This is a genomic window from Marinicella pacifica (genome assembly GCF_014636635.1).
In the GTDB taxonomy this organism is placed as follows: domain Bacteria; phylum Pseudomonadota; class Gammaproteobacteria; order Xanthomonadales; family Marinicellaceae; genus Marinicella; species Marinicella pacifica.
Genome location: NZ_BMEO01000004.1, coordinates 57672 through 115342, shown reverse-complemented (window position 1 = coordinate 115342; position 57671 = coordinate 57672). Strand labels below are relative to the sequence as shown.

At 46.4% G+C, this 57671-nt stretch carries 47 protein-coding genes and 1 riboswitch (2 of these 48 cut by a window edge); of the genes, 24 read left to right on the top strand and 23 right to left on the bottom strand.

The features are described 5' to 3' along the window. Both IEV16_RS06255 and IEV16_RS06250 read right to left on the bottom strand, forming a co-directional pair. Positions 1–1776: the 5' portion of a TonB-dependent receptor gene (locus tag IEV16_RS06255; RefSeq protein WP_188364827.1), read on the bottom strand. It extends 327 nt beyond the left edge of the window; only the first 1776 of its 2103 coding nucleotides appear in the window; the start codon lies at positions 1774–1776; its stop codon lies off the left edge, out of view. Positions 1777–1847: 71 nt separating this feature from the next. After that, a riboswitch (TPP riboswitch) is annotated at positions 1848–1958 on the bottom strand. Positions 1959–2033: 75 nt separating this feature from the next. Then, complete coding sequence (locus IEV16_RS06250) at positions 2034–3620, bottom strand: dipeptide ABC transporter ATP-binding protein (RefSeq protein WP_188364826.1); 1587 nt, start codon at positions 3618–3620, stop codon at positions 2034–2036. Between the two features lie 100 nt (positions 3621–3720). Between IEV16_RS06250 and IEV16_RS06245 the strand changes: the two genes are divergently transcribed. After that, positions 3721–5049, top strand: coding sequence for a mechanosensitive ion channel family protein (locus IEV16_RS06245; protein WP_188364825.1), 1329 nt, complete (start codon positions 3721–3723; stop codon positions 5047–5049). On the opposite strand, the gene IEV16_RS06240 is transcribed toward IEV16_RS06245, so the two are convergent. The 3 genes from IEV16_RS06240 to IEV16_RS06230 all read right to left on the bottom strand — a co-directional run bounded on the left by IEV16_RS06240 (position 5035) and on the right by IEV16_RS06230 (position 8539). Further along, on the bottom strand, positions 5035–5838 hold the full coding sequence (locus IEV16_RS06240; RefSeq protein ID WP_188364824.1) for an ABC transporter permease: 804 nt from the start codon (positions 5836–5838) through the stop codon (positions 5035–5037). The genes IEV16_RS06245 and IEV16_RS06240 overlap by 15 nt on opposite strands. Continuing rightward, entirely contained in the window at positions 5835–6761 is a 927-nt protein-coding gene (locus IEV16_RS06235) for an ABC transporter permease (RefSeq protein WP_188364823.1), read from the bottom strand. Before IEV16_RS06235 ends, IEV16_RS06240 begins: the two co-directional genes overlap by 4 nt. A 164-nt stretch (positions 6762–6925) precedes the next feature. Next, positions 6926–8539 carry a GMC family oxidoreductase gene (locus IEV16_RS06230; protein WP_188364822.1) on the bottom strand — a complete coding sequence of 538 codons (1614 nt, stop codon included), beginning with the start codon at positions 8537–8539 and terminating at the stop codon, positions 6926–6928. A gap of 135 nt (positions 8540–8674) precedes the next feature. Here IEV16_RS06230 and clpB point away from each other — a divergent pair, with 135 nt between their 5' ends. Both clpB and IEV16_RS06220 read left to right on the top strand, forming a co-directional pair. Then, positions 8675–11245, top strand: coding sequence for an ATP-dependent chaperone ClpB (gene clpB, locus IEV16_RS06225; protein ID WP_188364821.1), 2571 nt, complete (start codon positions 8675–8677; stop codon positions 11243–11245). Positions 11246–12007: 762 nt separating this feature from the next. Beyond that, positions 12008–12901: a lysophospholipid acyltransferase family protein gene (locus IEV16_RS06220; protein WP_188364820.1), complete on the top strand. Its 894-nt coding sequence runs from the start codon at positions 12008–12010 to the stop codon at positions 12899–12901. A gap of 7 nt (positions 12902–12908) precedes the next feature. Here the strand turns inward: IEV16_RS06220 and IEV16_RS06215 are convergent, their stop codons facing one another. The 3 genes from IEV16_RS06215 to argS are packed head-to-tail and all read right to left on the bottom strand — an operon-like array spanning position 12909 to position 18652. Beyond that, on the bottom strand, positions 12909–16301 hold the full coding sequence (locus tag IEV16_RS06215) for a PKD domain-containing protein (protein ID WP_188364819.1): 3393 nt from the start codon (positions 16299–16301) through the stop codon (positions 12909–12911). 1 nt (position 16302) lies between these two features. Beyond that, complete coding sequence (locus IEV16_RS06210; protein WP_188364818.1) at positions 16303–16875, bottom strand: SPOR domain-containing protein; 573 nt, start codon at positions 16873–16875, stop codon at positions 16303–16305. Next, positions 16868–18652 (bottom strand): arginine--tRNA ligase, encoded by a 1785-nt coding sequence (argS, locus tag IEV16_RS06205; RefSeq protein ID WP_188364817.1) that lies wholly within the window; start codon positions 18650–18652, stop codon positions 16868–16870. Before argS ends, IEV16_RS06210 begins: the two co-directional genes overlap by 8 nt. A gap of 224 nt (positions 18653–18876) precedes the next feature. On the opposite strand from argS, the gene mutL reads away from it, so the two are divergent. The 3 genes from mutL to dtd are packed head-to-tail and all read left to right on the top strand — an operon-like array spanning position 18877 to position 22095. Beyond that, positions 18877–20715, top strand: a complete 1839-nt coding sequence (mutL, locus tag IEV16_RS06200) for a DNA mismatch repair endonuclease MutL (protein ID WP_188364816.1) — start codon at positions 18877–18879, stop codon at positions 20713–20715. 1 nt (position 20716) lies between these two features. Next, positions 20717–21661, top strand: coding sequence for a tRNA (adenosine(37)-N6)-dimethylallyltransferase MiaA (gene miaA / locus IEV16_RS06195; protein WP_188364815.1), 945 nt, complete (start codon positions 20717–20719; stop codon positions 21659–21661). Continuing rightward, a complete protein-coding gene (dtd, locus tag IEV16_RS06190) occupies positions 21658–22095 on the top strand; it encodes a D-aminoacyl-tRNA deacylase (RefSeq protein ID WP_188364814.1) in 438 nt (145 codons plus the stop codon). The genes miaA and dtd overlap by 4 nt, the downstream gene beginning before the upstream one ends. A gap of 258 nt (positions 22096–22353) precedes the next feature. On the opposite strand, the gene IEV16_RS06185 is transcribed toward dtd, so the two are convergent. Together IEV16_RS06185 and rarD are read right to left on the bottom strand one after the other, a co-directional pair. Further along, a complete protein-coding gene (locus IEV16_RS06185; protein WP_188364813.1) occupies positions 22354–23589 on the bottom strand; it encodes a bifunctional alpha/beta hydrolase/OsmC family protein in 1236 nt (411 codons plus the stop codon). A 30-nt stretch (positions 23590–23619) separates the two neighbouring features. Further along, positions 23620–24528, bottom strand: coding sequence for an EamA family transporter RarD (rarD, locus tag IEV16_RS06180; protein ID WP_188364812.1), 909 nt, complete (start codon positions 24526–24528; stop codon positions 23620–23622). Between the two features lie 484 nt (positions 24529–25012). Between rarD and IEV16_RS06175 the strand changes: the two genes are divergently transcribed. From IEV16_RS06175 to IEV16_RS06165, 3 genes are all read left to right on the top strand, one after another. Continuing rightward, positions 25013–27622: a TonB-dependent receptor plug domain-containing protein gene (locus IEV16_RS06175; RefSeq protein ID WP_229728267.1), complete on the top strand. Its 2610-nt coding sequence runs from the start codon at positions 25013–25015 to the stop codon at positions 27620–27622. Between the two features lie 69 nt (positions 27623–27691). Beyond that, positions 27692–28615 carry a methyltransferase domain-containing protein gene (locus IEV16_RS06170; RefSeq protein WP_188364811.1) on the top strand — a complete coding sequence of 308 codons (924 nt, stop codon included), beginning with the start codon at positions 27692–27694 and terminating at the stop codon, positions 28613–28615. Continuing rightward, positions 28581–28985 carry a hypothetical protein gene (locus IEV16_RS06165; protein WP_188364810.1) on the top strand — a complete coding sequence of 135 codons (405 nt, stop codon included), beginning with the start codon at positions 28581–28583 and terminating at the stop codon, positions 28983–28985. Before IEV16_RS06170 ends, IEV16_RS06165 begins: the two co-directional genes overlap by 35 nt. A gap of 46 nt (positions 28986–29031) precedes the next feature. On the opposite strand, the gene gmk is transcribed toward IEV16_RS06165, so the two are convergent. The 12 genes from gmk to IEV16_RS06105 form a co-directional block, all read right to left on the bottom strand. After that, complete coding sequence (gene gmk, locus IEV16_RS06160; RefSeq protein ID WP_188364809.1) at positions 29032–29658, bottom strand: guanylate kinase; 627 nt, start codon at positions 29656–29658, stop codon at positions 29032–29034. A 9-nt stretch (positions 29659–29667) separates the two neighbouring features. After that, a complete protein-coding gene (locus IEV16_RS06155; protein WP_188364808.1) occupies positions 29668–30534 on the bottom strand; it encodes a YicC/YloC family endoribonuclease in 867 nt (288 codons plus the stop codon). Positions 30535–30591: 57 nt separating this feature from the next. Beyond that, positions 30592–31128 carry an outer membrane beta-barrel protein gene (locus IEV16_RS06150; protein ID WP_188364807.1) on the bottom strand — a complete coding sequence of 179 codons (537 nt, stop codon included), beginning with the start codon at positions 31126–31128 and terminating at the stop codon, positions 30592–30594. Between the two features lie 64 nt (positions 31129–31192). Next, positions 31193–31552, bottom strand: a complete 360-nt coding sequence (locus IEV16_RS06145) for a hypothetical protein (RefSeq protein WP_188364806.1) — start codon at positions 31550–31552, stop codon at positions 31193–31195. After that, on the bottom strand, positions 31549–32118 hold the full coding sequence (locus IEV16_RS06140) for an ABC-type transport auxiliary lipoprotein family protein (protein WP_188364805.1): 570 nt from the start codon (positions 32116–32118) through the stop codon (positions 31549–31551). The genes IEV16_RS06145 and IEV16_RS06140 overlap by 4 nt, the downstream gene beginning before the upstream one ends. After that, the gene (locus IEV16_RS06135; RefSeq protein ID WP_188364804.1) at positions 32115–33059 is read right to left on the bottom strand and encodes an MlaD family protein; all 945 of its coding nucleotides are present in this window, start codon (positions 33057–33059) and stop codon (positions 32115–32117) included. Before IEV16_RS06135 ends, IEV16_RS06140 begins: the two co-directional genes overlap by 4 nt. Next, positions 33056–33874 carry an ABC transporter ATP-binding protein gene (locus IEV16_RS06130; protein ID WP_188364803.1) on the bottom strand — a complete coding sequence of 273 codons (819 nt, stop codon included), beginning with the start codon at positions 33872–33874 and terminating at the stop codon, positions 33056–33058. Before IEV16_RS06130 ends, IEV16_RS06135 begins: the two co-directional genes overlap by 4 nt. Then, positions 33871–34659: an MlaE family ABC transporter permease gene (locus IEV16_RS06125; RefSeq protein WP_229728266.1), complete on the bottom strand. Its 789-nt coding sequence runs from the start codon at positions 34657–34659 to the stop codon at positions 33871–33873. Before IEV16_RS06125 ends, IEV16_RS06130 begins: the two co-directional genes overlap by 4 nt. Position 34660: 1 nt before the next feature. After that, complete coding sequence (locus IEV16_RS06120) at positions 34661–34972, bottom strand: STAS domain-containing protein (protein ID WP_188364802.1); 312 nt, start codon at positions 34970–34972, stop codon at positions 34661–34663. Further along, positions 34972–35556 (bottom strand): peptidylprolyl isomerase, encoded by a 585-nt coding sequence (locus IEV16_RS06115; RefSeq protein ID WP_188364801.1) that lies wholly within the window; start codon positions 35554–35556, stop codon positions 34972–34974. Before IEV16_RS06115 ends, IEV16_RS06120 begins: the two co-directional genes overlap by 1 nt. Positions 35557–35709: 153 nt before the next feature. After that, positions 35710–38481, bottom strand: coding sequence for a valine--tRNA ligase (locus IEV16_RS06110; protein ID WP_188364800.1), 2772 nt, complete (start codon positions 38479–38481; stop codon positions 35710–35712). A 5-nt stretch (positions 38482–38486) separates the two neighbouring features. Beyond that, complete coding sequence (locus tag IEV16_RS06105) at positions 38487–39953, bottom strand: leucyl aminopeptidase (RefSeq protein ID WP_188364799.1); 1467 nt, start codon at positions 39951–39953, stop codon at positions 38487–38489. 168 nt (positions 39954–40121) lie between these two features. Between IEV16_RS06105 and lptF the strand changes: the two genes are divergently transcribed. Further along, positions 40122–41213, top strand: coding sequence for an LPS export ABC transporter permease LptF (gene lptF / locus IEV16_RS06100; RefSeq protein WP_188364798.1), 1092 nt, complete (start codon positions 40122–40124; stop codon positions 41211–41213). Positions 41214–41218: 5 nt separating this feature from the next. Next, entirely contained in the window at positions 41219–42298 is a 1080-nt protein-coding gene (gene lptG / locus IEV16_RS06095; RefSeq protein ID WP_188364797.1) for an LPS export ABC transporter permease LptG, read from the top strand. An 11-nt stretch (positions 42299–42309) separates the two neighbouring features. Here the strand turns inward: lptG and IEV16_RS06090 are convergent, their stop codons facing one another. After that, positions 42310–42723, bottom strand: a complete 414-nt coding sequence (locus IEV16_RS06090; protein ID WP_188364796.1) for an RDD family protein — start codon at positions 42721–42723, stop codon at positions 42310–42312. Positions 42724–42974: 251 nt separating this feature from the next. Here IEV16_RS06090 and IEV16_RS06085 point away from each other — a divergent pair, with 251 nt between their 5' ends. The 13 genes from IEV16_RS06085 to IEV16_RS06025 form a co-directional block, all read left to right on the top strand. Beyond that, positions 42975–43748, top strand: coding sequence for a DUF3450 domain-containing protein (locus IEV16_RS06085; protein WP_188364795.1), 774 nt, complete (start codon positions 42975–42977; stop codon positions 43746–43748). 3 nt (positions 43749–43751) lie between these two features. Then, positions 43752–45116, top strand: coding sequence for a MotA/TolQ/ExbB proton channel family protein (locus tag IEV16_RS06080; protein ID WP_188364794.1), 1365 nt, complete (start codon positions 43752–43754; stop codon positions 45114–45116). A gap of 2 nt (positions 45117–45118) precedes the next feature. Further along, positions 45119–45643 (top strand): MotA/TolQ/ExbB proton channel family protein, encoded by a 525-nt coding sequence (locus tag IEV16_RS06075; RefSeq protein WP_188364793.1) that lies wholly within the window; start codon positions 45119–45121, stop codon positions 45641–45643. A 60-nt stretch (positions 45644–45703) separates the two neighbouring features. After that, complete coding sequence (locus IEV16_RS06070; protein WP_188364792.1) at positions 45704–46108, top strand: ExbD/TolR family protein; 405 nt, start codon at positions 45704–45706, stop codon at positions 46106–46108. A 7-nt stretch (positions 46109–46115) separates the two neighbouring features. Beyond that, the gene (locus IEV16_RS06065; protein ID WP_188364791.1) at positions 46116–46745 is read left to right on the top strand and encodes an energy transducer TonB; all 630 of its coding nucleotides are present in this window, start codon (positions 46116–46118) and stop codon (positions 46743–46745) included. Between the two features lie 14 nt (positions 46746–46759). Beyond that, positions 46760–48028 (top strand): tetratricopeptide repeat protein, encoded by a 1269-nt coding sequence (locus tag IEV16_RS06060; protein ID WP_188364790.1) that lies wholly within the window; start codon positions 46760–46762, stop codon positions 48026–48028. Between the two features lie 3 nt (positions 48029–48031). Then, complete coding sequence (gene xerD, locus IEV16_RS06055) at positions 48032–48922, top strand: site-specific tyrosine recombinase XerD (protein ID WP_188364789.1); 891 nt, start codon at positions 48032–48034, stop codon at positions 48920–48922. 60 nt (positions 48923–48982) lie between these two features. Beyond that, positions 48983–49726 carry a thioredoxin fold domain-containing protein gene (locus IEV16_RS06050; protein ID WP_188364788.1) on the top strand — a complete coding sequence of 248 codons (744 nt, stop codon included), beginning with the start codon at positions 48983–48985 and terminating at the stop codon, positions 49724–49726. Between the two features lie 31 nt (positions 49727–49757). Further along, positions 49758–50492, top strand: coding sequence for a thioredoxin fold domain-containing protein (locus IEV16_RS06045; RefSeq protein WP_188364787.1), 735 nt, complete (start codon positions 49758–49760; stop codon positions 50490–50492). A gap of 109 nt (positions 50493–50601) precedes the next feature. Next, a complete protein-coding gene (purL, locus tag IEV16_RS06040) occupies positions 50602–54441 on the top strand; it encodes a phosphoribosylformylglycinamidine synthase (RefSeq protein WP_188364786.1) in 3840 nt (1279 codons plus the stop codon). Between the two features lie 6 nt (positions 54442–54447). Beyond that, the gene (locus tag IEV16_RS06035) at positions 54448–55071 is read left to right on the top strand and encodes an exosortase H-associated membrane protein (RefSeq protein WP_188364785.1); all 624 of its coding nucleotides are present in this window, start codon (positions 54448–54450) and stop codon (positions 55069–55071) included. A 100-nt stretch (positions 55072–55171) separates the two neighbouring features. Continuing rightward, the gene (gene gspE / locus IEV16_RS06030; RefSeq protein ID WP_188364952.1) at positions 55172–56905 is read left to right on the top strand and encodes a type II secretion system ATPase GspE; all 1734 of its coding nucleotides are present in this window, start codon (positions 55172–55174) and stop codon (positions 56903–56905) included. Then, positions 56905–57671, top strand: the 5' portion of a protein-coding gene (locus IEV16_RS06025; RefSeq protein WP_188364784.1) for a type II secretion system F family protein. Its footprint extends 445 nt past the window's final position; only the first 767 of its 1212 coding nucleotides appear in the window; it begins with the start codon at positions 56905–56907; the stop codon falls past the right edge of the window. The genes gspE and IEV16_RS06025 overlap by 1 nt, the downstream gene beginning before the upstream one ends.

The following is a 57671-nucleotide window of genomic DNA, read 5'->3' as shown; positions in this document are numbered from 1 at the left end:
GGCTTGTTCACGGCCGCTAAAGTCACCGTCGATGGTGACGTAATCGGTGTATTTAGCTTTTAAATACCCCACAGAACCATGTAAACTCAGATTCCTGTTGACCTGCCACAGCGCATCCATTTCAAGACCGTAATTTTCACCTTCGGCGGCATTGCCGGTGTAATACACATAAGTCAGCGGATCATTGGGGTCACTTTGGAATGAGGTGCTGACTTGCATGTCCTTGCGTTTGGAATAAAACAGCGCGGTATTAAGCTGCAGGCGGTAATCAAATAAAAAAGCTTTGCTGCCGATTTCATAATTAACCAGATATTCCGGGTCATAACTGCGCCGACTATCGGGCAGGGTGGTGCTGAGATTAAAACCACCGGCCTTAAAGCCGCGGGCCACGGTGGCATACAGGTTATGGCGCTTATTCAACTGATGCTTCAGTGAAATCTGACCGCCGAGCATATCGTCTTTGGGTTTCAGGTTGAGTGCATTGTCATCGAAATAATCGGCTTTGCGCTGCTCGAATCGAACGCCGGTTGACAGTGTGGTTTTTTCCGTTAAGTGGCTGTCCAGCTGGCCAAATAAAGCGAATTTATCGGCTTGGTAGTGGTTGCTGAAATCACGATATGGCACACCATCTGATGCTTCCAGTGAATGGTTGTCTTCATCTAAACGCGATAAATACAGACCCACCAGCCAGTCACTGCGATCGTTAAAAATTCGGCTGTCTTGATTCGACAGTACTCTAAACTCCTGGGTGGTATGACGCCGTTCGCGGTCATTGTTGAGGGCGTATTCATAGGGCGCATACTCGCCCCAGTAATCATTATTCCCCCAGTCACCATCAAAAAAGTAAGTAATATCGGCATCGGTTAGGGTGGTGATGCTGACCACATCAAACACGTCTGTTGTCCAGATATTTTTCCAGGAACCTCCGACAGCTTTTTGGGCATCGATACCTAAATCATTGCTGTAGGTGGTGAAGTCATGGGTCGGGGTCCAGACATCAAAGCCGTTATCCTGATCAATCAGCAGTAAACTTACATCACTTTGCCAGCTGTCATTAATTTGAAAGTGAAATTTTCCGCGCAATGTTAATTCATCTTTTTGGTCGCTGTCGTCACGATTTAAAAAAGCATTGTGGCGAAAGCCGTCACTGTTGTATTGATGAACAGCCAGTCGGTAGGCATTTGTTTCACTGTTACCCAGACCACCGGTGGCGCTGAAACCGAGGCTACGAATACCGTCCTGACCCACTGAAAGCCGGCCGTGGTACGCATTTTCGGTACTCGGCGCCTTGGATTGGACATAAATTAAACCGGCCAGGGCATTGGCGCCATAGCGGGTGCCTTGGGAGCCACGCAGCACTTCGATGTGCTCGATATCAAACAAAGTGGCGGCACCACCGATGCCGGTAAAATCCATGTCATCGATAATAAAACCCACCGATGGATTGGGTGCGCCTTCGTATTGAGAGCGCTCGCCGATACCACGGATTTGAAAGTAGCGCGGCCGTGAGGTGGAGCCGGACCAGTTAATATTTGGGACTAAATTTAACACATCCTGAAAATGCTGTTGTCCCGCTTGGTTGAGACTTTCTTCATCTAATACGGTTAAAGAAGCCGGGACTTCACTTTCCGTGGTTTCAACTCGAAAATCAGAAGTGACCTGAATGTCACTCAGCTGCGTTTCATCAGACTGACTGTCTGTGCTGTTTTGGTCGTCGGCGGACAGGGCGATGAAGGATAAGCCCAAAAAGCTTATGGTCGATATTTTTTTTAACATAGGATCTCACTTAAAACCGGCCGGCGTTAAATGAGTCAACAACCGGCATAAAAAGGAGATCCGGTTGAGGCGAGGTGAAATTAATCCATTCCTACGCCGGTATGAACCGGATCAGGTACAAAGGGTTCAGTATTCACTGTCTCAGACTGTCGCATTCGCTCGAGTCGCCCCTTGGATGCTGGGCATTGTAACAAAATAACGAATAAAGTGCGCAATCATTCTGAAAGACGCTGGGTGCCGGCCTGCGCCAGCACGGATTAAGATGCCGTTGTTGCCAGTCGTGGTATGCTGGTGATCAGTTGTTGGGTGTAGCTGTGCTTAGGATGCTGAATAATGTCGCGGCTTGGGCCTTGTTCGATTAATTGACCGTTTTGCATCACCACCAGACGATCAGCAAAGCCACTGACCAGAGCGATGTCATGAGTGATAAATAATAAGCTGAGACTGGTTTCTTCGACCAGCTTTTTCAGCAATGCCACAATCTCTTGCTGTATCAGCACATCCAAGGCGGTGACCGCCTCATCACAAATCAGCAATTCCGGTTCACAGGCCAGAGCCCGGGCAATGGCAATGCGCTGGCGCTGACCGCCGGAAAATTGATGCGGATATCGGTTTAAGGATGTTGCATCTAATTCCACCTGGTTTAAGAGTGACTTTAAGCGTTGTTGACGTTGGGATTTGTCTTTATATAAACCATGAATTGTTAGTGGTTCGGACAGGGATTGTTGAATGGTGAGTTGTGGATTTAACGAAGCATAGGGATCCTGGAAAATCATCTGGATACGCTTTTTGGCTTGACGATTATCAGGTAGCGCTTGTCCTTTAAATAAAATCTCACCAGACTCCGGTGTTTGTAAGCCCACCAGACAGCGACCCAAAGTGGTTTTGCCACTGCCGGACTCGCCCACCAGGCCAACAATTTCCCCGGCATGGATGTGCATATTGGCCTGATTAACGGCGGTGAATTGATGGCTGCGAAACAGGCTTTTGGGTTGTTTAAAAGTGACCGTAAGATTTTTAATGTGCAGTAATGCGGCGGGTTCAGATTTAAACGTTTTATCTTGTAATTTTTTCAGGCCGGCGGCGGCCAGTAATTGTCGGCTGTAATCGGTTTGTGGTTCATTAATCAGTGTATGTGTATCGGCGGTTTCGACAATTTCGCCTGATTGCATGACAGCAATGCGGTCGGCGACCTGCGCCATGACTGCCAGATCATGGCTGATAAACAGCATCGCCATAGCGTATTTTTCTTGTAGTTTTTTCAGCAGCTTAATAATGTGTTCCTGGGTGGTGACATCCAGGGCGGTGGTCGGCTCATCGCAAATTAACAGGTCGGGCTGACAGGCCACCGCCATGGCAATCACCGCCCGTTGTTTCTGACCGCCGGAAAGTTGGTGCGGATAGCGATTGTGAAAATCGGCCGGTAACCGGACATCACTCAACAGTTGGTTAAGCCGATGCTGGCGTTGTGAATGGTTTAAGTGGCTGTGTAAAACCAGCATTTCAGTGATTTGCCGGCCAATGGTTTGTACCGGGTTAAATGCGGTCATGGGTTCTTGAAACACCATGGACATACATTGGCCCCGAATATCCTGCCATTGTTTTTGATTGAGTCCGGTTAGTTTGCGGTTGTTAAAAATGATTTCACCACGCAATAAACTGTTGGTCGGCTGAATACCCATCAGGCATTGGGCGGTGAGTGATTTACCGCTGCCTGATGCGCCCGCCAGTCCAATCGTCTCTCCGGCCTGTAACTGAAAGGACAGATTTTTTAAGGTGGCCGCATGGGTTTGCTGAAATTGCAGCGAGAGATTTTGGACGCTCAGAATCGGATGGTCATGCATTGTTTTATTTTAGGTGATTAGGATTATGTCAACAAGACACCGGTTTAAAAACACCATTCAAACCCCATTTATGTTTGTTTAAAAACCGCATTGAGCAATTATGAAAGAATATATTAAACACTGGTTCGCCGAGTTTGGTATTAAATTGGTCCAATGGCAGACGGCATTGGTCATGGTTGGTGTGATTGTTGTCACGGCCTTGCTGGTTCACTGGTTGTTTCATCGGGTCATGCATAATGTGGTGGATAAACTGACCCGTAAATCAAGACGCTTATGGCGGGATATTCTGTTTGAAGAGAAATTGTTCAGCCGCCTTGCCCTCACGGTACAGGGCATTATTATTTTTATTCAAATCAGGTTGTGGTTAAACCAGGACACCACGCTGTTTAACTGGTTACAGACCTTAACCTTACTGTGGATTACGCTGTTTATATTATTAACCATATTTTCACTGGTTGATGGCGTCGGTTACATGGCCAGGGAGCATAAACGCACCCGTAATCTGCCCATTCAGGGTTTTTTACAGGCGATCAAATTGCTGTTCACGGTGGTGGCCATTATCTTTATGATTGCGGTGGTGATCAATAAATCACCCACCCTGATTATCAGTGGTTTGGGTGCCATGACGGCGGTTATGATGCTGGTGTTCAAAGACCCGATTTTAGGCTTTATTGCTGGTATTCAATTATCCGCCAACGACATGCTACGCATTGGTGACTGGCTGGAGATGCCCAGTTACGGTGCCGATGGTGATGTCATTGAAATTGCGCTAACTACGGTGAAGGTACAAAACTGGGATAAAACCATTACCACCATTCCCACTTATGCGCTGATTTCAGATTCTTTTAAAAACTGGCAGGGCATGACCCAGTCCGGCGGCCGGCGCATTATGCGTAATATTTATATTGATGTTACCAGCGTGAAATTTATGGATGATGAATTAATGGAACGTCTAAGTCAGGCGAGTTTACTGGCGCCTTATCTGGAAGAAAAGAACAAAGAAATTAAAGCTTATAACAAAGCGCATAATTTCAATATGGAAGTGAAAATCAATGGGCGTCGCTTAACTAACCTGGGCACTTTACGGGCGTATTTAGTGAATATGCTAAAAAATCATCCAGGGATTCATCAGGACATGACCCTGATGGTGCGTCAGCAGGCCGCTGAAAATCAGGGCATACCTTTGCAGATTTATGCCTTTACCAATACCACCGTATGGGCCGAATATGAGGCCATTCAAAGCGATATTTTTGATCATATTTATGCCGTGATTGATGCCTTTGAATTACGCATTCACCAGTCACCGGGCAGTGCCGATGTGCGTTTTTTGCGCGAGGCATTGGCACAGCCGGCACAAGAGAAAACATCGCAAGCTTTACCGGACGCCGATGCCGGTGCTGAACCGACAGCTGATTCATCGAGGACGTAAGCGTTTTGGGTCCCAGTAGTCTCTTAAACCATCACCGAGTAGATTAAAGGCCATTAAAGTCAGTGATAAAAAGGCTCCGGGAATCCACAGTGACCAGGGGGCGGTTTGCAGGTTATCCACGCCTTCACTGACCAGCGTACCCCAGGAAGTATTGGGTTCTTGTACGCCAAGACCCAGAAAAGAAATAAAGGATTCAATCAGAATAACCTGAGGAATGGTTAAAGTGGCATAGACAATCACCACGCCGCGTAAATTCGGCAAAATATGTCGGCTTAAAATCCGGGTGGTGGATTGACCCATGGCCTGCGCGGCTTCCACATAGGCTTGTTTTTTTAGTACTAAAGTCTGGCCGCGGACGATGCGCGCGGTGTCGAGCCAGATATAACCGCCAATGGCGATAAACAACAAAATCATGTGCTGACCAAAAAACACCAGCAGCAATATAACCAGAAACAGAAACGGCAGCGCATACAGGACATCCAGAAACCGCATCATGAAGCGATCCGTGCGGCCGCCCAGATAACCCGATAACAAACCGTAACTGACACCAATCAGTAAACTCATACAGGTGGCTACCAGAGCCACCAGTAAGGATAAACGCCCACCTAATAATGTCCGGACATAGAGATCCCGACCCATAACATCGGTGCCGAACCAGAACTGACTGCCCGGTGCCTGCGCCATGGCATCCCAGTGAATAAAATCCGGTTGCTGGCTTGATAACCAGGGGCCGATAATGACCCACAAAGACATGATAATTAACCAACTCAGTGCAAGTTTAATTTTCATCTTTGCTCACCGGCACGCGGATCGAGCCATCGGTAGAGTGCATCAGCCAACGTATTCATTATCAGCATCAGTAAGGCGACCACCAGCACCACACCCAGAACCAGGGTGTAATCCCGGTTTAAAGCGCCTTGCACAAAGTAACGGCCCATCCCGGGCAAACCAAAAATTTGTTCCACCACCACCGAGCCGGTGATTAAGCCCACCGAAGCAGGTCCTAAGAAGCTCACCACCGGCAGCATCGCCGGTTTAAAGGCGTGCATCCATAACACCCGGGATTCGCTGCAGCCTTTGGCACGGGCGGTGGTGATATAGGGTTTTTGCAGTTCTTCCAGTAAAGCGCCGCGAAATAAGCGGGTGATATAAGCAATAAAGGGTAGGGCCAGGGTGATGACCGGCAGCACCAGATGATTCATTTGACCACCATTCCAGCCGCCCACCGGTAGCAGTGGCCAATAGACGGCCAGTGCCAGAATCAGTAAGGGACCAATCACAAAATTGGGTACGCTGATACCAAAAACAGCAGTGATGCCAATCAAAAAATCAGTCGGTTTATCCGCCCGTTGAGCGGCCAGCACACCTAAAGGCAATCCAATTAATAGCGCCAACAGTAAAGCCCAAATGCCCAATGTGGCTGAAATCGGTAAGCCATAGGCAATCAGTTCGTTAACCGTTTGGTCGGGGTATTGAAAAGACGGGCCTAAATCACCCTGTAATACCTGCACGAGGTAGCTGCCGTACTGAACCATCACCGGTTGGTCTAATTGGTATTTGGCGGCGATTTGCGCAGCGGCCTCAGCGGTTAACTGGCGCTCAGAATCAAAAGGACCACCGGGTGCCACCCGCAGCAACACAAAGGTGATGGTCAGCACCAGCCACAGCACCGGAATTGCCCACAGCAGTCTTTGCCAGAGCAAACGAATCATGGCTTAGGTAAGGTGTGTTCTTGGGACTTCATTCACTTTTGTTCCCGACAAAAGTGAAAGCGGCCACGGCGAACACTTCTTATAACTTCGCGCTCTTCGCCTCTGATTGGCCTCCAGGGATGGAGGCCTGTCGCGAGAGCTTGGAGCGGAAGCGGCCGCTTCGCTCACCAACCGGCTCGGCGGGTCGTGCTGCTCAGCAGCACTCCATTGAGAATAGAATCGCTGATTTTTTCTGCCATCATCATGGTCGGGGCGTTGGTGTTACCGGAAATAAGCGTTGGCATCACTGAAGCATCCACCACCCGAAGTCCTTCAATGCCATGAACTTTAAGCTGACTATCTACCACTGCCATATCATCGCTGCCCATTTTGCAGGTGCCGATGGGGTGGTAAATGGTTTCCGCTTTTTTGCGGATAAATTCGGTGATCTCCGCTTGGCTTTGCACGTCATCCCCCGGGAATATTTCCTTGTCTCGATAGGCATCAAAAGCGGGTTGCGCAAAAATTTTCCGCTGAATATCAAAACCGGCCAACATGGTGTCAAGATCACCATCTGCACTGAGGTAATTGGCTTGAATCAAAGGTGCACTGTCGGGCTTGTTGTCCGCCAGGGTGATTTGACCGCGACTATTCGGGCGTAACATACACATATGCAGGGTGTAGCCGCTGCCTTTCATGCGATTACGACCATGATCATCCAAAATAGCCGGGACAAAATGAAATTGTAAATCCGGCCGGTCATCTTCGGCCAGGGGACTTTGCCAGAAGCCACCCGCTTCAGCAATATTAGATGTGCCTGGGCCTTTATTGAATAAATAATATTTCAGGCCGGTCATTAACTCGTTGATGGTGTCGTAGGTGATGTTTTGGCGGCTGCCCTGCACCAGACAAACATCCAAATGGTCTTGTAAATTCTGACCGACGCCGGGCAAATCATACACCACGTTGATACCGTGTTCTTGTAGCTGTGTTTTTTCGCCAATGCCTGATAGCATCAGTAGCTGCGGTGAATTAATGGCGCCACCCGAGATAATGACTTCTTTTGTGGCATGGAATTGCTTTTGGGAGTTTTTATGCCGAACTTGAACACCGCTTGCACGCCTGCCATCAAACAAAACCTTTTCAGCCAGTGCCTTTGTGATCACGGTCAGATTTTCGCGATCCATAGCGGGGTTTAAATAAGCCTGGGCGGCGGAATGGCGTTTGTTATCTTTTTGGGTGACCTGGTACAAGCCAAATCCCCGCTGATGCGCGCCATTAAAATCATCGGTGCGGTCATAACCGGCTTGTTCAGCGGCCTCAATAAAGACCTGGCTGAGCGGATTTACATAACTTAAATCAGACACCGATAAAGGGCCATCGTTACTGTGATAGTTATCATCAAGGCTTTGGTTGTTTTCGTTTTTCAGGAAATAAGGCAGCACATCATCATAACCCCAACCGTCATTGCCCAAGTCACGCCAATGGTCATAATCTTTACGGTGACCGCGGCAATAGCACATGGCGTTAATCGATGATGAACCACCGAGGACTTTGCCGCGCGGCCAATACAAACGGCGATTATTTAATTCGGGCTCGGGCTGGGTGTGATAGCCCCAATTCAGGCTTTTTAAGGTGGCGAGTTTGGATAATCCGGCCGGCATATGAATCATCGGATTCCAGTCTTTGCTGCCGGCTTCCAATAACAGCACCCGGTTGTTGGGGTCTGCACTGAGGCGATTCGCCAGCACACAACCGGCGGAACCGGCGCCAACAATAATATAATCAAAAGTAGTCAAAATAGGTCATTCTATGAAACGTTCGTTTATTGTAACGCAAAGCCCCATAAGTCGTCATTGTTTAGCTGGCTGAAGATTTGAAAAAGTGTCTATTAATCCCCATTAAAGTACCAGTTTAAAAGATTTATCAGAACCATGAATACCAATAAATTAACAACGAATTTTCAGCAGGCCTTGAGTGAAGCCCAATCCATTGCCGTGGGTCAAGATCATAATATGATTGAATCCGCGCATGTGCTTCAAGCCATGCTGCAACAACAAAACTCATCCCTGAAACACGTGCTGACAAAAGCCGGGGTGAACCTGAATCAACTGCAACAAGAGCTGGATAACACCATTAGCCTGATGCCGACCGTCAGTGGACCGGGTGATGTGGGTTTGTCCAATAACCTCAATCGGGTGCTGAATATCTGCGATAAGTTGGCGCAACAACGGGGTGATCAATACATCGCCTCGGAGTTGTTTGCTTTGGCTTTAATGCAATCGTCGGATACCACCGCACAACTACTAAAAAAAGCCGGTGCCAGTGAGCAAAATATTGCAGCGGCCATCGACAGCATCCGGGGTGGTGAACAAGTCAGCGATCAAGGGGCGGAAGAAAACCGCCAGGCGCTGGAAAAATACACCATTGACTTAACGGCCCGCGCTGAAGCGGCCAAGATCGACCCGATTATTGGCCGGGATGCCGAAATTCGCCGCACCATTCAGATTTTGCAACGCCGCACCAAGAACAATCCGGTGATTATCGGAGAACCCGGTGTCGGTAAAACCGCCATTGTCGAAGGTCTGGCCCAGCGCATTGTCAACAACGAAGTTCCCGAAGGTGTCAAAGGTAAGCGATTATTGTCTTTAGACCTCGGCGCTTTGATTGCCGGTGCCAAATACCGCGGTGAGTTCGAAGAACGGTTAAAAGCGTTGCTAAAAGACTTGAGCAAACAAGAAGGCCAGGTGATTTTATTTATCGACGAGCTACACACCATGGTCGGTGCCGGTGCCGCTGAAGGCGCCATGGATGCCGGCAATATGTTGAAACCGGCTTTAGCCCGGGGTGAATTGCATTGTATCGGTGCCACCACGCTGGATGAATACCGCGAGCACATTGAAAAAGACAAAGCCTTAGAGCGGCGTTTTCAAAAAGTCTTCGTTGATGAACCGTCGGTGGAAGACACCATTGCCATTTTGCGTGGCTTAAATGAACGTTACGAGGTGCATCATGCGGTGGAAATTACTGATCCCGCGATTATTGCCGCCGCCACCTTATCGCACCGTTATATCACCGATCGAAATTTGCCCGATAAAGCCATTGATTTAATGGATGAGGCGGCCAGTCGCATTCGCATGGAAATTGATTCCAAACCGGACAAAATGGACCGCGTGGAGCGGCGATTAATCCAGATGAAAATGGAACGCGAAACCTTACTGCGTGAAAAAGACAAAGGTTCTAAAAAACACCTTAAAGAACTGGATGAAAACATCGCCAAACTGGAGCGGGAGTATTCCGATTTAGAAGAAATCTGGACCTCCGAAAAAGCCGCGGTGCAGGGCACCACCCATTTAAAAGAATCCTTAGAAAAGGCCAAAGCGGACTTTGAAGCAGCAAAGCGGGCCGGCGACCTGGCCAAAATGTCTGAATTACAATACGGCACGATTCCAAAACTGGAAAAACAAATCGCCCAGGCCACCGATGTGGATATGAGCCAGTTTAAATTATTGCGCAATAAAGTCACCGAAAATGAAATTGCCGAAATCGTGTCCATGTGGACCGGTATTCCGGTAAACAAAATGATGGCCGGTGAAAAACAAAAGTTGCTGCAAATGGAAGAAAGCATTCATAAACGCCTGATTGGTCAGGATGAAGCGGTGGATGCGGTGGCCGATGCCATTCGCCGTTCCCGCGCCGGTTTATCTGACCCCAATCGCCCCACCGGTTCTTTCCTGTTTTTAGGGCCCACCGGTGTCGGTAAAACCGAACTGACCAAAGCCCTGGCTGAGTTTATGTTTGACACCGAAGACGCCATTATCCGCCTCGATATGTCGGAGTTTATGGAAAAGCATTCGGTGGCACGTTTAATCGGTGCGCCTCCCGGGTATGTTGGCTATGACCAAGGCGGTTATCTCACTGAAGCCGTACGGCGTAAACCGTATTCATTGATACTGTTGGATGAGGTGGAGAAAGCCCACCCCGATGTGTTCAATATCTTATTGCAGGTATTAGATGATGGCCGCTTAACCGATGGACAGGGCCGCACGGTGGACTTTAAAAACACCATTATTATCATGACATCGAATCTGGGTTCAGACGTCATTCAACAGAAAATCAACGACGATTACGAAGACATCAAGTCTGCAGTGATGGAAATTGTCGGCGGACATTTCAGGCCGGAATTTATTAACCGAGTCGATGACATTGTGGTGTTCCACCCACTGAAACAGGCACAAATTCGACAAATTGCCGGCCTGCAGGTCAATCGGGTTAAAAAACGCTTACTGGTGAAAGACATTAAACTCGAAGTCAGCGAAGCCGCGCTGGATTTTCTGGGTCGTGTCGGTTTTGATCCGGTCTATGGCGCGAGGCCTTTAAAACGGGCGATTCAGGATGAATTGGAAAACCCGCTGGCACAGAAACTGCTGGCCGGTGAAATTAACCCCGGCCAAACCATTCAGGTGGATGTGGCCGACCAACAACTGACCTTCCAGGTTCAGTAACCGTTCTTTAAAGAGACGTCCGATCCGGGCGTCTCTGTCTTAAACTTTTGTAAGACGCAAAGTTTGTCATCCTCGGGCTTTGACCCGAGGATCTCATGAAGATCTGTTAATTTTTAAATAGCACGAGAATTGACAGTCACTCTTGGATCTTCGTCCGAGAACGACCGAGTATAAAAACAGATTAAAAATTTTTACCAGTTAGTGAGAGGTTTTGTTTCCCTGTGGCACTTTATTCATAAAGCTTAAACGAATTACCAACTGGCTGAGATACTCGGGTGGACTACAGGCAGTTATTGTTCCAGACAGTCTCTGCATTCCTTGCATCCATGCAAATCGAAGTAGGTCCGTCACGATAAAATGGACGAGGTAGTGACCAAGTCCGATAATGACATTTTGTTATTATCGCAAGGTACGAAAACTGCTTGTAGGAAATTATTGACATGGGTTTCAGAATTTATGGACAGAAAAATCAATTACTCAGGCAGATAATACCGGACATGGATGACGACAAAGGATGGTTTGTTGCAATGATGCACAAAAGGAGCGATCCACGGAGGATCGAACGGTTATGAACAGGGAGTCATAACCGGGAAACGGATGTCCACTCTCGGGGTAATGGAAGAAGTCCTTGTGTTTGGGGCCTTCGCATATTGACCGCTGTCACTTCGGTGACGGTGGTTTTTTTTTGCTTTAAATAAAAGATGGGGGTTTTGAGTCGTGACGCAGTCACAGAAATGTATCTAATTATTTTATAATGCCCCCATGCGTGCTTTTCTTTTTCACTTTATTATTAAACTCAATGGTTTATTGTCCTTATCAGGCAGTCATCGACTGGCGCGGGGCTTGGCGGCTTTGGTGTGGCGGCTTTCGGCTAAGCAGCGGCGTATTGCTTTGACCAATATCCGATTGTGTTATCCGGATATGTCGGTTGAGCGGCAACAACAGCTGGCCAGATACAGTCTGGCTGAAACCCTGAAAGCGGTGTGTGAACTGGGGGTGGTGTGGCGGCGTTATCCGGATCAATTCCCGGGCTTAATTAAATCGGTTAAAGGCCAACATATTCTGGATGATGCCCTGGCGCAAGGCCGGGGCGTGCTTCTGGCGGCACCGCATTTTGGTAATTGGGAGGTGTTAAATCTATGGTTGTCACGCTATGATGATTTTGCTTTTTTGTATAAGCCGCCCGGTGATCCGAAAATTGAGCAGTTATTATTGAAATACCGTGGACAAGGCGGTGCCAAACAAATTACCGCTGATGGCAAAGGCGTTCGTACCATGCTGCAGCAACTCAAAGACAAAGGCATTATGGCGGTATTGCCCGATCAGCAACCCAAATCCGGTCAAGGTGTTTATGTAGATTTTATGGGCCACCCGGCTTATACCATGACCTTATTTTCTAAAATCGCGCAAAAAACCCGGGCGCCGGTGGTTCTGGCGGTGGCGGAACGGCAGACAGATGGTTTTGTGATTCATTTCAGGTCTGCCGATCCCGGTATTTACGCGCATACGCCACAATCGGTGGCTGCCTTAAACCGGGACATTGCCCGCCTGGTGGCTATTCATCCGGCACAATATCAGTGGACTTATAAACGCTTCAGTATTCAGCCATCCGGGCAAAATCCCTATCTGTTACCGGAGCAACCGTCAAATAAGTGATTCTTAGTTACTGATTACGGTTGACGATTGGTAATTCATTACGTTCCCAGATGACTTTGGGCTGTTGGGTGTTGGTCGGATATTGAATGTCGTAGAAGTTAATGTAACCATCTATTTGACCGTTAAATTCCATATTCAATTCTCCCACAGCTTCGGCATCAGGTTCAACCCAGGGGCAGTGATCACAAAAGGTTTTAAAATGGCCGGCGGTGAGGGTCGAATTGTCATTCAGACCGCTGGCGTAAGTCCAGTAGGGGTTGCCCTGGTTGTCGTATAAATAGCTGACAACGACCCGATAACGCCCTTCAGTGACCACCGATTGACCCCAGCCCGATTCGTTAGGGGTGTAGTAATGACCGGTGTGTTGGTTGATGGTGGCTTGGGTGTCCAGATGCTGATACTCAAATTTTTCTGCAAAAACCCGGCCGTCGATTTGTCGGTATTGTAAGGCGTGTTCTGCATCTAAAAAATAGGTGTGAGACCAACCCACCAGGTTGTTTTGTCGTTGACCGCTTGTAAACCCGCCCGGAAAATTCACCCGGCCGATGTCGTTGTAGAACAGGTTATGACCGGATTCGTCTTTATCGGCCACATACCACACCGGGTCGCCGTTGTTGTCACCGCTGTAGCGTGTGTACAGCAGCCGGTTATTATTCATCACATGGATATCGGTGCCATGTCCGGTTCTCCCGGGGTTCCACCACAGCCCGGTTTTGGGTTGAACGCTGTTGGCATCGTTCACAGAACAGCTGCTAACGGTCTGACACTGGCCAGATGTGGCCATGGGGATTTGAATAACGCTTTCTTGACCTGGGTTAAAACCTTCATCATAAATGGCTGCGAGCAAATCAATGCTGTGGTTTTGGCCACACTCGGCATCACTGTCCACTTCAAATTCTACAGAAATCTGGCGGGATTGGTTAGTGGTTAAGTTACCGGTTGCCACCACAGGGGTTACCAGCTCAATAAAGGTTTCCTGATTGGTTATGGGGTTGTGGTTTTTGTTGAAAAGACAAACGGATTGCCCTGCAGGGATGATGTTGGGTGTGTTACATCCCACCAATAAGGCATCATCCGCGTTGTGGTTTTGCATACCGATGCTGGCATAAGCGGTTTGGACAAAATTATCGGGATATTGAAAAACCCATTGGGAGGTTTCAGGGTAAAGTATGGCCTGAAAACGGGTGCTTTCTTTGGCATAAGTATCAATAATATCGGCACCGTGCCAGGTAAACACGTCACAGGCGTCGGTATCGGTTTCTGATTCACGGGGACAATCAGCAAAATATTTATGGTAGAAAGTTGAACCCTGTAAATCATCATGCAGCGGCGCAATCCGTCCACCTGAATCATAGTCTGCAGTGGCCGGCCAGGGACAATCATTACTATAATCCACACCTTCGGCATTGGGGTTGGTGCTGAGGTAACCGTTGGTGGATGCCACCAGTGTATTGACGGTTTGACCATAATGTTTAAACGGCGTGTTGAGTTGAATAACAGCGTTACCCATATCATCCGCATTGTAGTTAGCCCACTGTTTTACCCAGGGTTTGAGGTTGGCGGACTGGTTAATGTGAATGTATTGCAGATCACAGCTTTGAAAAGCATTGCCATCATTGTCCGTGGTCTGGTTGCCATAATTTAAGGCGGTTTTAAACATCAGGTAACTGTCTCGAGCGGTCATATCACCGACATTTTTGATGGTCAATAGTGCTTTCCAACGCTCACCCGGATCAATGTTATTATCGTTGTTGCCACAGACCTGAGATAAGGTGGGCTGGCCTTGAACCTGAATATCCGGTGACTCAACAATCACGGCACGGGAATCTACGGCCTGACAGCCACTGTCGTCCTTGACGGTCAGCGTTATATTGCCGACATAAGCCTCATGGTATTGGGTTTTGATGGTGGCGCCATGACCATTTATTTGACCGTCACCATTAATATCCCATTGATAACTGTAACCACCGCTGCCGCCTGAGACAGTGGCTGAAAATTCAGCGGTTTCCCCCACTTTAAGTGCGCTTGGAGGATTGATGGTCACCGACGGTGCTTCACAGCGGCCGGTGGTGTCTAAGGTCATTTGCCTGCTGTCTATGGGATCGAGCCAGTCTTTGAGTCGGTTTTCAGGGGTACTGCCTTTATCCCATGAATGGTAGAAACGACCGTACCAATCTGAAGAATTGTTTCCGCATGAAGCATAACCGCCATGGAGCTGGCCAACCAAATGGTAATTTTCATTCCATAATCCTGATCCGGACGATCCGCCTTCAGTGGTGCCGAGGTCCCAATCAACAACCCGTAAATGGGTTGACCCGCCGCCACTGTTTTGCAGATAACCGGTTATTTTGAGCGCATCATTTTCAAAGCTGATTCTTTTCGCATGGCCGGATGGATGATGAATCGCTACGGCACCATCAAACGCCGTGTCACTGCGGTCCCAGCCGGTGTATTGAATGTCATAGCTTGTTTGTGGCGTTTGATTCAATAATAACAAAGCAAAATCGCTCAAAGGATTATGTGCCACCAGGGTGGAGCCGGCTTGTCGTTGATTAAAAGTGCCATTGTTAATGGGTGTGCCGCTGCTGCCTGAACCCGGTGTGCGACAGGTTTGTGATTCGTAATTCCAGATAATATTGACCGAAGCCGCAACACTGTCTTGATCATTGCTGCTGCGGTCGGTGTAACCGCAATGGGATGCGGTTAAGAAATAGGGCTGGCCATTTTGTGCGGTGTTATTAATCAGTTGTCCGGTACAAACATAACCACCTTCTCCCGGAATCTGAAAACTGTATTGACCCACACTGCTGATTTCAGGCCGCCAGTTATCACCTTCGGGGCACGCCACATCCACATTACAGCTGCCGCTTTTCAGACTGTTTCCTGTCGGGTTTTTCCAATAGGCGTAAAATCCACGTGATACCTGGTCTATATTAAATGACAGATATTTTTGTTCGTTAGATTTAACGGTAAATGTCAGGTAGATATGGTCACCCGGCATATCACCCACCCAAAAGTAACCGTTTCGTGGATTATACCGATCGGAGTAAGGGCCGCGCAGGATACTTTTATCATTGTTGTAAACCCACAATTCGGCTGACGGCGGCAAGAAAAAGTCGCGCATACCCACATTTATACTGGTGGCATAATCGGCCGTAAGTTTTAGCGTGTACGCCATGAAACCATCGGCTTGGCGTGTCCAGTTGACTTGTTGAGCAGAGAGACCGGATTGTTTTAAGGTTTCTGATGGTGTGCTCAAGGCATATTTCAATGGGCCGTCGTTTTTAACGGAAGATTGTTTTAATGATGGCGACTCAACGGCCGGTAATTTAATGTGCTCAAAAGCCCATAAATTAAAACTGGTGATAATTAAAAAATATGAAAAGATTTTATTTTTCATGTTATTCGACCTCGTCGGTGGTTTCTTTTAACATCAACACCCGTTGACCCATTTTTTCGATGGCCCGTTTTTGTTTGTCGGCTTCGCGACCGGAGTCAAAAGGCCCGACCCGCACCCGGTGCCATAAGGTGTTATTAACATCAATGGTTTGAATATAGGCAATCTGTCCGCTGAAAGCAATTTTGGCTTTCAGGGCCTCGGCATCGGCTTTGTTTTTGAATGAGGCCACTTGTAAAATATACTGATAATTCTGATTTTTCTGCGCCGCTTCCCGGGCAATATCTTCTTTGGGAATCACCACTTCCATTTCCGGTAACACCGTATAAAAGTCATAATTATTGGCGCGTTTGGCCACATGCTCAGAGACATCTTCCACCGGTTGCTGGACAGTTTCATTAGGGGTGGGTTTGTCGGTATTTTTAACCGGCTCGGGCACCCAGCCGTTGGCATAGATAATAACGGCAAGCAACAAGCCGAATAAAACCCCGCTGGATAAAATAATCCAGCCGGGCACAGGACGTTTGCGTCCGGCGGTGCGGGCGGTTTTTTTGCGGGTGGTTTTGCGTTTAGTCATCGTGATCAAAATCCTCACTGTGCATTTCAGTCGGTGCTGATGAGCCGATCAGCGCCAAACCGTCAGCCAGAACATAACGTGTGGCCGAACATAAGTTTAACCGGGCATTGCGTAAATCTTCGTTATCGCCCTGAACTTTACAGTGTGCATAAAACTGGTGAAAAGCCTGTGCCAGGTCTTTGAGGTAATTGGCCAGGGTGTTCACCTGGTAACTGGTGGCCGCTTTGGCGATGGTTTCGGCGTACATCGACAATTGGCGAATCAGGGCTTTTTCGTGCTCACTGCTGAGAAGTTTTAAGTTGACCAGGCCAATTTCTTCATTATACGGCATATTCTGGGCATCCAGTTGTCTGAAAACACTGCATATACGGGCGTGGGCGTATTGAATATAAAACACCGGATTGTCTTTGGTCTGGCTTTTAGCCAGTTGTAAATCAAAGTCCAGGTGCTGATCATGGGAGCGCATCACATAAAAATAGCGTGCCGCATCCGTACCGACTTCATCCACCAGTGTTTTTAAGGTGATAAAGCTACCCGAGCGGGTACTCATTTTGAGTTTTTCTTTACCCTTAAATAAATTGGCAAACTGCACCAGCTGAATGTCCACCTTATCGGCGTCATAACCAAGGGCTTTGGCCGCGGCTTTTAAACGGCCGATATAGCCGTGGTGATCGGCACCAAAAATATAAATGGCGCGGTCATAGCCGCGTTCCATTTTATGCATGAGATAAGCCACATCAGAGGCAAAATAGGTTTTTTGACCATTTTCTCGCATCAAAACCCGGTCTTTGTCATCACCAAAATAGCTGGCATTAAACCACCAGGCACCATCTTTTTTATACACATGTTCGCCGTCTTTAAGACGTTGCATGGCGCGTTCAATCCAATCAGACTGATGCAGCTTTTTCTCGGAAAACCACTCATCAAAATAGACATTAAAATCCTCTAAATCCTCCTGAATGCCGCCCAGAATTTGTTTAAGTGCCATCTGGAATACTTTTTGATAATTGTCATTCAGCAAATTTTTGCTGTTTTGAATCACATCATCGATGTGCGCCTCTTTATCGCCGCCCTGGGATTCATCTTTGCTCACCTGATCAAATATTTGATTCACCTCAACGCGCAAATCATCACCAAACTTAGCCCGGATTTTGCGGGCAATGTCGACGATATAATCGCCTTGATAGCCGTTGTCAGGGAAGCGCAGCTGGTCACCACATAATTCCAGATAGCGCAGCCACACGGAGGTGGCCAGAATGTCCATTTGCCGGCCGTTGTCATTAACATAATATTCCGCATGTACCTTGAATCCGGATTTTTTTAGAATATTCACCAGACTGGATCCATAAGCTGCCCCACGTCCGTGACCCACATGCAGAGGACCGGTGGGATTGGCGGAGACAAATTCAACCGTTACATGTTGATCCTTACCGATGTCATTGGTGCCGAAATGTTCTTTGTGCTCAAGAATTTTTCGAATGATTTGTAAACGGCAATTTTCGGTCAAAGTGAAGTTAATAAAACCGGGTTTAACCGCTTCCACACCGCTGATGTGTTTGGACTGATTCATGGCCTCAACAATCATTTCGGCAATCGCCAGGGGCGGTTGTTTGAGTTGTTTTTGCAGCACCATGGCAATGTTTGAAGCATAATCTCCGTGCTCGGGATTGCGGGCGCGTTCCACATGTATCGGTGGCAATGAATCTAATTCAATGGCATCGCGTTGGGTTAAATGCTCTATGGCATTTTCAATCAATTCCTGAATATGACCGATCATTCTATAGGTTCCGGTGGGCTGAAAAGTGCACCATTTTAACACTTTGACACAGCTGTCACCATGTTAAAGTATTTACACAAGCATTATGTGTTGTGTTCTAAATCGCCAAAGCGGGTCGTGATGCGTGATTCTTTCTCCGAACATGACAAGCCTTTATCAATGTGGACCCAAGGACGTGCGCTTTAATCTGGTCAGTGGTGCATAAAACCGCTAAAATAGAACCCATGCCTATCCAAATATTACCCAATCAATTAATCGATCAAATTGCCGCCGGTGAAGTGGTGGAGCGACCGGCTTCGGTGGTCAAAGAACTGGTGGAAAATGCACTGGACGCCGGTGCCACACGGATTACCATTGATGTTCAAACCGGTGGTAAAAAAAGCATAAAAATCACTGACAACGGCCAGGGAATAGCTAAAAATGAATTGGCCTTGGCCATTGAGCGCCACGCCACCAGTAAAATTGATTCTTTGTATGATTTAGAACATCTGGGTTCTCTGGGTTTTCGCGGAGAAGCCTTGCCGAGTATTGCTTCAGTGAGTCGTTTTAAAATAACATCACAACAGGCTGAAGCGGATATGGCCTATTGTATTCGCAGCGACGGCGGCCAAATCAGCGGGCCTGAACCGGCATCACATCCACCCGGCACCACGGTAGAAGTCACCGATTTATTCTATAACACCCCGGCCAGACGCCGGTTTTTAAAAACCGACCGCACGGAATTTTTGCGTATTGATGAACTGATAAAACAATTGAGTTTGTCACGTTTTGATGTGGGTTTTCGTTTGGCGCATAACGGTCAAATAGTTCGTCACGCCCAGGCTGGCGATGATGAGCCTTTGATTCATCAGCGCATAAGCCAGCTCTGTGGTAAAGACTTTATGGAGCAGGCGCTGCATATTGAGCATCAGCGTGGCGATTTAAAAATTTCCGGCTGGGTGGCGAAACCCAACTGGAACCGTGCGCGGGCCGATCGCCAGTTCTTTTTTATTAACGGCCGTGTGATTAAGGATAAACTGGTGGCCCACGCCATCCGCCAGGCCTATCAGGATGTTTTATTTCATGGCCGTCACCCGGCTTTTGTGTTGTACTTGAACCTCAATCCTGAACTGGTGGATGTCAATGTCCATCCCACTAAACACGAAGTGCGTTTCCGTGACACCCGTCTGGTGCATGATTTTATTTTTGGTGCCATTCATCAGACCCTGGCACCGGCACGGATGCAGGAACAAACCCGCGCAACAGAATCCTCCGGCCAATCCTTTGAACCGACGCCGGTGCAAAACCGCATGGCTTTTGGCGGTGGTTACAGTGGTGGCCAGCGCAGTGGTTCAAGCCCCCAAAGTAGCCTTAACTATCTGCAGCAAATAGTTGCTAAAGACCGGCAAAGCCCGATGGCGGAAAATGCATATAATTATGCCAGTCAAAATAATCACAGCCCACATCAAAGTCTGCCTGATCAGGCACAGGATGAAGACATCCCGCCACTGGGCTACGCCAAAGCCCAGATTCACGGCGTCTTTATACTGGCCGAAAATAAACAGGGCCTGATTATTGTCGATATGCATGCCGCCCATGAGCGGATTTTGTATGAGCGGATGAAGCAGCGTTTTGCCGATGATCAGCTGAAAAACCAGAAATTACTGGTGCCGATTCAGCTCAATGTCAGTGCCCGTGAAGTGGCTGTGGTGGAAGAGCAGAGCGATTGGTTTTCACACCTGGGCTTTGAGATAACTGTCACCGGTGAAGAAAGTTTAACAGTGCGCAAAGTCCCGGCGATTCTGGCACAAGCTAATGTCGAAGAATTATTGAAAGATGTTTTATCTGAAATGGTGGCGCTGGGTACCAGCACAAAAATTGAAGCCGCCATCAATGAAATTCTCTCGACCATGGCTTGCCATGGTTCGGTGCGGGCCAATCACCAATTAACCTTAATGGAAATGAACGCCTTATTACGGGACATGGAAAACACCCTGCGCTCAGATCAATGTAACCACGGCCGACCCACCTGGACGCAACTGGATATGAAACAACTGGATAAGTTATTTTTGCGTGGTCAATAGCATGCTCACTGAGCCATCGCAACAACCCGCTATTTTTCTGATGGGTCCCACTGCTGCCGGTAAAACCGAGGCCGCCATTCGCCTGCATGAACAGCACCGGGCCGATATTATTTCGGTGGATTCAGCGCTGGTGTACCGCGGTATGGATATCGGTACCGCTAAGCCCGATGTAAAGACCTTACAGCGAGCGCCTCATGCCCTGATTGATATTCGTGAGCCGTGGCAGCCGTATTCGGCCTCAGATTTTCAGGATGATGCCAAAGCGTTGATGCAACAAAGCTGGCAGAACAATCGTATTCCGCTTCTGGCCGGTGGTACCATGTTGTACTATAAGGCCTTGCAGCAAGGACTCTCATCACTGCCGTCAGCCGATGAAAGCATCCGCGCTGACATCGCCCGACAGGCGGCTGAAAAAGGCTGGCCGGCTCTGCATCAACGCTTACAAGAAATTGATCCGGACAGTGCCGAACGGATTCATGCCAATGACAGTCAGCGTTTAAGCCGGGCGTTAGAAGTCTATGAAATCACCGGTCAAACCCTAACCGAACTGTATGCCCAGGACAGCGAACAAAGTTTAGCGGCCAAACCATTAAAAATAATTATTGCGCCCAAAGACCGCGCGGTCCTACATCAGCGCATTGAACAACGTTTTAAGCAAATGTTAAATCAGGGTTTTTTAGATGAAGTTAAAGCTTTACTGGCTGATGAGCGCAATCACGCCGATTTACCGGCCATGCGCTCAGTGGGCTATCGCCAGGCCATCGAGCACCTCAACGGCGAAACAGATTACGATGCGTTTGTTTTTAAAGGCATTGTCGCCACTCGCCAGTTGGCCAAACGGCAAATCACCTGGTTGCGTAAAGAACGCGATGCCATCTGGCTGGATCCGACCAAACGTGATTACTTACAAACACTGGATCAACGGGTCGGGGAATACGTATTATGATTGCATTAATTCAGCGGGTCAAACAGGCTCAAGTCGATGTAAACGGCGAAACTATTGGTCAAATTGGTCAAGGCATCCTGGCGTTAATTGGCGTTGAAAAAGACGACGGCGAACAACATGCCGATGCTTTGTTGCGAAAAATAATCAGTTATCGAATTTTTAGCGATGACAATGGTAAGATGAATTTATCCCTGAATGACATCGAAGGTGAATTACTGCTGGTGTCGCAATTCACATTGGTCGCTAACACCCAAAAAGGCCTGAGGCCGAGTTTCTCATCCGGTGCCTCACCCGCAGATGGTGAACGCTTGTTTAATTATTTATGTCAACAAGCCCGAAAAACCGAACTCAAAATTGCCACCGGCGAATTTGCCGCCGATATGCAGGTGTCGTTAGTGAATGACGGTCCGGTGACGTTCTGGCTGCAGAGTTGAGTTAATAGAGGCCTCTAGAAGTTTATTTAAGGTTTGATGAAAAGCTACGCTTTTGTTTACTTCTTGAACTCGCCTACATGGAGGTCGGTGTATCGCGTTAAATTGGACTTGGTAGCGATTGGGCATCCGGGTCAAACCCGAATGCGTCGCGGTAAATAATTTAAGTTTAAAAATTTGCGACGTCTTCGGGCACCGACCCGGAGACCCAATATGCGCAGCATATAAAAGCGAAGCTTTTCATAATTAGGACTTATCTACCTAAATCGCTTCCGACCGAATATCAATTTTATTATGCAAGGTCCGATGCACCGGACAACGGTCGGCGATTTCCATCAGCCGCGCGCGTTGCTCATCATCTAATTCATCACCGACAATCTTAATCTGCCGACTTATGACATCAATTTTTGCAGACTTATTATCACAATCTTCACAGTCTTCAGCATGTTCGCGGCTGTGCTGTAAAGTCACAATGCAATCTTTAAGTGGCCAGTCTTTATGATTGGCATACATCCGTAGGGTCATCACGGTGCAGGCACCCAATGCCGCCAGTAAATGAGCATAGGGATCAGGACCGCGATTATCGCCACCGACTTTTTCCGGTTCATCGGCCAGCCAGCTGTGGTTGTCGGTGGACACACGACAGGTGAATTTGTGGTTGTCTTCTTGCACCTGAACCTGGCCTGCTGATAGATCCCGATTGCCTTGTTCTGAGGTGGTCGGTTTAGGTTTGGCGGCGGTTTTACCGATAAACTTAGCCACAAAACCACTGATGATACCGGCGGCATAATCCACATCTTCCTGCCGGGTTAATAGATGATCGGCACCGTCAAGGCCAAAAAAGCTTTTCGGGTGCTTGGCGGCTTTAAAAATTTTGGCCGCTTCATCAATCGATACCACGGTGTCAATCGGTGAATGCATCACCAGCAAGGCCTTTTTTAACCGGCCAATATGTTCCGTACCATGTTTTTCCCAGTCTTCGATAAACTGTTTTTTAATGTTAAAGGGGCGGCCGCTGATGTTCACCTGCGCTGAGCCCTGGGCTTCAATTTCGGGTATTTTGTTGTCAATTAAATGGGCAATGTGATCAGCTTCAGCCGGAGAAGCAATGGTCACCAGGGCTTCGGCTTCGGGGATTTTGTCGGCTGCACTGAGTACGGCCGTGCCACCAAAAGAATGACCAATCACAACCTGCGGTGCCTGGTATTCGTCGCGCAGAAAATTGGCTGCGGCAATTAGGTCCTCCACATTAGAACTGAAATTGGTGTTGGCAAATTCACCATCTGATCCGCCCAGACCGGTGAAATCAAAACGTAAAACAGCAAAACCCAAAGCAGCCAAAGCCCTGGAAATGTAAGAAGCGGCTTTAACGTCTTTGCCGCAGGTAAAACAATGGGCAAACAGGACATAAGCTTTGGGTTTTTCCGGCCGTGTTAATAAACCGACCAGTTCGCCCTGACTGCCCTGAAAAGTGACTTTAATATGTTTTTCAGACATGGTGCTTGTTCTGGTTGAAATGTAAAGAGTTTACTGAATATGGTGGCGCTTTGCCAGTGCCCGGGCTTTTGAACGCTGTTGGATAAACTGATACAGAGGCCGCCAGCTGATGAGAATTAAAGCCAGCCAAATACCGCCAAATGCCACCCGATGACCAAAGGTGAAATCCTCACCATATAAATACACCGCAATCATAAAACTGATACTCGGTGCAATGTATTGCATAAAGCCGATAATCACCAGGGTCAGCTTTTTGGCGGCATAATTAAAGCCAATCAGTGGCAGAACCGTCACCAGCCCTGCCAGGATTAAAAACAGCCAGGTGGTGCCGGTAAAAGTATGATCGGGATGTTGATGCATGACCAGTAGATAGACAGTGGACGGTAAGGCCCAGATCGCGGTTTCCCAAAATAAACCGATCAAAGGTCTGACATCTAACCGTTTACGGACCAAACCATAAAACCCAAAGGATAAAGCCAACGCCAGCGACACCCACGGCGCCTGTCTCAGATACAGACCTAAAAAGAGGGTCGAAGCGCAGGCCAGTATTAAACTCAAGGTTTGCCATTTGTTTAAGCGCTCGCCCAAAAACAACAGGCCCAAAAACACATTCACCAAGGGGTTAATAAAATAACCCAATGAGGTGGCGAGAATTTGGTCATGAGTTACCGCCCAGACAAATATCAGCCAATTACCCACTACCAAAGCACCGCTCAATAATAAGCCCAGCATCAGTTGTCGGTTGAGCTTAAGTACCGCCCATAAATGGCGTTCACGAATCGCCAGAAACAACAATAAAAACAAACCGCCCCAAACCACCCGATGCGCGATAATGGTCAACGCCGGCACATGTTGAATAAACTTAAAGAAAATCGGCACAAAGCCCCAAAAAGTAAAACAAAATATCGCCGCGGCAAAGCCTTTTTGTTGGTCAGTCATGTCAGGTTACAAGGAGAATAAATTAAATGGTTTAATCGAGACATTTAAGCATAATTAGTTACCTGTCCGAAAAAAATTTAAAAGGGTATTGTTTTTATCAATAATAGTTATGCAAGCATGAAGCAAGGATAATTAATAGTGTGACACTGGTCACGTTTAAATGCGGGTAAATTGATTTAAATGTACATGTGCCTAAGGGTGCGAAAAAACCAACCTAAAGCATTCATTTTTATGAGATAAGAAATAAATGCTTTGACTTTATGAAAAGTTAACACGAAAATAGTCAAGAATTAGTGCTCAAAGGTACTGATGACCATATAGTGGACCTTATTTATGCGTCATACTTTTGTTAAGATTTTGTAAAAAAAGATAAAATGTGTCTTTTTTTTACAAAATTAAAGTGTTAGTATGTGCAATGTAGGGAATCTATATAGATGCAATTTTTTTGAGTTAACTCATGGATAACAATTTGGAGAACAATTAGATGAAAATGAAACGTAATCCTATTTCTAATGCTGTGTATAAAGCATTATTGACAGGTTTTGTTGCTTCTTCTGCGTTAGGTACTGCGGCTTTAGCCCAGCAGGACACTGATGATGATCAAAGCGTTGAAGAGCAAGGCAAAATTACTGTAACAGGTTCACGGATTAAACGTTCTGACGTAGAAGGCGCTTTGCCAGTTACCGTCATTACACGTGAACAACTTGAATTAAGTGGTGAGTCCAACGCGGCTGACTATATTCGAAATTTAACTTTTAACAGTTCTGGATCTTACAGACCACAATCCGGTAATGCAGCGCAAGGTGAGAGTAATGTATCTTTAAGAGGTCTGGGTTCAAGCAGAACATTGGTTTTGGTTGATGGCCGTCGTTTACCTAAGTCACCAACCACAGGTTCAAGTCAGAACTTAAGTGTCATTCCAATGGGTGCCATTGAACGTATTGAAGTATTGACAGACGGTGCTTCTGCGGTATACGGTTCAGATGCCATTGGTGGTGTTATTAACATTATCACCCGTACTGATTTCCAAGGTGCTGAAATCATGTTAGGTGGTTATGAGGTTTCAATTCCTAACAAAGGTGGCGAACGCGAAGAAGGTTCAATTTTATTTGGTACATCTTCTGATACAACCAACGTTCTGGCCGGTGTTTCCTGGAATGACCGTGAGATTGTATTTGGTCGAGATTATCCTTGGGTCTCTCAGGGTGCTTCTGTGTACGGTAATAGTTTCACGACCTTTAATCCAGTGTCGATAGATGACTTAAACTGGACCACTTTAGCTTGTGATTTTCCTGGAACTGGATTTTTCACTGTTCCAAATAGTAACTCATTGACCGGCGAACGCTGTGCCTATGATTTTAACCTGACGGCTGCTAATGATGCGTCGACAGAAAATAAATCATTCTATGCCAGAGCCAAGCATCAAGTTAACGATAACTGGTCTGTGTGGGCAAACACAACATTTACCCAGGCAGAATCATTTGGTCGTTATGCACCGGTTCCTGATTCTAACAGCCCATATGCTGATGGTAGCGGTGTTTTAATGCCGGCAGATAGTCCGAATAACCCAACCAACCCCAATTCACCTATCTATGATCCTAATTTAGGCTTAAGCCCACAAGGTATCTGGTGGTGGCACCGGTTTGATGCATTGGGTAATCGTGACACCACGCATAAAACACAAATGTTGGATATGGAGATTGGTACCACCGGTCAGATCGGAGTGGCAGAAGTAGAATTTGGTGTCAGAACCACTGATAACAGAACAGATGATATCGGTAAGAACTATTTGTTAAGATCTGTGGCTGATGCACTTATTGCCGATGGTAGCTACTTACTTTATGATCCATACAGCACACCACAAGATGTTCTTAATCAGATGAAAATTACCATTTTCAGAAACACCAAATACGATCAAGACGAGTATTTTGGTTCTGTGGCTTTCGATATGTTTGAGCTGGCTGATGGGCCTGGTCAATTCTTTATCGGTGCAGAGTATCGTGAAGAAAAATATTTAGATCAATACGATCCACAATCTGAGTCAGGCATGGTTGGTGGTTCTGCTGGTAACTCAGCGGGTGGTAATCGTGACGTAACTTCGGTATTCTTTGAAACTTTGTTGCCTGTTTATGATGGGTTTGAAATTAGTTTAGCTGGTCGTTATGATGATTATTCGGATTTTGGTGATAATTTCTCACCTAAGGCATCTTTCCGCTGGCAACCGATTGATAACTTAACCTTAAGAGCTTCTTACGGTCAAGGTTTCCGCGCACCAACTTTGGATGTTTTAACACAAAAAACCTCTTTCTCTGCAGCTTTCTTGCGTGATGAGCGAACTTGTGTAAACCAAGGTCAGCCAGCAGACTGTGAAGTACAGGTCACTGCCTATATTCAATCAAATCCTGATTTGATGCCAGAAGAATCTGATCAGTACACCTTTGGTTTTGCTTATGAGCCATTAGATTGGATGAACTTCACTTTGGATTATTGGAATATTGAAATTGATAACCGTATCAAGTATTTCGGTGTCCCAACCATTGTAAGTGCTCAAGAAAATGGTGATCCATTACCAGCTGGTTTAGGTTGTGAAAGAGCGCCGAATGGTTCTGTTTCAGTTTGTTATGCCGGTTATGGTAACGAAGGTTTTATCGAATCCTCAGGTATCGACTTTAATATGCGTGTTAACTATGATCTGTTTGGTGGAACTATGTCGAGCAATCTACAGGTTTCACACTTATTAGATCAATCTGTTGATGGTGGACGTGATTTAGTTGAAAGCCCGGGTACACCTGCTAACAGAGCTGTATTGCAAAATCTGTTTGGATACGGTGACTGGAGTTTTGCCTACAATATTAACTATATTGGATCGCAAGACGAAGACGCAGTTAGTGAGGCTGTGGGATCATGGACTACGCATGATGTACAGTTAAATTACCACACTCCTTGGAATGGTAAGATCACTTTAGGTGCTAACAACGTTGGTGAAAAATACCCACCAATCGGTCAGGGCTTCTTAGATGGTCAGGATTATGACTATAATCTTTACAATGGCTTCGGTCGTGTTACCTACCTGAGATATACCCAAACTTTCTAAACGAAGTTTGATATTAGTGTTAAAAGGGCGTACTTCGGTACGCCTTTTTTATTTATAGATACAATTATTATGTCTAAAAGTAACCATTGGTCAGAATATTGGAAGTCAGGCGTACAAACATCACTGCCATCAGATTTTAAAAAAAATTATGATGGAGAAATATATGCCTTCTGGGAAGGTCGGGTTGACGATTTATCATCAGGCGATCATGTTCTCGATGTATGTACGGGTAATGGTGCCGTAGCTTTAATCATTTCAGAAATCGCATTACAACAAAATAAAAGTATAAAGATTACAGCGATAGATATCAGTGAGATTAATACAGAATTTATTCAAAAAAACGTGGCTCAGAAAGTGTGGTCGCAGATTGACTTTATCAGTCATTGTCCACTTGCCGATATTGCAAAACATGTTGATGATAAATATCAGCTTGTGGTGAGCCAATATGGACTTGAATACACTGACTTAAATATAACGGCTGAAGTCATATTTAATCTTATCCAATTTGGTGGTGAGTTAGCATTTATTTCTCATAGTGTTGATAGTGATGTATTCAAGTATATGCAAACTGAACAGTCAATTTATCAATGGCTTTCTGATATAGGTATTATTTCCACTTTAAGTGATTTTATTGGCGCTCGAATAAGTGCTAATGGCTTAAAAAATACACTATTATCCATTGTGGAAAAGAATCAACCGCCCATTAATTTCCATGGTCAAACTTTGTTAATACACTGGCAAAAAATGTTGACCATGCTTATCAAAAACAATAATCATACAATAAAAAACGAAAAAGATAATCTTAAAAAGTTTATAGAGGCACATAAAGCTGCCAAATTACGGGCTGATGACGTGGTTCAGGTCGGTCAAAAACTATCCGATAAAAAATGGAATCAAGAAATATCCTCGGTAGGTTTTAGATGCCTCGAAGATAAGCCAATTATCTATCAAGGAACCAATGTGGCAGGTCATTCATATCGATATATTAAATAAACGGTTTTTTAATTTGAATATATGCTTGATAGAATTTTTTGTTTTAAATTTAGTAATAATTATGAATTTTATTTCGATGGCGTTTTTTCTTTTTTTAGTTTCGGCTTGTACCCATAATCCAAATGATGTGGTTGCAGTTGATAAAGGTGGTAAGAGGTTCTATACAGATGATCATGCTGCTAAAGCATTAGCACAAGGTGATGACGAATCAGTAGTGTGCGAACGTCGTGTTATCACAGGGTCTCATCGTGTAACACGAGTTTGTACGACTAAGCAACAGAAGCAAAAAGAACGAGAAGAAAGTCGAGAATTGCACGATAGAATAAGGTCAAATGCAATAAACCAGCGCATGGGAGAAAAAAATAATTAAATTATTAAATCCTATGCTTATGAACTCGGTTATATACCGGGTTTTTTTATTTCAATAATTGTCTAATCAACCGGTCAATAATTATTTTTTGATTCGCTGTTTTCATCCGGTTGGCTTTAACGATGGCTTTTAAGGATTTGAGTGCCTCTTCGAAGTCATCATTGACCACCAGATAGTCGGCTTTGTCGTGGTGTTTGAGTTCACTGATGGCTTTGTCCATGCGATGAGAAATAACTTCGTCTGAATCCTGACCACGATTGGTGAGGCGTTGCTTTAAGGCTTCTATGCTCGGAGGCAAGATAAATATACTGATGGCTTCAGGGAAGCGGGCTTTAATTTGCTCAGCACCTTGCCAGTCAATTTCTAAAACAACATCATGGCCTTCATCCAGCATTTTTTGTACCGCGTCCTGTGAGGTGCCGTATAAATTACCGAATACTTCGGCTGATTCCATAAAAACACCGGCCAGCTGCATCTGTTTAAATTTATCGGTGTCAATAAAATGGTAATTATAACCATCGATTTCTTTGTCACGTGGCGGTCTTGTGGTGTGTGAAATAGAGAGTTTGAGGTGATTGGTGTCCCGCACCAGGGCATTGACCAGGGATGTTTTGCCGGTGCCGGAGGGGGCTGAAACAATAAATAATGTGCCGGTTAATGCAAGATTACTCATGGTTTTTCCTTATTCGATGTTTTGAATTTGTTCACGCATTTGTTCAATCACCACCTTCAGTTCTATGCCTGCTTTTGAGGTCGTGACCGATGCCGACTTGGAGGCAATGGTGTTGGCCTCTCGATTAAGTTCCTGCATCAGAAAATCCATGCGCCGTCCCACCGGTTCATCTAATTGCAAAACCCGCTGAAATTCAGTGACATGCGCATCCAGACGATCGAGTTCCTCTGCAATGTCGATTTTTTGCAGCTGCAAAGCCAGTTCCTGTTCAAAGCGTTCGGGCTGGGCTTGAATGTCGAGATCAGCCAGGCGTTGTTGCATTTTATCGTATAAACACTGGTTGATGGCCGGCACTTGTTTGCGTATGTCAGCGGTTATGGAAGTGAGTTGTGCTAATTTATCGGTCAAAACAGTGTGCATTGCCCGGCCTTCCCGTTGTCTGGATGCGACCAATTCAGCCAGGGTTTGTTCCATTAATGCATGCGTGGCAGATTGTAACTGTGAGGTGTCGGCCGGTTCTTCAATGATCACATCCGGCCATTGCATAAAATGCGGTAATTGCAGCACATCGGCCGTGCCTAAGGTTTTGTTGATGTCGGTGACACAATGTTGTAACTGATCCAGTAAAGCATGGTTCACTTTAAGACGATTGAGTGCCATCGACTCACCGGGGTAAAAATTTAAAAATACCAGTACCTTGCCCCGAGCAAGATTTTTTTCGATGGTTTTGCGCAGGGCATGTTCAGCAGAGCGCAGGAAATCGGGGCATTTGATGGTGATGTCAAGAAATCGCTGATTGACAGATTTAATCTCACAGGTCAGGCGGCCCAAATCCGTGTCAAGTGATTGTGCCGCAAAGGCGGTCATAGACTGCATAGTTGTTTTTGTTTTTTAAAAAAGTTCATTATAAGTGACAATGTTCCTGAAAGTCACTTAATCGCCAATTGGAATCATCAATCCAATGGTGAATTGTGCATCCCCAAAACCGTCCTGACCGGGCAATTTTGAGTTGTTACTGTCTAATCGGCTGCGGGCTTCTAAGCGAATGCGGGCACCGTTACCGACAAAATACCAAGAGCCGCCCACAGCCAGATTGACAATCAGGTCATTGCGTTGGTTATCGGGAAAACGGGCATCAGCACGAATACCACCCACACCCACCAGAAAATAGGGTTTCCACAAGGGGTCATGGTTGGTGTAGATTAGGTTCATGGTGGCGCTGTAATGCTTGAGATCGAAATCCATATCAAAATCATATTCATCCCGCATCAACTCCAGTTCCATGCCCCATTTGTCATTAAAATGTTTGCCCACACGAATATCAAACACATGGGCTTCGTTCAGGCGCAAATCATCGTCAGGGATGACCACGCCAAAATTGGGGTTCCAGTACCAACGATAATCCACAGCGTCGTACAGACCTGAATGTCCGGTTTCGGTTTGAGCCGAAGATGATAAGGTGATAACCATCAGTATGATGCTAAGGCACAAGAAATGAATAGATTGTGTCGTAAATAGTAAAAACCTTGGCATTTCAGGCATCAAATTGAATCGATTTTAACTTTTCCCAAGTTGGGCGTTTTTCGGCAGGGTCCTCAAGCATTTGTTTCAGTGAACTTAAATGTAAAACATTGTGTTCATCCGTTTTATTAACACCATCAAAAATTAAAGTAATTTGATTTAACGTGTAGGAGGTGATGCCGTTCTGAATACGGATATTAGGGTGTTCACATGTGTGGCCGATGGCTTTGAGAATTTTTACCAGCAACCGCAGCTCTTCTTTGTTGAGGGTTTCACCGGGGGTGTTGGCTGCTGCGACCGGTTGTGCTGAGGCTGCAGTGTCCTTTTTTAGTCGCAAAGGCAGCAGATTCAGTTCCTTGGCCAGTTGTTTCATGATAAGTTATTGATCGCTTCGCTGAGGTCAGTCAAAATTTGGTTGACCGCATTGTTGATGCTGTGTACAAATCCGGCGTACCCTTCACCGGAAATGGTTAGTTGCCGGCTCAGGGTTTGATCCAGTATAATGTGTCCATCGGCAGCCGTGAGTATAAAATGCAGGCTGACTTTGGCCTGGTTGCCGTCCTTTTCAAAAGCCAGTATTTCACTGTCCAGGCGTTCAATGGGTTTATCAAAGGCGACATGGGTCTTAATCTGTTGCCAATGCTGTTCGGCCCATTGGGACAAAATTTGCTGCACTAAAAGGGTCGGTGATTCCAGCCAATAATGGTGGTTCAGTTGTACCAAAGCACCGTCTTCCACGGTGGCCACCATCGGCCTGCCGGCCAGAATACTCATGCCTTTGGGTCGCGTAATCACCACCGACGGGCGTTTTTCAGGGCTTAGGCTTAGTTGTGAATTGTCTAAGCTACTCAATCGGTAATACTTTTTGACCACCGCCGGTTGGTTACTGCAGGCACTCAGTAATAACAATGATGTGGCCAGGATAATCAGCTTATTCATAATTCATCGTCCTGAATGTCTGATTTACCCGAAAAAATAAGTTTCGACGGATCTTTGCGGATTTCATTGGTGGCTTCATTTAAATTGCGTCCGGCCGATTCGATGTCGTTCATCAGGACGGTAAACCGATTAGAAAAGTTATGCATCACATATCGTGCAGCAGCCAGAATTTGTGCCATATCTGAATCTTGACCGGTGAGTAAATCTCTGGCATCGGTAACCAGACCGTTGATGTTGTTTAAACCCTGATCCAGCGTTTTCACAGAGTTTTGGACTTGTGCGGTGAGTTCGCTGAGGTTGGTGAGGGTGGTTTCGATACGGGCCTGGTTTTGAGTGCCGACAATTTGTTTGGCATTTTTTAGGACTGTGGATAGTTCCTCACTGGCATGGGTGACATTGGATAAAATATCCGGTAGGGCGGTCTCAACTTGTTCCGTGATGTTATCCAGCCGTTCATGCAACATGTCCAGCATCGGTGCAACTTTTTCATCGGCCAGCTCGCTGACTTTATCCGAGGTTTCACCCAGTTGAGAGAATAAATCAGCCGGTGGTTTGCCCGGGATGGTGTCGTCAGGTTGAAAAAAATCTTTGGCATCACCGCCGTTGATGTTTATAGACATATCAGACAACAGACCGGCTGCATTAATCTGGGCATTGGAATCAACGGGAATTTGCCAGCCCTTTAAAACACTGTAAGTGACTTTGAAACTGACTTGTTGGGCATTAAATTCAGGGTTAATCGATTCGACCTGGCCAACACGGTAGCCTTCATAATAAACCGGTGTACCAAAACTGATACCGGATACGTTTTTATAAAAACTGTGGTAGCTGACATGATCAGATTGTTTGCCGGCCATTATGACCATTAATACCAAGGCTAAACCGCCAATACCTAAAGTGAACAGGCCGACCCAAAAATAATGACTGACTTTTTGTTTCATGATAGTGTGTAATTTTCCTGCGTAAGTCGCCGCAAATAGTCCTCGGGGTCTAGTTTATCATGGCGTGAGCGGCGCTGTAATAAATCCATGATGCGTTTGTTTTTCGATTGTTTAACTTCCTCCACAGAAGCGGTCAGCAAATTCTTGCCCTGATCTAAAACTGTGATGCGGTCAGCGATTTTAAAGGCACTGTCCAGTTCATGGGTGACCACCACCACCGACACCCCGGTGGTGTCACGTAAAGATAAGATTAAATCATCAATCTCAGAGGCCACAACGGGATCTAAGCCCGCCGATGGCTCATCAAATATTAATAACCTGGGATCCATCACAATAGCCCGCGCCAATGCCGCCCGTTTAATCATACCACCGGATAATTGTGAGGGCATGAGTTTGTGAAAGCCGCCTAAGTTGACCACTTCCAGTTTCATGCGGGTGATGATGCGGATGGTGTTCTCATCCAGGTCGGTAAATTCTCGCAGCGGAAAAGCAACGTTGTCACCCACAGACATGGAGGAAAACAATGCCCCGCTTTGAAAGGCCACACCGATGTTCTGCTTGAGCTTAAGGTGATCATTAAAACTAATTTGGTTGATGTCTTGTCCGAGTACCTTAATGGTACCGCCATCGGGTTTATAAAGACCCAGAATATACCACAGTAAGGTCGATTTACCTGAGCCGCTACCGCCCATAATCACCCGGATTTCACCCTGATCCACTTGAAAATCCATGCCGTCGAGAATTTTTCGCTGGCCATAGTAGGTTTCCAGATTATTCACTTCAATCACAGCTTGAGTTTGTTGTTTTGCGTTCATTGGGTTAAGAAATAACTGGCAATCATATCGGCCAAAACGATAAATGAAATTGAAACCACCACCGCTGTGGTGGTGGCTCTGCCGACACCTTCGGCACCGCCAGTAACATAAAAGCCGGTGGTGGCGCCCACCAGCACAATAATAACACCGAATACCACGCTTTTAATCAAACCCTGAATAATATCTCCGACCACCAGAACATTAAAAGACTCCACCATATAGGCGGTGATACTCATATCCAGTTTTCCGACGCTGAATAAGGCACCGCCAAAGATGGCGACAATGTCGGCACCAATAATCAACATCGGCATTGAAATCATCAAAGCAAGCAGGGGCGGCAACACCAGATAGCGCACCGGAACCACGCCCATTACCTTGAGGGCATCAATTTCCTGTGACACCACCTGAGAGCCAATGCGCGCGGCAATAGCTGCACCGGATCGACCGGCCACAATGATGCCGGTAATGAGTGGTGAAAACTCACGGGTCACGGATTTGGCAATGGCAAGTAAAACCTGTGATTGCGCACCAAATGCCTGCAACGCGTATATCAGTTGAATGGCGAGCATCATGCCCACAACCAAAGCGAGTGCCAGCACTATGGGCAAGGCATCCACACCGTCCATCTTAATGTGTTTAACAATTTGTGCAAAGCGCACGCGTTGTTTGTATTTTCGGCCCACAATCAGCCAATAAAAACTGTCCCAAAACAAACGCATGGCAAAGCCCAGCCGTTCCAGATACTGAACAGTCAGCTGTCCCAGGTTTTCAACTTTTTGAACCACTTTATGTTTCAATGGTGAAAACCTGATCTAAGCGGGCCAATTCAATGATGGATTGGACATGGGGGCTGAGATTTTTCAGATAAAATCGTTTGTCATGGCTGTTGGCGTATTGTAAGCCTTCGACCAATGCGGCAATGCCCGATGAATCGATGTAGCTGACTTGTGATAAATGAACCGCCACTTCAGGGGATGTTTTGAGGGCGCTTAAAATCGTTTTGCGCAATTGTGAAGAGTTGGATAAATCCACGTCGCCCTGAACAAATAAAACACAATGCTTGTCATCTTTTTCAAACTGAATAAGTTCGTTGTCCATTATTTCACCTTTATTGAAATGATATGAAGCGGTTCAATCGGTACATCTTTGGCATCAAGCTGATTGTTATAGTGGGTTTTGACGGCGGCAATGTTATCCACCACATCCATGCCGTCTGTGACAAAACCAAACACTGCATAACCCCAACCATCTGAACTCGGGTCTAAATTATCATTATTACCTAAGTTAATAAAAAAACTGGCAGCGGCCGAGTGCGGATCGTTATAGCGTGCCATGGATAAACTGCCACGGGTATTTTTCAAACCATTGCCGGATTCATTAACCACCGTACCGCAGGATTCAAGTTCTGATAAATCGGCTTTAAAAGCGCCGCTTTGAATCACAAAACCCGGTACCACCCGGTGGATTAGGCTGTTGTCGTAGCGTTTATTTTTTACCAGGTGCAATATATGGTTGACCGTTAAAGGTGCTTTGAGACGATCCAGTTCAACGGTGATCGCACCCAAATCTGTTTCTATGACCAATTCCGGGAACATATTATTCGGGTAGGCTTTTTCGGTCGGGCAGTCCGCGAATACCAGATTTGATAGAAGCAGCAAAAAACAAATAACGATTTTTGGCATGACAGGTTATTGATTCAATAAACCAATCATTTTACCTAAGGAATCGGTGATTTGGTAGCGTCATGGATAAATCGCTTGCCCGGCTCACGTTTTTTTGAGCTTTTGAAATTAATGACGGCCACATTACATTAAAGCTTGTGGCCGTTTTTCAATTTAGAGCTGCTCCAGTTTTGCACGCTGTTCTTTCAGTTCTTTTAAGGCCGCTTCATAACCGTCAAGTTTTTTGCGTTCCGCAGCCACCACCTGATCGGGGGCATTGGCCGTGAATTTCTCATTGTTAAGTTTGCCTTTAGCACGTTTGATTTCTTGTTCGGTTTTGTCGATATTTTTGTCAATACGTTGCATTTCTTCGTCTTTATCAATCAATCCGGCCAGGGGAATTAGAACCTTGGTGGTACCGAGCAGGCCGGTGGCAGCAGGTGGTTCTTCCTCGCCATGCGCCAATAATTCAATGGATTCCAAACGCGCCATGGTGTTAATCAAGGTTTGATGATTGACCACATTACCGGCGTCTTTTTGAGAATAATCGCTGAGTAGAACGTTTAAGGCCTTGCCCGGTGGAATGTTCATTTCGGCACGAATTTGACGTACACTTAAGGTCAGTTGTTTAAGCCAATGAATATCAGCGTCAGCATCCTGGTCGATTAAATTTGGGTTGGTTACTGGAAAGGCCGAAATCATGATGGATTGGCTGCCCAGGGTCAGTTTTTCTGCGACCGCTTGCCAAATTTCTTCAGTTAAGAACGGCATGATGGGATGCAATAAACGCAAAGCCTGATCCAGTGCCGTCAGCAAAGTGTACTGAACATGGGGTTTTTGATTGGTTTTCAGCAGGGGTTTGGCCATTTCCAGAAACCAGTCACAATATTCGTTCCAGAAAAAGTCATAAATCACTTGGCTGGCCAAATCAAGACGATAGCTGTCTAAGTGTTTGCGGTAATCACCGATACATTGTTGTAACCGCGAATTGATCCAGCGTTCGGCGCTGCCGGGTGTGTAGGATTTTTTAATGGATATATCAAAATCCTCACAGTTCATCAACACAAAGCGGGCAGCATTAAAAATCTTATTACAAAAATTCCGGTAACCTTCCACCCGTCCCATATCAAAGTTTATGTCACGTCCGGTGCTCGCCAGTGAGGCAAAAGTAAAGCGCAAAGCATCGCAACCATAAGCTTTGATGCCATCGGGAAAATCCTCGGCGGTTTGTTGCTCAATGGCTTTGACTTTATCCGGTTGGTCTTGCATCAGGCCCTGGGTTCGTTTGGCCATCAGGTCATCAAGACTGATGCCATCAATCAAATCCAGCGGGTCTAACACATTGCCTTTGGATTTAGACATTTTCTGGCCGTGTGAGTCACGCACCAGGCCATGAATGTAAACCTCTTTGAAGGGCACCTCATCCATGAACTTAAGACCCATCATAATCATCCGGGCAACCCAGAAGAAAATTATATCAAAGCCTGTGACCAGGACATTGCCGGGATAGAAGTTTTTGAGTTCATCGCTGTTTTCAGGCCAGTCCAGGGTGGCAAAAGGCCACAAGGCCGATGAAAACCAGGTGTCCAGCACATCGGCATCCTGACGCAGATTAAGGTCAGCGCTTAAGTCATGTTTTTGACGGACGTCCGCTTCTGATAGTCCCACATAAATATTGCCATCTTCATCGTACCAAGCCGGTATGCGATGCCCCCACCAAAGTTGTCTTGAAATACACCAGTCCTGAATTTCACGCATCCAGGCATAGTAGGTATTTTTCCAGTTATCCGGAACAAATTGAATGTCGCCATTTTCAACCGCTTCAATCGCCGGTTTGGCCAGGGTTTTGGCATCCACATACCACTGGCTGGTCAATAAAGGTTCGATGATGTCACCGGAGCGGTCACCCCGTGGCACCATCAGAATATGGTCTTTGATGTCTTTAAGCAGACCCAGTTCACGCATTTTATCAACCACTGCCTGCCTGGCTTGTTGGCGGGTCATCCCCCGAAAATCGGCGGGTACTTGGTCATTCAGTGAGCCGTCTTTATTGAGAATGTTAATCATCGGCAGTTGATGGCGTTGACCCACCTCATAATCGTTAAAATCGTGTGCCGGTGTGATTTTGACGCAACCGGTGCCTTTTTCGGGGTCTGCATGGTCATCACCGACAATCGGAATCAGTCGGTTACAGATGGGTAATAAGACCTGTTTGCCGATTAAATGCGCAAATCGGGCATCAGCCGGATTCACCGCCACCGCGGTGTCGCCGAGTAAGGTTTCGGGCCGGGTGGTGGCAATTGTCAGGGCCTGATCAGTTGCGTTACCTTCGTTGTCAGCCACCGGATAGGCAAAATACCACATATGGCCCTTTTCTTCGTGGGATTCGACCTCCAAATCACTCAAGGCGGTGTTTAAGGTCGGATCCCAGTTCACCAGGCGTTGACCACGGTAAATCAGACCCTCGTTGTATAAATCAACAAAGACTTTAAGCACTGCATCGGACAGTCCTTTGTCCATCGTAAAGCGTTCACGCGACCAGTCCGGTGAGGCGCCCAGTCGCCGCAGTTGGTTGGTGATGGTGTCACCGGATTGTTGTTTCCACTCCCAGACCTTATTCACAAAAGCTTCACGACCCAACTCGGTTCTCGATGTGCCCTGGGCATTGAGTTGTCGCTCCACCACCATTTGGGTGGCGATACCGGCGTGATCGGTGCCGGGCTGCCACAGGGTGTTTTTGCCCTGCATCCGTTGATAACGAATCAAGGTGTCCATAATGGTGTCCTGAAAGGCATGTCCCATGTGCAATGTGCCGGTGACATTCGGCGGCGGAATCATGATGCAATAAGATTCTTTGCTTTCACCGTTGGGTTTAAAATAACCTTTTTGTTCCCAGGTTTGGTACCATTTGGCTTCGATGGCAGTTGGGTCGTATTTTTCAATCATTTTTTTTAAGCCTGGCTTTTATTAATCAGGTATTGGGTGAGCATCGCCACGGGACGGCCGGTGGCACCTTCTTTTTTATCTTTCCAGGCCACACCGGCTATATCAATATGCGCCCATTTCTGGTCTTTGGTGAAGCGTGACAAGAAACAACCGGCGGTGATGGTACCGGCCGGCATACCACCGATGTTTTTCATATCGGCAAAGCTGGTGTCCAGTTGTTTTTGGTACTCATCCCACAAAGGCAGTTCCCATACGCGGTCATGGGTTTGCTCACCGGCGCTTTTAAATTCTTCATATAGACCGTCGGTTTTGGTCATCACGGCAGCGGCATTATGACCCAAAGCCACCACACAGGCACCGGTTAAAGTGGCCAAATCAACAATCACTTCAGGTTTAAATTCCTGGGCATAAGTTAAGGTATCACACAAAATCATGCGACCTTCGGCATCGGTGTTTAGCACCTCAATGGTTTGGCCTGAGTAGGATGTAATGACATCGCCGGGACGATAGGCTTTGCCGTCGGGCATATTTTCCACTGCCGGTACAAACACTTTGAGGTTAATTGGCAACTTTAATTCCACGGCCGCCACGAAAGCGCCAATAACACTGGCCGCACCGCACATATCATATTTCATTTCGTCCATATTGGCGCCGGGCTTCAGGGAAATGCCGCCGGTGTCAAAGGTGATGCCTTTGCCCACCAAAGCAATCGGGTCTTTGTCTTTGTCCGCGCCATGGTAGCTCAAGACAACCATTTTCGGTTTGTTATGACTGCCTTGTGCGACGGCCAATAAAGCGCCCATGCCCATTTTTTTCATTTGTTTTTTGTTCAAGACATCGATCTCACAACAATCATCATTGTGAGCAATTTCTGTGGCATATTCGGCGATGTATTTAGGTGTGCATAAATTCGGCGGATAGTTTCCGAGGTGGCGGGTGGTGTTTATGCCTTTGGCCATTCCGGCCGCCTGTCGAAATGCCTCGGCTGTGTTGTCATTGGTCGCCACTTCTATGCGATCTAATGCGTGTTTGTTGTCGTCCTTAAATGATTTGGTGTCCTCATAGCGGTAAGCAGCGTGAGATGCGGCCAGGCTGACCAACTTGGTGGCTTGCTCGCCATCGATGTGTTCATAGGTATGGTCATTGAGGTACAAGGCCACCGACTGGCAGCGAGAAGCAGCGGCGGCCGAAACCACCTTATGCGTTGTGTCATAAAGGGCGGTTGCTGATACCTTATCATTCTGACCCAGGCCGACACACAAAAGCTGCTGGCCATTGTCCTGATATAAGGTCAACAGTTGCCCCGGTTGGCCGGTGAAATCTTTATTCTTAAAACGCGCCGCAATTTGATTTATGAGGCTGTCGTTTAAATGTTTTGTATGGTGATTGGCGGGTTCGTCGGCAAAAAAACCGATAATTACCTGATCGGCTTTGTTCTTATGGGCGGGGTGTTGGCTTGCGTGTAATGACATCAATTTTTCTCCTGAAAACGAACAAACTGGGGATTTTAATCAACATCTCAAGCATACACCAGTGAAAAACCGTAAATCAATTGGGGATATTATTTTGACGAGAATGCATGCGATGTAAGCACGCGTCCGGTTTAGCTGTTAAAATAAGCGGTTTTTTGGCACCACCACATGATACTCACCCGATACCTGCGAAAACAATGTGCTCAGACCACTTTGGTGGTGTTGCTGCTGTTGTTTTTGTTGATGGTGGGAACCTTGTTCACTTCAACCTTGCGTGCCATTGCCAGAGGCGTGTTGGCGCCTGATTTGCTGTTTATCGAATTAAGCCTGCGTTCGGTCGATGTGCTGAATATTTTAATACCTTTATCTTTTTACCTGGGTGTTTTGACCGCGCTCAGCGGCTTATACCGAAATCAAGAAGCGGTGATGATGCATGCCTTTGGTTTGTCTTTGCGTGATTTACTCAAGGCTTTGACGCCACTGGCCGTGGTGGTGTTTCTGATAACGGCGGTTTTGGCTCTTTGGATGGCGCCCATGGCGGCTCAGTTATCCAAAGAATTAACCACCCGTGCCAGTGAAGAGATTTCCTTGATGGGCTTATCCGAAGGAAAGTTTCAAAACTTTTTCTCGGATGACGGCGTGATTTATGTGGAACGCATAGACCCCAAAACCAGACGGGTGGAAAATATTTTTGCGAATATTCACCATCCGGACAGGATTGACACCATTACGGCGGCCTATGGTTATGAGTTCGAAGAAAACGGGCACAAATATGTGGCATTGTTCGACGGCTATCGCAATGAGGGCGTGCCGGGCACAAACCGGTACCATATGATGCAATTTAAACGCAATGACATCAAATTGCCGGATTTAAAACAGGAAATCGCGGCATTGGATGAGCAATCAAAAACCACCCTGGCACTGATGAAAAGCCGGCATTTGGTTGATCAGGCCCAATTTCATTATCGTCTGGTGCCGCCTATTTCGGTGGGGGTGTTATTTCTGCTGGCGGTGTCTTTAAGCAAAACCTCTCACCGTGAAGCCAAATACATTAATTTACTCACCGGGTTGGCGGCCTATGTGTTATTGATTAATTTGCTTACCATCGGTCAGTCCTTATTGGCTCAAGGAAGTCTTCCGATGGCATTCGGGTTGTGGTGGGTGTATGTGATTTTTGTTTTGTATGCCTGGTGGCGGCTGTGCCGATTGGATGGCCGTGTTTTTCGCCGCCAAGTCATTCAAGTTAACCCGCAAGATTAGTTGACATGATTTTAACCCGCTATATTTTTAAAACCATGAGTTTTGGTCTGGTGATGGCAGTACTTTTGTTGCTTGCCATTGACGTTTTGTTTGGGTTAATAAAAGAACTGAATGACATCTCCGCTTATTACACGCTTACAGATGTGTTCTTTTTTGTTTTACTGACCATTCCCAGTAAAATTTATGAGTTGTTCCCTGTCAGCGCAGTGATTGCCGTGGTGGTCTCTTTGGGTGCTTTGGCCGCCGCTTCTGAATTTGTGGTGATGCGATCGGCCGGTGTCAGTCAATTAAAAATTGCCGGCATGATGCTGGTGGCTTTGTTGGTGTGGCTGGTGCCGGTCACTTTAATGGGTGAGTATGTGTCGCCCAAAGCGGAACAAATGGCGCAGCAATTTCGTAATGAAAAAATTTCAGCCGGTCAGGCCACTTCAGTCACCCATGCGGTCTGGATTAAAGACGGTGATGTGGTTTTTCGCAGCAATAAGATGACCAGACAACCCGAAACAGACCGTTACCTGTTAACCGGTGTGACTGTCTTTGAGTTGAACAATCAGCAGCTGGTTCGGGTGTCAGAGGCTGAAAAGGCGCTGTATGCCGATAAGCAGTGGACTTTGGAAAATATAAAGGTTTCAGTCTTCAGTGAGCATGGTGTCCATGTGGAGCATAACGAATCTCAACAATGGCAATCCCGAATAGAACCGAGAATATTAAATTTATCCACCACCCGCGCCAAGTATTTAAGTCTGCGTGATTTAAAACAAATTCAGCGTTTCAATACCCGGTCCGGTTCACTGCAAAGTGCATACCAGATGGCCTGGTGGTCTAAAATGGCATTTCCTTTGTTGGTCATCACCACCGCCATGTGCGGTATGCTGGTGCTGTTTGGTCATGCCAGGCAAGCGGGTTTTTCCCAGCGTTTGGTGGTGGGTATGGTGATTGGTATCCTGATCTATTTAATGAATAAAACCCTGCTCAACCTGGGTGAGGTGTATCATTTACCGCCACCGCTGATGACGGTGGTGCCTCCGGCCGTTATTTGTGCGGTTGCGATTATGATTTTACGGGGTGGTATTAAACGGTTTTAACAGTTATTTGTTTATGTGGCCGGCCGCCTAACATTGACAGCACGGTGGCCGCTGACGATGTCCATCCAACTTAAGTGTTTTTTGTTGAGTTTTTTGTACGCTATTCCGGCTCCGAGCAAAGCAACCGATACCAATCCGATTAAAAAACGTGACAAAGATTGCCACCAGGACATGTTCTCAAAATCCTCAATCCCAATTTTCCAGGCACGCATACCCAGTGTCTGTCCGCCTTTTTTCCAGGAAAAGACAAAATAAAAAACACATTCAGTGAACAATAATAACTGAAACCACAAGGTGCCGGGCGGCACCTCATCACCACTGCGCAGCAACACCACCAATACAGAAGTGATCAGCCATAAACCGATGATGGGAAATAAATCGTAGATAAAAGCGGCCACGTGTCGCCAGCTGGTGCTAATCGGCATAAATTCAGTTCATCCTGTTAATTAATGAGGCCGTCATTTTAAGGAATTTAAAACTTAAAAACAGGTGAAATTTTTGTAAATTATTTAATTAGTTCTTTAATTTTTCAAAAAAGAAAGTTATTCTTGGTCACCACTAAGTCGCGTGTGGATTGGTTAAGTGATTTTTAATAAATTACTGTTTTTGGGGTTTATAAAGGTTTCAACCAATTGTCACACATTATTTCATAAATTTTTGAACTGGAAGGGAAGGTATGTTGATATCTCAAATTTCTAAAGTTGGTTTAGCCAAATACGCGGTTATGCTGGCTTTGTTGTTGACCTCACTGGTCAGCACAGCACAGCTACAAACAGCAGTACAAGTGGTAAACGAAACCAATGCACAAGCAAAACAAGCACAAGATCAGGTGAATCGCCTGAATGATCAAACCGAAGAATTACTCGTACAATACCGCACAGTATTGTCTGAAATTGACAGTTTGACGGTTTATAACCAACAACTCGAAGCCGTGGTTAACGATCAAAACTTGCAAATCCAATCCATGAACGATCAGATGGCTGAACTGGAATCAACCAACCGTGCCATTGTGCCGTTGGTGATTGAAATGGTGGACATGTTGGGTCGCATGGTTGAAGCGGACATTCCCTTTAAAATCAAAGAACGCACCAATCGGGTTGTTCAGTTAGAGAACATTCTGGATGATTCCAATGTGACCACCTCGGAAAAATACCGAAAAGTTACCGAGGCTTACCAAATCGAATTGGATCACGGGCGGTCAGTTTCGACCTATCAGGGCGATCTCGAAAGTGGTATTAAAGTTAATTTCTTACAAATCGGCCGAACCGCTTTGTTGTATCAGACATTAGATGAGAAAAAATCCGGTTGGTATAATCCGCAGTCAGGTTCTTTTGAAGACTTACCCAGTCAGTACAACACTGCGATTAAAGAAGGCATTCGAATTGCCGCCAAGCAAGCCGCGCCGAATTTAGTGGGCTTACCTATATTGCATCAGGTATCAGGAGAGTAAACCATGAAAAAATTAATGTTTAGTTTATTGACACTGGGCCTCATGGTGACAGGTGCACAGGCACAAAACAAAACCTCTTTAGACCAGTTGTTAAAGGAAGTTCGTCAAGCCGCCACGCAAAGTTCTAAAGAGAACCAGCAGCGTATTAATGAATTTAAACAACAGCGTAACCAGCAAAGTCAGCTGTTGTCGCAGGCGCGTGCCAGATTACAGGCACTTGAAGCCCGCACCGAAGAGCTGAAAACAGAATTCGATGAAAATGAAATTCTGCTGGCTGATCTGGAAACGACATTGGCTGAGCGATCGGGCAACCTGGGCGAAATGCAAGGTACCGTAAAAGTACTGGCCGGTGATTTACGCAGTGCCATTCAGGAGTCTTTGACATCTGCCGAGCTTGATAATGAGCGTTTGACTTTTTTGAACGAGTTGGCTTCACAAACCAAATTGCCGAACATCAAAGATCTGCGTGAATTGTGGTATGCCTTGCAACATGAAATTGTCGCTGAAGGTAAAATTTCTAAATTCAACGCCAAAGTCCGTGATGAAGCCGGTGAAATTGAACCCAATGTTTCGGTTACCCGGGTCGGTGTGTTCAATGCGTTTGATGACCAGGGTAATTTCCTGGTCTGGAAAGCCGCTGACCAAACCGGTACCGGCGAGGGCGAATTACAACGCTTATTGAAACAACCCAGCAGTAAGTTCTCGTCTATGGCGAAGAATTTCGTGAACGCTGGCGAGGGTGAATTGGTGCAAACACCGGTTGATTATACCCGTGGTACCATTTTGCAGTTAGTGGTGCAAACCCCCAGTATCAAAGAAAAAGTTAAGCAAGGTGGCCTGGTTGGATATGTTATTTTGGCCCTGGGTGCATTGGGTTTGATTTTGGGACTCATTAAATTCTTCATGTTACTGGCTTCAGGAAGTAAGATTAAATCACAGCTGAAGAAAAAACAACCCAACCAAAATAACGCACTGGGTCGCATCATGACGGTTTATACAGAAAACCCTGATGCCGATGTTGAAACCATGGAGCTGAAACTGGATGAGGCGATTATCCGTGAAACCGGACCGCTGGAATCCGGTCTGCCGTTTATTAAAGTGCTGTATGTGATTGCACCATTATTGGGTCTGTTAGGTACTGTGGTTGGTATGATTCAAACCTTCCAAATGATTACACTCATGGGTACCGGTGATCCTAAATCTATGGCCGGTGGTATCTCCATGGCGCTGGTCACCACTGTTTTGGGTCTGGTTGTTGCCATTCCTCTGACAGTCTTACATTCTGTTTTGCAGTCTATGGCCAAAAAGCAAACCCAGGTACTTGAAGAGCAAAGTGCCGGAATTATCGCTAACATGGCGGAGAAATAAGCATGTTTTGGCTGAGAGATAAATGGTATGACATATTGGCATTTATCGACATGGGTGGCCCGGTACTTTGGGCCATCTTTATCTTGCTGTTTGTCATGTGGCTGATGATTCTGGAACGTATGTGGTATTACTCGTTTACTTATCCCGGTGAGCGAAAACGCATCATTAACGAATGGAATCAGCGCACCGACACCACCAGTTGGTATGCCAAACGCATTAAAGATGCCAAAGTGTCTGAAGCCTCCATTAAATTGCGCTCCGGACTCGGATTTTTAGAGTCGCTGGTGGCCATCAGTCCCTTGTTTGGATTGTTTGGAACCGTTTATGGTATGTTAAATGTATTCGATATTATGGCCATTGCGGGAACCTCGAACGCTCGGGCCATGGCCGGTGGTGTATCAAAAGCCACCATTCCAACCATGGCCGGCATGGTCGCCGCCTTATCCGGCGTTTTCTTCACCACCTATTTCAAACGCAAAGCGGTGGTAGAAAGAGAAAAGCTGGAAGACCGGATGCAGTCCCATTAATGATAATTTGAACTATTTCATTTGGAATCAAGTCCAATGAATAGATGAACGAGAATTGATATGAGAAAACGACATCATCACGAAGACGAAGCAGAAATCAACATCACGCCCATGTTGGACGTGGTTTTTATTATGCTTATTTTCTTCATTGTGACCACTTCATTTGTGAAAGAGACCGGTGTGGATATTTCCCGGCCCTCCAGTTCCCAGGCCAAAGAAGTGAAAAAAGGTAATATATTGGTAGCCATTAAAGAAGATGGTGCCATTTGGATTAACAAACAGCAGGTTGAATTGCGTGCCGTGCGTTCGCGTATTGAAAAAATGCACGCTGAAAATCCTGAAGCCAATGCCGTTATCATCGCAGATCGTGGTTCACGAACCGGTGATTTGGTTGAGGTTATGGATCAGATAAAATCAGCAGGTGTGCCGGGCATTTCAATTGCTGCTGAAAAAGGTGAGAGGTGATAGTGCCATGAGTTTACCCCGTTTTCTTGCCGTTGGTTTTATTGCTGCATTTATCACGGTGGTCCTGTATTTACTGATGCATTTTTTAATCAGTCAAAGCACAGAGGCCAGGGATGATAAAGACAATATCACCATTGATTTTACCAAAGTGAAGGTGCCCGATGAGGTGCAACAACGCAAACGTGTTGTGCCTAAAAAGCCACCACCACCCAAAGAACCCCCGCCACCACCTAAAATGAATGTGCAACAGCAACAACAGGTGGTCAATAATATGCCAACCCTGAATGTGCCCAATCTGGATTTGGGTGTTGGTGGTGATGGTCCGTTCCTGGGTGCAGTGGGTCAGGTAAACATGTCGGAAGAAGGCGGTGTGATTCCCATCGTCCGGATTGCGCCGCAATATCCTCGCAAAGCATTGATGGCGAAAATCGAAGGGTGGGTCAAAGTTAAATTTACCATTACGCCCTCCGGAACTGTATCCAATCCTGAAGTGGTGGATGCCAAACCACGAAGAATTTTTGACCGTGAAGCCATCCGAGCCATTCTGAAATTCAAATTTAAACCGAAGATTGTCAATGGGCAAGGTGTTGAACAAGTGGCTACCCAAACCATTGAATTTGAATTACCCGAAGAATAATGCAGGAGTTAAACATGAAAAAAATCATTATCTTGTTGAGTCTGCTGTGTATGGGTTCGGTATGGGCTGGCTCATTAAAAACCGGTAACCCTGAACGTAAACCTTCCGGTTCTGTCGGTTTAATGACTGAACAACAAGGCAAAAAAATAGAAAAGTTTGGTGAATTTATTTCTGATGAGAAATACAGTGAGGCGCGCAGTGGTTTAAGCGCCATGCTGGAGCGATTAAGTGACCGTGATTTGTATGTTAAAGGCATTGTTTATCAATTGCTGGGTCACTTAGAATCAACCGCCGGTAATTACAGTAAAGCAGCCGAGTATTTCAAAAAGGCCATCGATACCGACGCCTTACCCAATACCACACATTTTGGCATGATGTTACAACGGGCACAGTTGTTGATGATTGATGGCAATCACCGTGCCGGTTTAACGGCTTTAGATGAGTATTTTAAAGTGGTTGATGAAATTCCGGACTCAGCCTTTGCCATTAAAGCCAATGCCCATGCGCAGCTGGAAGAATTCAGAGAAGTCAAAAAAGCCATTAAGCAAGCCATCTCACTGTCAGACAAACCCAAAGAAAGTTGGTATCAGTTATTACTGGCAGCCCACTCAGAGTTATCTGAATACCGCGAAATGGCCGATGTTTTAAAAATTCTGATTGCCATGAGTCCTGAAAAGAAAACCTATTATATGCAGTTGTCATCTGTTTATTTCACGCTGAAAGAAGACAAAAATGCGCTGGCAGCACTGGTTTTGGCCTATGAAAACGGCGTGATGGATAAAGAAACCGATTATATGCAGTTATTTAAGATGTATTCTTTTAATGACATACCGTATAAAGCCGGACAAGTGCTGCAAAAAGCACTGGAAGAAGGTAAAGTGGAATCCAACTTTGATCACTGGAAACAACTGGGTCAAACCTGGTACAACGCCCGGGAATTAAACAAAGCCCTGGCGGCCTATGACAAAGCCAGTGAATTTGCGAAAGATGGCGAAATCGATATCACCCGTGCCTATTTGTATGTGGATATGGAAAACTGGCCAAAAGCGGTTGAATCCATTCAAAGTGCCTTACAAAAAGGTGGCCTGGATGAGAATAAAACCGGTAATGCCTGGCTGATGCTGGGTATGTCACAAGCCAGTTTGAAAAAGTACAGCCAGGCCCGTGAAGCTTTTAACAAAGCCAGCGATTACAAAAAATCACGTAATAATGCACAGCAGTGGCTTAATCATCTGAAAACATTAGAAGAGCGTGCTCAGCGTGAAGTGGCAAACAATAACTAATTGATGCCCCAAGAAACTGAGTTTATTGATCAGTTTATTAATTATCTGCACCTGGAAAAAGGACTTTCCAGGCACTCTCTACAAGCCTACCAAACCGATATCAGACAGTTTTTGCGGTTTCTACAGGATAAATCCTGGGAAGTACTGACGATATCAGCTGAGCAAGCCGGCCATTATGTGGCTTCGCTAAATACAAGACAACTCAATGCGGCCACCAAAGCCCGTAAAATATCGGCACTTCGGCATTTTTACCGGTTTTTTCAAAGTAATCAGCAGGTCAAAGATAATCCGTTTGCTCAGATTGTGATGCCAAAGCAATCGCCATTGGTTCCTAAGCCAATGTCAGAAGAGTACATTGACAAACTTTTACAACAACCTGCAACCGAAACCGATATCGGTTTAAGAGATAAATGCCTTTTGGAGCTTATGTATGCCACCGGTGTTCGGGTCAGTGAAGCCGTCAGTCTAAAGGCCAATCAAATCAATTTAAATCAGGGTGTCATCAGAGTTATCGGCAAAGGCAACAAAGAACGACTGGTGCCAATCGGTGAAGAAGCGACTGACTGGTTATTAAAACACCTTAAAAATAACCCCTTGTTTACCCATAATAATCCGGAAAAATGGGTATTTAAGAATCAAAAAGGAACCATTATGAGCCGTCAGGCCTGCTGGTACCGCATAAAAAAATACGCACAGAGCGCTGGTATTCATCCCTTACCCTCTCCTCATGTTTTGCGCCACTCATTTGCCACCCATTTATTAAATCATGATGCAGATTTAAGGGTTATCCAATTGTTGCTTGGACACAGTGATTTGTCCACCACCCAAATTTATACCCTGGTGGCCAAAGAAAAACTCAAAAGTTTACATGTCAAACACCACCCCAGGGGTTGAATTCTTTATTTATGAACAAAACCGGCCTTTTTTGGTCTAACTTTTTTTAATTATATTGTTATGAAATTGCGAATCCTATTAACCTTAGGTCTTTTTATCTGCGCATCGGCATCGATCGCTACTGATAAAGTGGCCTACCAACAAGCTTTACAATCGGTTACATCCGGTAATGTTCGGGTGGAAAGTATTAAAGACACGCCAATTGACGGTTTAAAAGTGTTAACAGTCAGCACCGGCAAGCGTCGTGAAATTATCTATATGTCAACAGATAAACGCTATATTTTTAACGGCAACTTGTTTGATATTAAAAATCGTATTGATGTAACCGAAACCCAAAAAAATGATTTAAGACTCGCTCATTTAAGACAGTTTAATAATAGTCAGCGGATCAATTATTTTCCGGATAATATGGATTATCAGGTATCGGTTTTTACCGACGTGGATTGTCCGTATTGTCGGCAGTTACACCAACAAATGGATGCTTATAACGATCTGGGAATCGGCATATCCTATCTGTTCTTTCCACGTTCAGGTCTCAACACTGAATCATCGCTTAAAGCGGTGTCAGTCTGGTGTGCCGACGACCGTAAAAAAGCCCTGGATTCGGCCATGGCGGACGGTGAATTGTCACAATTACAATGTGACAACCCGGTATCTGACCATTATAATGCCGGCATTGCCGAGGGTGTTAGTGGCACACCGGCATGGGTACTGGAGGACGGGACCCTGATTCCGGGTTTGGTACCGCCGAAACAACTGAAACAACAATTAGATAAGATGGCCAATAAGCGACCATCTGAATAAACCGATCATCATCTTCATTAAGGAACCTCTTATGAATTATAAAACTATTACCCTGGCTCTTTTGTTAACGGCATTGAATGCAATCGCCGACAACAACACTGAGCCCTATCAGCAAGCACTGGCCAAAATCACCGCGCCGAATGTCAAAGTGACTGCCGTTTTTGATACACCCATCAGCGATATAAAAGAGTTGATGGTGGACACCGGTCGGGGTACGGATATTGTCTATATGTCAAAAGACGGTGCCTACTTAATTCAGGGGTCTATTTTTGACATTGATCGTCGGGTGGATATCACGGACCAAAAAAAGGCCGGTTTAAGGGCAGAGACGCTGAAAAAATTCGGTGACGAAGCGCGCATAAATTTTTTTCCGGATGACATGAAATATGAGGTGACCGTTTTTACCGATATTGATTGTGGCTATTGCCGCAAATTACATGGAGAAATGCAGGGATACAATGATTTGGGTATTGGTATTTCCTATTTATTTTTTCCGCGTTCGGGTTTGAAAACAGCCTCCTATGACAAAGCGGTGAGTGTTTGGTGTGCAGCGGACCAACACAAAGCCATGGATCAGGCCAAGGCCGGTGTCGAAGTGGCACAAAAAAAATGTGATAACCCGGTGACTGAACAGTATCAGGCCGGTCTGGCTGCGGGCGTAACTGGAACCCCGGCCTTAATTTTAAATGATGGCACCATGATGCCCGGTTATATGCCGCCTGAGCAATTAAAACAACGATTGGATGCTTTACAGGCCTCAAAATAAACACAACCGTTGATATAAATTGTCAAGCCCGCCAACCGGCGGGCTTTTTTGTGCGAAAAGCCGGGGTAATATACGTTAAAATAGCGGCTTTGTTCCTTTTTAGAAATTTATGGCGTTCACACTGGTAACTTTACTTGGCGGCGAGGCCTGCTCGGCCTTTAACAAACGTAAACTCAATGAAATAGCTCAACTTCATGGTTGGCCGGAACTGCTTGCCGTTAAATCTTTCTATGTGATGGAAATTGACCGGTCCTTGAATGCCGAGGATAGTCAAAAAATAGAACGTTTACTGATGGCACACACCGCTGGGCTTGATTTTAAATCCAACAAGCTGGTCATTTTGCCGCGATCTGGGACCATTTCTCCCTGGTCCAGTAAAGCCACGGATATTTTTCATCATTGTGACTTGCCACACGTGCGCCGTGTGGAAGCAGGGAGGTGCCTTGAATTTGCCAAAGCGATCAGCCCCAAACAAAACCCAGAACTGTTTTATGATCGCATGACTGAAACAACCTTTGCTGATGAGTCATCGCTGGCACAATTGTTTGACCACCACACGCCGAAGCCACTCACCGAAGTGCCGTTACAGCAACTGGGATCATCAGCACTGCATGAATTGAACCGCACTTTGGGACTGGCGCTGAATGATGATGAAATTGATTATCTGGAGGCACAATATCAGGCTTTGGGCAAAAACCCCACCGATGTCGAACTGATGATGTTTGCTCAGGCCAATTCCGAGCACTGTCGGCATAAAATTTTTAATGCTGATTGGGTTATTGATGATGAAGCCCAGGCGATGTCATTGTTTAAGATGATAAAAAACACCGAAGCGCAAACCTCAGAACCGGCGTTGTCGGCTTACAAGGACAACGCGGCGGTGTTTACAGGTGGCGCGGGTCAGCGCTTAATCATCAATGAGCAAGGCCGCTATCTTAAGCAAGATCAGTTGATGAATGTACTAATTAAGGTTGAAACCCACAACCACCCCACCGCGATAGAACCGTTTGCGGGCGCCGCCACCGGATCTGGAGGAGAAATCAGGGATGAAGCAGCCACCGGCCAGGGTGCCATGACCAAGGCCGGCTTGTGTGGGTTTTCAGTGAGTCATTTGAATATTCCGGGATTTCAACAGCCCTGGGAACAACAGTTGGCCGGCCAGCCAAAACGCATGGCATCGGCTTTTGAAATCATGCAAAAAGGACCAATCGGAGCGGCAGCCTTTAACAATGAATTCGGCCGACCTAATATTGTGGGCTATTTTCGTAACTTCGAAATCAAAGACCCGGCTGACGGTCGTTGGCGCGGCTACCATAAGCCGATTATGTTAGCCGGCGGAATGGGCGCCATCAATGACATTCACACCCGTAAACAGGATACCCGCCCCGGTGATTACATCATTGTTTTGGGCGGTCCGGCCATGCTCATAGGACTCGGTGGCGGTGCTGCCAGTTCAGTGAGCAGCGCCGACGGTCAGGAAGAACTGGATTTTGCGTCGGTGCAACGGGGCAATCCGGAGATGCAACGCCGTTGCCAGGAAGTGATTAATCGCTGTTGGTACCGGGGTGAAGACAGCCCCATCCGATCTATACATGATGTCGGTGCCGGCGGATTATCCAACGCCATACCGGAAATTTTAGAAGATGCCGGTCTGGGTGGGGACATTGAATTGCGTCGCTTGCAAATCGATCATGTGTCGATGTCACCGATGGAAATCTGGTGCAATGAATCACAGGAACGTTATGTGTTGTCCATTAAGCCAGAACGGCTGGTTGATTTTGAATTGCTTTGTCAGCAGGAACGTTGTCCGGTTGCCATTATGGGACAGGCAACAAAAGCGCAAACCTTGCGCGTGCGTGATGAATTACTGCACAAAGATGCGGTCAATATACCCATGCGTCTTTTGTTCGGTAATACGCCAAAAACCGAAATTAACATTCAAACCGAAGTCCGAAAAAATCAACCCCTAATGGTACAGAATAAAACCTTGCGTGAGGTCATTGAACAGGTCTTATCCTTTCCCACCGTGGCCAGCAAACAATACCTGATTACCATTGGTGACCGCACCGTTAGCGGCCTCGTGCATCGAGATCAGATGGTGGGGCCCTGGCAGGTGCCGGTGGCGGATTGCGGCATTACACTGCGCGACTATGATGGTTTTGCCGGTGAGGCCATGTCCGTGGGTGAGCGCACCCCGTTGGCTTTGCTAAATCCTGCGGCCTCGGCCCGCATGGCGGTAACTGAAGCCCTGACGAATCTGGCCGGAACCGGTTTAAAAGATTTGAGTGTGGTTAAATTGTCAGCCAACTGGATGGCCGCCAGTGGAGAGCCCGGTGAATACCAGGCCTTGTATGAAGCAGTTCAAGCAGTGGGTATGGAATTGTGTCCGAGTCTGGATATTGGCATACCGGTGGGTAAAGATTCGATGTCGATGCACACAAGTTGGCGCAATGCCAGTGGAGATGAATGTGCCGTGACCTCGCCTATGTCTCTGGTGGTTTCTGCTTTTGCCCCTTTGGTCGATGTTCGCAGACATTTAACCCCACAACTGAGTGGTGATCCACAGGCGGATTTATTGTTGATTGATTTGGCCAAAGGCCAACAGCGCCTGGGCGCGTCGGTGTTTTGTCAGGTGCACAGTCAACTGGGTGATGAAAGCCCGGATTTAGATGAGCCGAAATATTTAACCCGGCTGTTTGCTTTTATGGCCGATGCCATTGAGCAGGGTCTGCTGTCAGCTTGTCATGACCGCTCAGACGGCGGTTTGTTGACCACCCTGGCTGAAATGTGCTTTGCCGGTCATTGTGGTGTTGATATAAGTATTCATGGTGACGTGATGGCCACACTTTTTAATGAAGAACCGGGTCTGGTGGTCGAAGTCAAGCGCGATGCCGGGGAAGCCGTGAACTCCTTATTAGAATCCCATCAACTAATGCCATGTGTGGTTCATTTAGGGCATCCAAATAACCGTGATGAGCTGTTGATAAAACACAGAGACGGCGAATTCATTGAATCGCGCACAGTATTGCAGCAATTGTGGAGTCGCACCAGTTACGAAATGGCTCAACGTCGGGATCATCCGGATGATTGTGCTTTGGAATTTAATTTAATCAAAGCCGATAACCCCGGTTTATCGCCGCAGGTGGATTTTGATTTCAGTGAAAAAATGATGGCACCATATGTCAACACAACCCGACCACGGGTGGCTATTTTGCGCGAACAAGGCATTAACGGTCAAAATGAAATGGCAGCAGCCTTTATGCGGGCCGGCTTTGACTGTGATGATGTGCCGATGACCTTACTGGCCAACAACAGCAAGCAATTGAAAGATTATCAGGGAATGGTGGCTTGCGGCGGTTTTTCTTACGGCGATGTCCTGGGTGCTGGGCAGGGCTGGGCCAAGAGCATTCTTTTTAATGACTCATTGCGGAATCAATTCAGTTCGTTTTTTGCGGACTCCGGGCGATTTGCTTTAGGTGTGTGCAATGGCTGCCAAATGTTTTCGGCGCTGCGGGAGATTATTCCCGGCAGTGATAATTGGCCTGATTTTGTGGCCAACCACAGTGGACAGTTTGAAGCCCGTTTCTCCTCTTTGAAAATTGCCAAAACCGATAATTTATTTTTTCGGGGTATGGCCGGTGCGGTGATTCCGGTGGCCATTGCCCATGGTGAAGGCCGCGCTGATTTTAATGGAGCGGTGAACGAAGATTTAGTCGCTGCACATTATGTTAATAACCATGGACAAATTACGCTGGATTATCCTTTTAATCCCAATGGCTCGCAATCGGCCGTGGCCGCTGTCAGCAATGCTGATGGCCGTATTTTAGCGATGATGCCACATCCTGAACGGGTTTTCAGAGGTGTGCAAATGTCCTGGGCACCGCCCCAGTGGCAGGATTCGTCTCCCTGGCAGCGGATGTTTTATAATGCCCGTATATTTGTTAATTAAAATACCATGAAATCACCCATCAAAGAATTACTGGTCAGCTCAGTGCTCTATCTGCCATTGTGCTTCTTTATCTGGTTTACAGCCGCCACTTTGCTGGTTTTACCGGTGCATTATCTGGCTGAATGGATTTTGACTTCCTGGCAACCAGATTTATTTAACGGTATCAATCAGAACCGATATTTACTGAATGTGGAAACATTGATTTTTCCACAACAGCAATTTAGCGGTCAGGCCGGTAAATTGGCGGTTTTGGATGTGACGGTTAATCCGATGATTTACGGTTATGGATTGGCGGTGTTTTCGGGTTTGACCATTTCAGTGCCGGTATTGAGTCATGCAAAAAAAATTACACAAATCTTCATGGCGTATGGGGTGGTGTGTCTGGTTCAAACCAACGGTGTTTTCTGGGAAACCTGTAAGTCATTGCTGTTTTCAGGCGGAGATGCTTTTGAGGCGATAAACGCCACCGGTATCAGCCATAACCTGGTGGCTGCCATGTATCAGATGAACTATTTGATTTTGACACCGGTGGTGCCGATCGTATTGTGGATAATACTGAATCATAAATTCATTGAAACTTTAATAGGATGGCGTCAAACTGAGAATATATCGGCACAAAACGATGATTAAGCCTTACGCTGTTATCAGCCGGCCGAACTTTGCACTTTAACTGCTGTCTTAACACACCGCAGAGGCCAAATGCCTCACCGCGGAAAAATAAATGGTCAATATGTCAGAAAATGTATTAACAAAAGAACACACTGAAACCCAGTTGCCGGAGCCGGATTTTGAGACGCGCCTGAGTGATTATCTGGTGGAAAAAGGACGCCTTAAGGAAGAAGATTTGCAACGGGGTATTCGTTTAAACAAAGAAAGCTTCAGTGTTTCACTGGTCCCGCTTTTAGTCCGATTGGGCCTGGCTTCTGAGCGCGATGTGGCTTTGAGTTTACATGAGTTGCTGGATTTGCCACTGATTAAAGAAGACGACATCCCCGACAGTACCAATGTGAATGCAGAATTTCCCATTCGTTTTATGCGCGAATCACAGTTTGTGCCGATTGCCGAAGACGATAAATCGATTACCGTGGTGATGGTGTATCCTTATCTGGATTATTTGCTGAAATCGATCCAGATGGTGGTGGATAAAGACATCGAGATCAAAATCGGCATGCCTTCTGAGGTCGAAAACACCATTGAAAAACTGTACGGTGGTGGCAAATCGGCCATGGGCCAGATTGTCGAAGGTCTGGGCGAAGACAGTGGTGAAGAAGAAGATGTCGAGCACTTAAAAGACCTGGCTTCAGAAGCGCCGGTGATTCGGCTGGTGAACATGATCATGCAACGTGCGGTGGAGTCTCGGGCCTCGGATATCCACATCGAACCTTTTGAAAACCGCTTAAAAGTGCGCTACCGCCTGGACGGTGTGCTGCATGAGGTTGAATCGCCGCCGGCCCGCTCCACCGCAGCGGTCATTTCGCGCATTAAAATTATGGCGAAATTGAATATCGCAGAGCGTCGCTTGCCCCAGGATGGGCGTATTATGCTGCGGGTTCAAGGTAAAGAGCTTGATTTGCGGGTGTCGACGGTTCCAACCTCGTATGGTGAATCGGTGGTGATGCGTATTTTAGACCGCGAAAGTATTGTGTTTGATTTCAACCAGCTGGGTTTTCGTGATTACACCTTAAAACCATTTTTAAAAGTGCTTGAAATGCCACACGGCATTTTACTGGTCACAGGACCGACCGGCAGCGGTAAAACCACCACCTTGTACACCGCCTTGCAACGACTCAACACCGAAGACCGTAAAATCATAACGGTGGAAGATCCGGTGGAGTATCAATTGACCGGTATTAATCAAATTCAGGCCAAATCATCGATTGGTCTGGACTTTTCGACGGCTTTGCGGGCGATTGTACGACAGGATCCGGACATAATTATGATAGGCGAGATGCGGGATCTTGAAACCGCGAAAATTGCCATTCAGTCGGCCCTCACCGGTCACCTGGTGTTGTCAACCATTCACACCAACTCAGCCGCCGGCGGCATTACCCGGATGATAGACATGGGGGTTGAAGATTACTTACTGACTTCAACCGTCAATGGTTTGCTGGCGCAACGTCTGGTGCGGCGGCTGGATCAATCCAGTATGGAGCGTTATCAGGTGATGCCTGAAATGATGCAGGAGCTTAACTTAAAACAACTGAAAGAACAGGATGCGTACTATTTTTATCGGGCGCAACCTTCTAAAGAAAACCCCACCGGATATGCCGGAAGGATGTCGATTTTAGAATGTTTAACCATGACCGAAGAGCTGAAGAGAATGGTGATGAAAGGCGCCACCGCCGGTGAACTGCAACGTCAGGCACAACAGGAAGGCATGTTAACCATGTATGAAGACGGTTTGCTCAAATGTCTGGATGGCGACACCAGTTTTGAAGAAGTGATTCGGGTGTCACACGCATAATGGCTCAGTTTATTTACAAAGCCATCACCCCCTCAGGTGAACCGTTAGAAGGTCAGATTGAAGCCCTGACCAAGGCTGAAGTGATTGCCAAAATTCAGGAAGCCGGTAACATGCCGATTTCTGCCAAAGAATTAAAACCGGGTTTTTCTCTGGAGAATTTACTGGCAAGACGCAGTAAAATCAATAACAAACAAGTGGCGCATTTCACCGAACAACTGGCCACCTTGTTATCGTCCGGCATGCCCCTGGATCGTTCTTTGTCGGTGATGATTGATCTCAACGATGATGAGCGTTTGCGACCGATGATTGAACAGGTGCGTGATAAAGTGCGCGGTGGCGGCTCCTTGTCTGATGCGCTGGAAGATCAGCACGGCGTTTTTTCGAACATGTACACCAATATGGTGCGCGCCGGTGAAATGGGTGGCACGTTAGAGGTGTCCCTGCAACGGCTTAACACCTATTTGCAAAGTGCCAAAGAATTACGTGATTCAGTGATTTCGGCGATGATATATCCGGCCATTTTGCTGGTTTTGTCGGTGGGCTCCTTGTTTATATTGCTGGCCAAAGTGGTGCCGAAATTTGAACCGTTGTTTGCCGATGCCAATATTGAGTTACCGCTAATTACACGCTTTGTGTTCGCCGGTGCCGCGGTGGTGCAGAGTTTTTGGTGGTTGATTGTACTGGTTTTGGTGATTGCGGTGGTGTTGTTGCGACAAAAACTCAAAGAACCTGATTTCCGTTACGCCTGGGATCAGCGGATGCTTAG

Bases quoted from the DNA above. Each gene is read 5' to 3' on its own strand.
- IEV16_RS06250 (WP_188364826.1), bottom strand. From the start codon at position 3,620: ATGCATGACCATCCGATTCTGAGCGTCCAAAATCTCTCGCTGCAATTT.
- IEV16_RS06245 (WP_188364825.1), top strand. From the start codon at position 3,721: ATGAAAGAATATATTAAACACTGGTTCGCCGAGTTTGGTATTAAATTG.
- IEV16_RS06240 (WP_188364824.1), bottom strand. From the start codon at position 5,838: ATGAAAATTAAACTTGCACTGAGTTGGTTAATTATCATGTCTTTGTGG.
- IEV16_RS06235 (WP_188364823.1), bottom strand. From the start codon at position 6,761: ATGATTCGTTTGCTCTGGCAAAGACTGCTGTGGGCAATTCCGGTGCTG.
- clpB (WP_188364821.1), top strand. From the start codon at position 8,675: ATGAATACCAATAAATTAACAACGAATTTTCAGCAGGCCTTGAGTGAA.
- IEV16_RS06220 (WP_188364820.1), top strand. From the start codon at position 12,008: ATGCGTGCTTTTCTTTTTCACTTTATTATTAAACTCAATGGTTTATTG.
- IEV16_RS06215 (WP_188364819.1), bottom strand. From the start codon at position 16,301: ATGAAAAATAAAATCTTTTCATATTTTTTAATTATCACCAGTTTTAAT.
- IEV16_RS06210 (WP_188364818.1), bottom strand. From the start codon at position 16,875: ATGACTAAACGCAAAACCACCCGCAAAAAAACCGCCCGCACCGCCGGA.
- argS (WP_188364817.1), bottom strand. From the start codon at position 18,652: ATGATCGGTCATATTCAGGAATTGATTGAAAATGCCATAGAGCATTTA.
- mutL (WP_188364816.1), top strand. From the start codon at position 18,877: ATGCCTATCCAAATATTACCCAATCAATTAATCGATCAAATTGCCGCC.
- miaA (WP_188364815.1), top strand. From the start codon at position 20,717: ATGCTCACTGAGCCATCGCAACAACCCGCTATTTTTCTGATGGGTCCC.
- dtd (WP_188364814.1), top strand. From the start codon at position 21,658: ATGATTGCATTAATTCAGCGGGTCAAACAGGCTCAAGTCGATGTAAAC.
- IEV16_RS06185 (WP_188364813.1), bottom strand. From the start codon at position 23,589: ATGTCTGAAAAACATATTAAAGTCACTTTTCAGGGCAGTCAGGGCGAA.
- rarD (WP_188364812.1), bottom strand. From the start codon at position 24,528: ATGACTGACCAACAAAAAGGCTTTGCCGCGGCGATATTTTGTTTTACT.
- IEV16_RS06175 (WP_229728267.1), top strand. From the start codon at position 25,013: ATGAAAATGAAACGTAATCCTATTTCTAATGCTGTGTATAAAGCATTA.
- IEV16_RS06170 (WP_188364811.1), top strand. From the start codon at position 27,692: ATGTCTAAAAGTAACCATTGGTCAGAATATTGGAAGTCAGGCGTACAA.
- IEV16_RS06165 (WP_188364810.1), top strand. From the start codon at position 28,581: ATGTGGCAGGTCATTCATATCGATATATTAAATAAACGGTTTTTTAAT.
- gmk (WP_188364809.1), bottom strand. From the start codon at position 29,658: ATGAGTAATCTTGCATTAACCGGCACATTATTTATTGTTTCAGCCCCC.
- IEV16_RS06155 (WP_188364808.1), bottom strand. From the start codon at position 30,534: ATGCAGTCTATGACCGCCTTTGCGGCACAATCACTTGACACGGATTTG.
- IEV16_RS06150 (WP_188364807.1), bottom strand. From the start codon at position 31,128: ATGGTTATCACCTTATCATCTTCGGCTCAAACCGAAACCGGACATTCA.
- IEV16_RS06145 (WP_188364806.1), bottom strand. From the start codon at position 31,552: ATGAAACAACTGGCCAAGGAACTGAATCTGCTGCCTTTGCGACTAAAA.
- IEV16_RS06140 (WP_188364805.1), bottom strand. From the start codon at position 32,118: ATGAATAAGCTGATTATCCTGGCCACATCATTGTTATTACTGAGTGCC.
- IEV16_RS06135 (WP_188364804.1), bottom strand. From the start codon at position 33,059: ATGAAACAAAAAGTCAGTCATTATTTTTGGGTCGGCCTGTTCACTTTA.
- IEV16_RS06130 (WP_188364803.1), bottom strand. From the start codon at position 33,874: ATGAACGCAAAACAACAAACTCAAGCTGTGATTGAAGTGAATAATCTG.
- IEV16_RS06120 (WP_188364802.1), bottom strand. From the start codon at position 34,972: ATGGACAACGAACTTATTCAGTTTGAAAAAGATGACAAGCATTGTGTT.
- IEV16_RS06115 (WP_188364801.1), bottom strand. From the start codon at position 35,556: ATGCCAAAAATCGTTATTTGTTTTTTGCTGCTTCTATCAAATCTGGTA.
- IEV16_RS06110 (WP_188364800.1), bottom strand. From the start codon at position 38,481: ATGATTGAAAAATACGACCCAACTGCCATCGAAGCCAAATGGTACCAA.
- IEV16_RS06105 (WP_188364799.1), bottom strand. From the start codon at position 39,953: ATGTCATTACACGCAAGCCAACACCCCGCCCATAAGAACAAAGCCGAT.
- lptF (WP_188364798.1), top strand. From the start codon at position 40,122: ATGATACTCACCCGATACCTGCGAAAACAATGTGCTCAGACCACTTTG.
- lptG (WP_188364797.1), top strand. From the start codon at position 41,219: ATGATTTTAACCCGCTATATTTTTAAAACCATGAGTTTTGGTCTGGTG.
- IEV16_RS06090 (WP_188364796.1), bottom strand. From the start codon at position 42,723: ATGCCGATTAGCACCAGCTGGCGACACGTGGCCGCTTTTATCTACGAT.
- IEV16_RS06085 (WP_188364795.1), top strand. From the start codon at position 42,975: ATGTTGATATCTCAAATTTCTAAAGTTGGTTTAGCCAAATACGCGGTT.
- IEV16_RS06080 (WP_188364794.1), top strand. From the start codon at position 43,752: ATGAAAAAATTAATGTTTAGTTTATTGACACTGGGCCTCATGGTGACA.
- IEV16_RS06075 (WP_188364793.1), top strand. From the start codon at position 45,119: ATGTTTTGGCTGAGAGATAAATGGTATGACATATTGGCATTTATCGAC.
- IEV16_RS06070 (WP_188364792.1), top strand. From the start codon at position 45,704: ATGAGAAAACGACATCATCACGAAGACGAAGCAGAAATCAACATCACG.
- IEV16_RS06065 (WP_188364791.1), top strand. From the start codon at position 46,116: ATGAGTTTACCCCGTTTTCTTGCCGTTGGTTTTATTGCTGCATTTATC.
- IEV16_RS06060 (WP_188364790.1), top strand. From the start codon at position 46,760: ATGAAAAAAATCATTATCTTGTTGAGTCTGCTGTGTATGGGTTCGGTA.
- xerD (WP_188364789.1), top strand. From the start codon at position 48,032: ATGCCCCAAGAAACTGAGTTTATTGATCAGTTTATTAATTATCTGCAC.
- IEV16_RS06050 (WP_188364788.1), top strand. From the start codon at position 48,983: ATGAAATTGCGAATCCTATTAACCTTAGGTCTTTTTATCTGCGCATCG.
- IEV16_RS06045 (WP_188364787.1), top strand. From the start codon at position 49,758: ATGAATTATAAAACTATTACCCTGGCTCTTTTGTTAACGGCATTGAAT.
- purL (WP_188364786.1), top strand. From the start codon at position 50,602: ATGGCGTTCACACTGGTAACTTTACTTGGCGGCGAGGCCTGCTCGGCC.
- IEV16_RS06035 (WP_188364785.1), top strand. From the start codon at position 54,448: ATGAAATCACCCATCAAAGAATTACTGGTCAGCTCAGTGCTCTATCTG.
- gspE (WP_188364952.1), top strand. From the start codon at position 55,172: ATGTCAGAAAATGTATTAACAAAAGAACACACTGAAACCCAGTTGCCG.